The organism is Ruegeria sp. E5, assembly GCF_056534105.1.
This window is the reverse complement of sequence record NZ_JBQFPA010000009.1, coordinates 1-57,671: the sequence shown is the minus strand read 5'-3', so window position 1 is coordinate 57,671 and position 57,671 is coordinate 1. Positions and strand designations below refer to the sequence as shown.

Below are 57,671 nucleotides of genomic sequence, written 5' to 3'. Positions count from 1 at the left end.
GGTATTACGCTGTCGATGTGGCTTCTGGCCTTCTCGATTTTCTTCTTCCTGTCGCTGGCCATCGTGAAACGGCAGGCGGAATTGATGGACAGTGCTGCGCGCGGCAAGCTCAAAGCTGCCGGGAGAGGCTATGTTGTCGATGACCTACCTGTTCTGGTCATGATGGCTGTAGCGTCCGGCTATGTGGCCGTCCTGGTTATGGCGCTCTACATCCAGTCGCCTTCGGTTTCGGAGCTTTACACAAACCCCAAATTTTTGGGCGCCATCTGCGGCATCCTGCTCTACTGGATCTCCCGGGTCATCCTGTTGGCGCATCGTGGCCAAATGCACGAGGACCCGGTCGTCTTTGCTGCACGAGATCGGCAAAGTCGGATCTGTGCTATATTGATCATCCTCGTCGCCGCTGGTGGGACGCTGTTGTGAGCATCATACGTATAGCGGTTCTCTATGCCTTGTTTGCCGTGATCGCGACAGTGATCAACCTCGGCGTCCAGAGGCTGGTTCTGTCGTGGAACAGTGACGCAACTGGCTTTGCGCTGGCGGTCTTTTGCGGCACGCTCGCGGGCCTCGTCGTCAAATATACCCTCGACAAACGCTGGATTTTTGCCGATTTCAGTACAGGTCTCAAAGCGCACGGCCAGAAATTTACGCTCTACACGATCATGGGAATTGTCACGACAGCGATCTTTTGGGGTACGGAAACAGCGTTTTGGCTGATCTGGGACACGGATATGATGCGTGAACTTGGCGCTGTGTTGGGGCTCTCGGTGGGTTATGTCGTCAAATATTTCCTCGATCGACGCTTTGTCTTTCAGAATACCCAAAAGGCGGCGGCGGTATGACAGAGCTTTCGGGCTGGGGCGGTTTTCCCAAACATTACGGGGTGGCAACAGAGCCTGTGAACGAGACTGCATTGGTCGAAGCTGTCACGGCTGGGGCGGTGATCGCGCGCGGCAATGGGCGGGCCTATGGTGACAGCGCGATTGGCTTGCGCAGCACGGTCAATATGCACAGGTTCAACCACATGCTCAGCTTTGACCGGCAAAGCGGAATTCTGGTGGCTGAGGCGGGCGTTCTGCTCAGTGATATCATCCCGGCGTTTTTGCCTCATGGATGGTTCCCCCCGGTCACGCCGGGGACGAAATTTGTCACCCTCGGAGGCATGATCGCAGCGGATGTTCATGGCAAAAACCATCACAAAGATGGCAGTTTCCGCAACTTCGTGGACTGGCTGGACGTGATGGATACCGAAGGCGTCGTGCATCGCTGCAGCCGCAATGAGAAACCCGAGCTGTTCGAGTGGACAATAGGTGGCATGGGGCTCACGGGTATTATCTTGCGCGCCGGAATCCGGTTGAGAGCGGTGCCCTCTGCATGGATCCGGCAGACCGCGCAGGCCCTTCCCAATCTCGACGCTGTCATCACTGCTTTTGAAGCGGCACATGAGGCCACCTATTCGGTTGCCTGGATCGATTGCCTGCAATCTGGTGATGCCCTTGGGCGAGCCATTCTGATGCTGGGGGAGCATGCCATACCGGAAGAGTTGTCCGATGACGCGGCACGCTACCCGTTCGAAATCCCGAAAAAGATGCGGCGCAGCGTCCCCTTCGCGCCGCCCTTCAGCCCGTTAAACGGCCTCACGGTTCGGGCTTTTAACGCGCTTTATTACTGGAATGGATGCCGCAAATCCGGGACCAGCTTTCTCGATTATGACAGCTATTTCTACCCGCTCGATGCCATCCACGGCTGGAACAGGATCTATGGGAGACGCGGCTTCATGCAGTTCCAGTGCGTTCTGCCGCTGGAGACATCGCGCAAGGGACTTCACGCGCTGCTCAAGACTACCTCGCAGGAAAAAGCCGGTTCCTTTCTTGCCGTACTCAAACGGTTTGGGCCGCAGGATAGCGCCTTCTCCTTTCCCATGCTGGGTTATACACTGGCCCTCGACTTCCCCGCCACGCCTAAGATGATCGCGTTGATGTGCAAGCTGGACGAGATCACGTTGGAACATGGCGGGCGTTTTTATCTCGCCAAGGACAGCCGCATGAGCGCACAGACATTGCATGCCTCCGATCCCCGTACTGAGCAATTCCGGCAGATGCGAACGCAACTTGGTGCAGCGGAGGCATTTCAGTCACATCAATCACAAAGGCTGGATCTATGAGCAAAGGAACAGTCCTGCTTCTCGGCGCGCGCTCCGATATCGGTCGTGCAACAGCGCATCGCTTTGCCAAAGAAGGCTATGACATCCAACTTGCTGCACGCGATAGTACCGCGCTGGAAAAGACCCGGACGGATATGGCTTTGCGTCACAACGTGGAGGTAAGCCTACACGACTTTGACGTGCTGGACAGTGCCGCGCATACCGGGTTCGTCGACGCTCTGCCTGTCTTGCCGGACGTGGTGATCTGCGCCATCGGACTGATGGGGGATCAGATCGAGAATGAACGTGACATCGAGGCTGCTACCCGCGTGATGCGGAGCACCTATGAGGGCCCGGCGCACATTCTGGGTCTTCTGGCGGAGCGGTTCGATGCGCGGGGTTCCGGGCAGATCGTGGGCATCAGTTCCGTGGCGGGCAATCGCGGACGGGCCAAGAATTATGTCTATGGCTCCGCCAAGGCAGGCTTTACCTCCTATCTCTCCGGCCTGCGCAACCGGATGGCCAAACGCGGGATCCACGTAATGACGGTGCTGCCAGGGTTCGTGAATACGCAGATGACCGCAGGTATGGACCTGCCCGAAAAACTGACGGCAGAACCCGAAGAGGTGGCTGATGCGATCTTCAAGGGCTTACGCAAAGGCCGGAACATCATCTACGTGCGCCGCATCTGGTTTGTGATCATGGCGATTATTGGTGCGATCCCGGAAGGCGTATTTAAGAAGATGGATATTTGACGCGCTGTGCACGTGCAGTTCGCGCCAGCAAAAGCCCTTGGTGGGTCCGCTCCGCTTCTCTAGATTTAGCAAAAGTGAATACGCGCGGGATCAAGACCGCAGGGGGGGGTAACAAATTGTGCGCGACGACGGTTCGGGCTATTTTAGAGAACGAAAACCACTTTTAAAGTGCACGTTTCCGATGGTTGTCGTTAGCCACCTTCTGAAACGCATTTCGACAATGTAATAACTCAGCAAAGATGTAATGTACGTTATAGTACAAACAGCGATGACCAGCCAAAAATCGTTACCACGTGAAAAATCCATTAGGGCTCCAACCAACAGCAAAACGGGCACGTGAAACAGGTAGGTGCTATACGATAGATCACCCAAGTGAGGCCCAATTTTGCCTACACCTGACGACAGTTTAAGAAACACATCCTCAGTGAGAAAAAAGCCAACAACCATCGCGACTGAAAAAGCCTCTTTGTACCAAGGGAACCTTAACTCTAACGACGCTAAAGCGACGCTGGCGCATATAGCAGCGATGGTATAGCGACGCGTTCTTGGCCATTCCTGCATACGGAAGAGTTTAATTCCAACCAAATATATCAAAACACCAAAAGCAAAATTAAAGAGTACGATGTTAGATGCAATTGGTCCGACTGGAAGTCCGAAACGGCCACCAATTGGCAACGCTAAAACTACAGCTACGGCGATCACCAAAGACCATTTTTTGTTAATCAATAAGGCAACGGCCAGGATTGCGTAAAAAAACATCTCGAAATTAAGTGTCCAGCCCACTGTAAGAACTGGGATGTAACCTATCCCAGATGCGTGTTCATGAGGGATAAAGAGCATTGAAAACAAAACGTCCCTCAAGGTTGACCCATGCAGGAAACTTACGGCGTCCCAATTCGCGAACGGGAGAACCGCCAAAAAGACCACTGTCGCCAGCCAATAGGCCGGTATGATGCGGGTCGCTCTATCCCGACAAAACCGTGCCGCTGAGACATGGCCGCGAGAAATGGACATGGCCATAACTAAACCGCTGAGAACAAAAAAAATGTCGACGCCGAGGCTTCCGTGATAAGTAAAGAACGCCTCTATTTTGTTTTCAGGCTCAAAGTCTCGATATACCTGAATGTAATGATGAAAAACGACCATCCAGGCTGCTAGAGCTCGAAGCCATTGGAGGCTAACCACTTTTTCTGTCATTGGGCGCTATGATTTATTTGTTTTCAGGATGTTACATATATCAGACGTTTGCTTTCAGTGCTATAGACGCTGTCGTTTTCCAGTTTATAGAATGGCTTTCTCAATGGTCCCGATGACTCGTACATTTTGACCGGGAATTTGGAGGCGATGGCTTACGACCTTTAATGCTCTTCTAATTTAAGTTGCCTAATATATCAGTTCGAAAGCTGGTGGCAGACATTCCCGGATTCAAGCCGAGGTGTCCGTCAGGAAACAGCCTCAGCTTTCCGAAAAACTGACGGCGGAAAACTCGGGCAGAAAATCCGAGTTATGAACTTCAGAACAGAGAGCAATCTAGGTTGCGTTCCAAATTTCTAGCAAGAGGTCACAGCAAGTTTAAGTCTCGAGTATGCGCTGTTGACACACCGGATACCATGCTTCCAGTTCACCAGGGGGCATATTCGGAATTTGGCGGGACTGGCGTATTGCGCTCAGGATACCTCTGGCCTGCGGGAGGGTCAGCCGCTTTTGAAGAATATCTTTCAAGAACTCGGCCAGCAGTTTTCGTCGGAGAAGTGGGCGGAAGCGCCGTTTTGCCAATGCGTTTCCGTGTTTTGTGACCAGCAATGCCTGGTTCATATTGCTCAGAACAGTTGTCTTGTAGCGGTCAATTCGCCCCGTCGCGATATTATAATGATTAAGAAGCGCCTTTTCTGCCGTGACCAGACTTTGCGTTCGGGAAATCCGGTAGCTCGCATCAAGATCCTCGCCGGGGCTATAAGAACGCAACAGGTTCTCAAAAGGTTCACGAAGAATGCTTTCACGACGGAAGGTCATGCGACAGCCGTGAAAGAGCCGCTCGGGCCAAACCGACATTCCCTGAACCTCAACAGGTATCGGTAGGTCAGGAAATTTTCCTTCATATGGAATGAATACTTCTTCCTGATGCATCAGGAAGACCTTACGCCAGATGAAGTACTTTATCCGCCCCACCCAGAACCAGCGGCTTTTTATTGCTTCCTGTCGATTGTCTTGCTTTTGCGGACCCCTACTCTCCATTAGATGAGGAGGCGCGTCTGACAGCGCGGCCTGCACGCCGCCTATCTGCTCCTTTGTATCCGCCTCATAGATCTTCATGATTTCTGAAGCACAAGTCGGATACATCAGGGAGTCGTCGTCAATAAGAAACACAATGTCGGCCCGCGCCTCTGATACTGCTGTGTTACGTTGCACCGCTGTCGAGCCAATGTCACATGTCCTATAAACCATCCGGATGCCTGAATCTGGTTCGATCAATGCTTTGATTGCACTTGCGTGGGTTTCCCAGTCAGGGCTGGTGTCAATGACAATGATTTCACATGGCGCCCGTGTTTGCGCTAGCGCCAACTCTATACATGTCCGGAGAATATCAGGGCGTTTGTTAGTTGCAATCAACAGGCCCCAGCTCAGCGGCTTAAATTCAGTCAAATCAGTCATGTAGTGCCGCTAACCTTTTCATCTAACACGTGCTCGGCTCGATCCCGCCTTGCGGGTTTGTCAATAGGTGTCAATCGAGATCACTCCCGGGATGCGCACGGCGATACTAATAATAGTGATATCGACATAAGGGGAATCAGCTGGTGGTTTCATGACCTAACCTAAACATCAAATAGCGGTCATTTTCACATCCACATAGACAGAAATCAAATTGACTGGAGCGGATCAAGCGAGGACCTTTGTGCGAGGATCGAATTCGGGCCGGTGTCGTGACCAATTTTGACGCAATGGCAGAGGCTTTGCAAAGCAAGGTAACATCAGTTGCAAAATTTCTGTCTTGAAAGGGTTCTGGATTCAGAGGCTTCATTCTATGCATGGTCCAACGCCAGGCTTTGCCGGCAATTTTTGAAGACAATAGATCATGAACAGACACATTCTTTTAATTAGGGGAACAGGTTTTGGACTTGCACACCAATGCCCGTACGAAGACCTTTGGCAAAGCGTATCTACAGTCGGTCAGGTAGAGCTACGGTATCCTTTGCTGACTTCTCCCCAACCTGGGAGCTCCTGGAATTCGCAATGAAGCATGGGTTTCGGTCCATAAGCAAAAGCATTCGGGGCCTTTCCGGCCACGGCAAGGTGTAGTCCCAGATGCGCGTAGCCTACCTGATTAACCAATACCCTGCGATCAGCCATACCTTCATCCGTCGCGAGATCCGGGCCCTGGAGGACATGGGAGTCGAGGTCGAACGTTTTGCGCTCAGGGGCTGGGACAGCGATGTTGTTGATACGCTGGACCGCGAAGAGATGGCCCGGACCCGTCACACACTGAAAGATGGAACCGCCCGGCTGATACTGGGGGCGCTTGTCTGGGGCCTGCGTCATCCGCAGGCATTCTTGCGCGGCCTGAAGTTGGCGTTTTTGATGTCGAAGGGGGCCATTCGCCCCTGGCCCTATCACCTGATCTACCTCGCCCATGCTTGCCGAATCATGACCTGGCTCGAGGGGAAGGAAGTGAGCCATTTGCATGCGCATTTCGGCTCTAATTCAGCGGAAATCGCCGCCTTAGTAGAGGCTTTGAGCGGCCCGGGCTTCAGCTTCACAACGCACGGGTCAGAAGTTTTTGATGATCCCAAACGCCATGCCCTACCGCTGAAAGTAGACCGGGCGCGGTTTGCGGTGACTTCTTGCGCATACATTGGCAGCCAGATGATGTACAATGTGCCACCCGCGCTCTGGTCAAAAGTTAATGTTGTGCATTGCGGGTTGGCGGCCACGGCCTTTGCCAACGATGCAACACCTTTGCCGGATGCGCCGATTTTCCTGAGCGTCGGACGTTTCAGCCCTGAAAAGGGACATTTACTGCTGATTGAAGCCTTTGCCGCTGTACATGCCGCTCACCCCGGGGCGCGGCTGGTGTTGGCAGGCGACGGGCCGATGCGCGCGATGCTGGAAGATCACATTGCACAGCTGAACCTTGAGCAAGCGGTGAGGATCACCGGCTGGGTGACATCAGATCAGGTGCGTGCGGAATTGCGCGGTGCCCGTGCGTTGGTGCATCCAAGCTTTACTGAGGGCTTGCCCGTTGTGATCATGGAAGCCATGGCCGAGTACCGACCAGTCATTTCGACTTATATAGCGGGCATTCCGGAACTGGTTCAGGATGGGCAAACAGGTTGGTTGGTACCGGCCGGGCAAGTGAAGGATCTAACCATGGCGATGCTGGCCTGCGCAGACATGCCCGCTGAAAAGCTTGAGGCAATGGGTCAAGCCGGATTCGACCGGGTGCGTGCGCGCCACGATGCGTCTGTCGAAGCTGCCAAGTTGAAAGCCTTGTTCAAGGCCCTCGGGTCATGAAGGCGGTTTTGAAACGGGGAGCGCTTTGGGCGCTGACCACGCCACCAGTCTATGGGTTGCTACGTCGTCGGGCGTTTCATGGAAACCCCGTGACAATTCTGTGCTATCACACACTCCGGCCGGCCAGAGAGCAGTTGGATGCATGGACTGCGCTGTCGGTTGATGCGTTTCGTGCGCAAATCAATCTGCTGCGGCAGGACTATGATATCGTATCTCTGGACGATGCATTGGCTCCTGCCACTAGCGACCGCCGCCGTGTGGTGCTGACTTTCGATGACGGGGAATTGGGGCTCTACGAGCACCTGTTGCCGATTGTCCAAGCTGAAGCCCTGCCGGTGACTGTCTATGTTGCCACCAAACAGATCGAAACCGGCCGGGCCTTCTGGTTCGATCGTGTGATGAATGCATTGCAGAGTGCGGGCACCACAAAGATCAAACTGGATGGCATTGGATCCTGGCAGATCGGACCTGACCGCAGTAAGCTGCGTTGGGCTCAAATCGGCCCGGTATTAGAAGCTTTGAAGGCGGTAAATACCAGAGACAGAGACGCGTTAGCCGACAAAATTATCGCGCAGACAGGTCAGGAGACCAAAGGCTTCACTCCGCTTCAACCCATGAGCCTCCCACAGTTGCAGGAACTTTCGGCGGAACCTCTCGTAACCATCGGATCACACACCCACAGCCATGAATTGCTGGACCAGATATCACTTGATGACGCAGGCGCCAGCGTCGCGCGATCGCGCGATCTGCTGCAGGGCTGGACCGGGCAAGAGATCCGTCATTTCGCCTACCCCAATGGCAATTACACGCCCGACTTAATGAAAATGCTTTATGATCTGGGTTTTGTCAGCGCCACGATCCTGGAGGATAGGCATATGACGCCTGACGATCCGCAGCAGGCTCTGCCCCGGATCGGTATAGGCCGGTATGATGGGACAGCTAGATTTCGATTGCGGATGGTGGGGATGTGAGGTTTCGCGCAAATTGGGTTTGTTATAAGCAATAGCAATATTGATGACACATTTTTCAGGCAATAGCGCTAGGCCATGACTATTCTAACCGAAAAAACCACATTTCGCCTTATTGTGGCGTCTCTGATCCTGGGCACGGCCTATAGATTGTGGCCGGTTGTGGCGGGCACCCCAGCGCTGGCCCAATTCTTCATGACTGAAGACGGCTATCTGATGCTGACCATCGCCCGCAATATGGCGATCGGCCTGGGGATGTCGGTCTCAGACGGCACAACCGCGAGCAATGGTGTGCAGCCTTTGGCCACGTTCCTGTTTTCGGTTCCTTATCTGCTGACCAACGGCGACAAGGTTTTGGGATTGACTGGCGTGCACCTGATCGCGGCAGCCATATCGGTAGGTGGACTTTTTGCAGTTCGCTCATTGGCGCGAGATCTGTTGCGGGGGCAAGACGACAATCCACTTTGGCCCTGGTTCGTGGCGGCCCTTTGGTTTCTCGGGCCATTGTTGCTGTTTCATACGATGAACGGGCTGGAGACCGGACTTTACACCGCTATGATTGCGCTGACGCTCGTTCTGTTCGGCGAAGTGTTGGCAAAGGGTCCGGGAGCAACCTTCGCGGACCGAATGATCTTGGGCGCGGCCTGCGGCGTGACTTTCCTGGCCCGTAATGACGGTGCCTTCCTGGTGACTGCTATCTTCCTTGTCTGGGGCCTGCATAACCTGATCGTGCAGCGAGACAGGTTCGTTAAAGTTGTCGCCGACCTGCTTCCACCCGGTGTGCTGAGCCTGATCATTGCGGCACCGTGGCTGATCAACAACTATGTCAACTTCGGTTCCATCGTGCCTGTCAGCGGCACTGCGCAGGCTCTGAGTGGCGGCTTTGCCAAGAACGTTGATTTGTTGCCCGCTATCCTGTTTGAAAATACTTTTCCGATGTTTCCAATCCCGGCGGTATTGCAATCTATACCGGCGTTTCAAGTCATTGCGTTGCTGTTGGTGTTGCTCATCGTTGCAGTGTTTGTGATCCAAACCTGGAAACGCGGAGGTCCGGCGCGGTATGTGACCGTGGCATTCCTAATATTCGCCACCGTACTCAGCATCTATTACGGACTATATTTCGGTGCAGGCTGGTTTTTAAGTCGCTATCTGGCTCCTTTTGCGCCTTTCACGATTATCGCTGCGGCATCAGTTCTGTTGACAGTGGTGGGACGTATTACTCCTGAGCGGCATGCTTCAATGTTCAGTTTTTTTTGCTTGGCAGCTTTGGCACTTTGCTTAGGCCTTCTGGGCCGTGCCCTTGTACCGGGAGTGCGCGATCAGGGGCACTTTCAGGTTGTCGACTGGGTGACTGCAAACGTGCATGCCGAAACATGGGTTGGCGCGGTGCAAACAGGGACACTGGGATACTGGCACGATCGAACGATCAATCTGGATGGCAAGGTCAATCCTGCGGCACTTCAGGCGATCCTGACAGAAGGCCATGTGCTAAACTACGTACTTGAGAGCCCAATTGAAGTATTGGCAGATTGGCAGGGAATATTGACCTGGCTGGAAATCGAAAATCAGGAAGCCACGACCTTTTCCTATACTTTTGAGGTGCTCGTGCACGATACAGCCCTAAACTTGGGTGTTCTGGGGCGTATCAAATGAAATTCGACGTGCAAGCGATTGAAAATATCCGCGAAGCACTTTTGGGTCACGAGGGCGATGATCTGATCCGCTTTATGCACGATCTCGCGCTCGGAAAGGCCTCAGAGGATCACGGGGCAGAGTCCCGGGCCAAGGCCCGTGAGTTAGAATGGGTCGGATCGGACGGGCACAGGACAGAGCTTGGCATTTGCGCTGAAGATTCTTGTCGCGAATACCAATTTTGGACCGAACGCCAAAGGGCACTGCCTTTCGAAGGGGTCGCTCCTCAGCTTGCCATTGAGCGCTTTCGCGGGCGCCGCGTGCTCGAGATTGGGTCCGGCATGGGGACAAACCTGATGTCCTTTGCATTGCAGGGGGCCAAGGTAATGGGCGTCGAACCTATCGAGGCTTATGTTCAGATGGGTGCCATCTTCTGTGAACGCGAAGGTATGGACCCGCCGGAAGTGCAACAGGGTTCGGCCGAGGCTTTACCATTTGATGATGGTGAGTTCGACCTCGTCCTGTGCGTGTCGGCCCATCAATATTTCGATCTGGCGCCAGCTTTTGCCGAGATCAACCGTGTGCTAGCTTCCAGTGGAGAGGCCATCATCATTGGGGGCACGCTTTGGTCTTATTTCTTTGGAACTGTCGCAGAGCTTCCCTCCAATCCGAGAAAGCTGAAAGGTCTGACGATTACGACGCTTAACACGCTGAGCTATTCCTGGCTGGGGCAGCGGGTTGTGCCAGCGCGCAACAGATTTTCCACCTCTCGCCCGATTTACCCAGGAAGGAGTGCAATGACACGGATGCTACGGCGCGCTGGTCTGAAAAACGCGTCCCCTCCCACGCAGGTCGAGACAGAGACTTGTTTTCATGTGAAATCCGAGTAGGACATGCAAATTTTAAGTCATAGAGGTTATTGGAAGACCGAGGCGGAAAAGAATGCACCGGTAGCCTTCACCCGATCATTCGAACTGGGATTCGGTACCGAAACCGACCTCCGCGATTTGGGCGGCGATCTGGCCATTGCGCACGATCCGCCAAAGGCCGATGCCATGCAGGCCGAAGAGATGTTCGCGATCCACGCTAAGGCAGACCCGAGACTGACACTGGCGCTAAACATTAAGGCGGACGGTCTGCAGGTGATGGTCCGGGATCTACTGGATCAATTTGAAGTGCGCGATGCTTTCGTCTTCGACATGTCGGTACCAGACACGCTGCACTGGCTCAACGCCGGGGTCCCGGTTTTCACCCGCCATTCTGATGCCGAACCGGAACCACCTCTTTATTCAGAGGCCGCAGGCGTCTGGCTGGACGCATTCTGGACCGACTGGTGGGATCGCGATGACATCTCACGACATTTGGATGCGGGAAAACGCGTGTGTGTTGTTTCACCTGACTTACACAAACGCACCTATGAACCAGTATGGGAGCGCCTCGCAGTATGGGATGTCTCCAGACATGAAGATGTTCTGATTTGCACTGATTACCCGGAAGCGGCCAAGGAGTATTTTAATCATGAAAATTGAGGCGGTTATATTTGATATGGATGGCGTGTTGATAGACGCTAAAGAATGGCATTATCATGCTTTAAACCGCGCGCTAGAGCATTTTGGCTACACGATTTCACGGGCCGATCACCTGTCGACCTTTGACGGATTGCCAACGCGCACCAAGCTGGAGATGCTGTCCAAAGAACGTGGTTTGCCGCGAGGACTGCACGGGTTTCTGAACACGCTGAAGCAGAAATTTACCGTCGATCAGGTGCATGTAAACTGCCATCCGGTCTTTGTGCATGAATATGCGCTATCAAACCTCAAAGCCCGTGGCTACAAACTGGGTCTGGCCTCGAATTCGGTGCGGAACAGCGTCGAATTGATGATGCAGAAAAGCGCACTGGACGGTTATCTTGATGTGATGCTTTCGAACGAAGATGTCTCCAAGCCGAAACCCGATCCTGACATGTATTTGACGGCTTCTGCCAAGTTGGGACTGCACCCCGACCAGTGTTTAGTGGTTGAGGACAATCAAAACGGCATCAAAGCAGCCGAGGATGCAGGTTGCCATCTGCTGGTGGTACAAAGCGTCTATGATGTACAACTGGATCGCATCCTGGATGCCATTGCTCGTGTAGAGGAGGGCGAGGTATGAAAATCGTGGTTCCCATGGCCGGCAGCGATGAGCGGTTTCGCAATCACGGTTTTCCTTTTGCCAAGCCGGTGATCGAGATCGACGGACGCCCGATGATCGAACATGCCACTGACTGCCTGAATGTGATCGATGGCGTGGAGTTTGTCTTTATCGTTCGCAAGGAAGATGATCTGCGCTTTCACTTGCGCGAGGTTTTGCAGCTTTTGCACTCCAATTGTCATATCGTCCGCACGGAAGGTGACACCGCTGGAGCGGCTTGCACGGCACTGCTGGCGGTTGAGCACGTGGCCAATGATGATGAGCTTCTGATCGCCAATGCCGACCAGATACTGGCATTCGACGTGGCCGCTGCAATCTCTGATTTCCGCAAGCGCAAGCTGGACGCCGGGACGGTCGTGTTCGACAGTGTTCATCCCCGTTGGTCTTTCGTGAAAACCGATGAAAACGGCATGGTCATTGAAGCGGCGGAAAAACGCCCGATCAGCCGCAATGCCACGGCGGGGGTGTATTATTTCAGGCGCGGACAGGATTTCGTGGATGCAGCGCAGACCATGATCATGAAAGGAGCCGATGTGAACGGAGGCTATTTCGTCTGCCCAACCTTTAACGAGCTGATCCTGTTACAGAAATCGGTCGGCACCTATCAGGTCGATCGCGCGCAATACATTTCGTTGGCAACACCGCAGGCGGTCGAAGACTATGAACAGGAACTGATCGCCCGCCGGCGAGAGGCAGCTTCATGAAGATATTTCGTCTGGAAAACATGACCAAGGGGTGGTTTGTCGGCGATTTTGATCCTGTGGTGCTGCGTACTCGAGATGCCGAAGTGGCAATGAAATCCTACGAAGCAGGCGCGAAAGAAGCTCGTCATATGCACAAGATTGCCCCCGAGGTGACGTTGATTGCCACAGGTCGGGTCCGAATGAACGGCATAGAATACGGCGCTGGCGACATCATCCTGATCGAACCGGGTGAGGCGACCGATTTTGAGGCTCTCACCGATGTGACCACCGTTGTCGTCAAGACCCCAAGCGTGACCGGAGACAAATACGAATGCTGAACATTGTAGTCCCAATGGCCGGTCGGGGAAGCCGGTTTGCTGATGTAGGCTATGATCTGCCCAAGCCCCTGATCCCAATCCACGGGTTTCCAATGATCCAGGTTGTGATCGCCAACTTGACGCCGTCTGTGCCACACCAGTTCCATTTCCTGATCCTGCGCGAGCACGATAGCGAATATGGTTTGGCCGGCAAACTGCGGGGCTGGGCACCGGGCTGCACGATCACCTATGTCGATGCGGTGACTGAAGGGGCGGCCTGCACCGTTCTTCTCAATCGTGCTGCCATCAACAATGACGATGCGCTGATGATCGCCAATTGTGACCAATACATTGATGCCGACATTGATGCCTATTTGGTCGATATGGGCACAGCCGATGGGCTGATTATGACGATGTGGGCTGATGATGACAAATGGTCCTTCATACGCCGAGATGACAGCGGTCGCGTTACCGAGGTGGTCGAAAAGGAAGTCGTTTCGAACGAGGCGACGGTAGGCATATATAACTTTGCGCACGGCCGCGATTTTGTGGCTGCCGCAGATGCGATGATCGCCGCCAATATCCGCGTGAACGGAGAGTTCTATGTGGCTCCTGCTTACACGAAAATGATCGAACAAGGTGCGGCGATTGCCTGTCATTCCATTGGTCGAGTTGGCGCCGGGATGCACGGCATCGGCGTACCGGATGATCTTGATGCCTTCCTGGCGGCACCAGTGTCGCAAAAGGCCATCAATGGCCTAGCGGGATAAACATCATGGATACGACCGATACCGTGATGGTCAAAGTCGCCCGGCGCCTGCTGATGTGGAGCCTGGAGCAAATCACCCGGTCATCAGATCATTTTCTAACATATACGCAGCGCCCCAAGCTGAGCCGGCAGATCGCCAATCAGTCCGAACCTGAATCCACGGATGAACCGATGGCAATCGTCATGCAGGGGCCGATCTCCATACAGGATGATTTCACTGTCGAAACCCTGCGGATTTATCGCCGCAACATGCCTGGTGTGCGGCTAATCCTGTCGACCTGGAACGACACGCCTGAGGCCGATCTTGCCCCCATCCGTGCCGAAGGGGTCGATGTGGTGTTATCCGAAAAGCCCGCGGCCCCGGGGCTCTTCAACATCAACATGCAACTGGTCAGCGCCGGTGCCGGGATCATCCAGGCGCATAAGAATGGTGCAATCTGGATCATGAAAACCCGCACTGATCAGCGGCTGTACCGGCCCAATGTCATGGGATTCCTCGCGGCCATTGCGCGCAGCTTTCCGGCCGGAGGCGGATTTGAACAGCTGCACCGGATCATCGGCGTAGGTCACGGAACGCTCAAATTCGCGCCCTATCACGTCACAGATCAGACCGTCTTTGGTCATGCGGAGGATATGTTGCGCTACTGGACGCCCGGTCTGCGAACCGACCCATTGCCCAAACACTGGCCCGAGGCGTTGTCGGACATCTATGCCCAAATCCCCATCGGTGAGCTTTGCCAGATTGGAGCTGCGGAGAGCTACATCGCTTCAACGTTCCTCACACGTATTGGACGTCCGTTGAACTGGACGCTGGAAGACAGCTGGACGGCTTATCGCGACTGCTTTGCCTTCGTCGATTACGCAACAACGGATTTCTTCTGGCACAAAGTACAGACAGGAACTTTCCGCGAGTTCATCAACATCTATGACACAATCTGGACCCGCAACGAGCTAACCTTTGCAGATTGGGTGCTTCTGCACTCAGGGCAGGTGCTGCCAGAGGCTGCACAAAAGTATGAACAGGCGCTGGACCTGCGGTTCATGGAATCCATCAATCTGACACGGCTAACCGGTTAAGGCATGGTAAATCAACCCGATTTCCGGATGCTGCCATCATGAAAGCAGCGCTCCGGTCCGTTCTCAGCGGTGATGGTTTGAAGGTGCGGGCAATCCGCGGAACAGCCCTGAGTGTCATGGGCTTCGGCAGCAGCCAGTTGATCCGCCTGGGGTCGAACCTGATCCTGACGCGCATTCTTTTTCCTGAAGCGTTCGGCCTGATGGCTCTGGTGCAGGTTGTCATCGCCGGGCTCGAAATGTTTTCTGACGTGGCCATAGGTGCGTCCGTTGTACGGAGTCCGCGAGGCGATGATCCCAAGTACCTGAACACCGCCTGGACGTTACAAGTCATTCGAGGTGCTGTGCTTTGGGTTGTGGCGTGTCTTATCTCAAATCCGATTGCCGCATTTTATGAACAACCTGAACTTGGTCTCATCATTCCGGTTTTGGCGATGTCAACATTCATCCAGGGTTTCCAGTCGACGAAAATGTATCTCGCTAATCGACATCTCACGTTAGGCCGTTTGACGGCGATGGAACTAGCGTCACAAACTTCTGGTACAGTATTCATGATTGTTATGGCGCTTTGGCTAAACTCGGTTTGGGCGCTTGTAATGGGCGCACTTGTTGGGGTCAGCGTTCGTGTTGTTCTTTCACATACAATCTTGCCCGGGCCCGCAAACAGACTTGCTTGGGAGCGCGACGCTTTTAGGGAAATCTTTCATTTCGGAAAGTATATTATCCTTGGGACTGCTGCAGGCTTCTTTGTGCAGCAAGGTGACCGAATGGTACTCGGGAAATATGTAAGCCTTGAAGATCTTGCAGTCTACACCATCGCTTTCATGCTTGCCGCTGTCCCGCTCACACTCAGCACGCAATTGCTAGAGCGGATATTGTTCCCGCTTTATCGTACCCGACCGCCCGCAGACAATGACGCAAACCGAAAGAGTATTGGACGTGCGCGAATGCTACTGACCATGGGAACACTTGGAATGGCTGCAGTCTTGGCTATGGTTGGCGTTTTAGCTGTAACTTTTCTCTATGATCCCCGTTACCACGCTGCAGGGCCAATTCTGGTGCTTCTTAGTCTGGCGATGATCCCAAGGCAGGTCATCATGAGCTACGATAAGATACTATTGGCGAATGGAAACTCGCGCGATTTCACCATATTCACAACAGGCACCGCAATTGCTCGTATCTTGGTGTTGTTGCCTATGGTCAGCAAGTTTGGTCTGATCGGTGCAGCTTTGGCTCCTGTTATCGTTGATATTTTTTCCTATCCATTTCTGGTCTATTTTATCCGGCCTTACAGTGGGTGGTACCCCAAACAAGACCTCGCTTTTCTGATTGCTTCCTGTGGAATTGTAATGGCTACAATCTGGATGAACCCAAGCGTTTTTGACATTCTGCCCTTTGCCGGGCGGTAAGATCCTATTTGTACTCTATCAACTTTGCCCGGCGTCCGCGGAACCGGTCCCACCAATAGCCCAGGACACCTTGTGCCTCAGGGATCTTACCCAGTGTTATAAACAGGGCACGGGTCGGGTCCATACCACGCGATACCAGGCGCAGCACCTGAGCGGGCCAGACCAAAAGTAACGCGAGCGACCAAGATGTCACAAGTGTACCCGTCACAACAAGCAGGGGAAACACAGCCCCCCAGGCGAGAGCTGATCGGGTCTCCCGCACACAGTGGCGTTCGGGCGGAGACCCGTGCATGGCCGCCCCTTCCCCATATGCGTGGCCCGCACGCCGGTTCCGATTCCACCATTGCGCAAACCGGGTCAGAGCCGCGTCGTGCAACGTCATTTCCTCATCAAGCCGCCAGATCGACCAACCCGCTGCGCGCAGGCGGACACATAATTCAGGCTCTTCTCCCGCTATGAGGGCCGGATCAAAACCGCCAACAGCCGACAAGGCTTTGCTGCGCATCAGCGCATCTCCACCACAGGCTCTGGTCTGTCCCACCGGCGTATCCCACTCCTGGTCAATAAGCCGATTGTAAACCGACGCTTCGGGAAAGCGTTCACGGCGGCGACCACAGGCGACGGCCGCAGTCGGCGTTTCCGCCAGAAAGGATCGTGCGGCTTCGATCCAACTTGGTTGCAATTCGCAATCTCCGTCGATGAATTGCACAAATTGCACCGGCACCGGGTCTTTTTGCAAGATATCGAACCCGGCATTACGTGCGCGCGCCGCTGTGAAGGGTTGGCTTTGGTCCAATTCGACACATGTTGCGCCTACGGCTTTCGCGGCCTGTTGACTGCCATCAGTTGAACCGCTGTCCACATAAACAACCCGATCTGCTTGTTCAGTGGCTGAGGCTAGGCACCGCACCAATCGATCCCCTTCATTACGGCCTATGACGACGGCCCCAACCGTCGGTTGCCCTGTCATGCGTCAGTTCCTTTCCTTCCGCGACCGTTCCGGATGATCCGGTTGGTTTGCCGGGTGTAGCGGCTGGTAGGTCGTGATTTCATGGCCGACGGTCCCGGCACAGGTGATGATGGCGGCAAGGGTGCCCGTGGGCGGGCACGGGCAAGGGCATGCTTGGGCTCAGCTACTGGTGCCATTTCAGTGTCGGATGTTGCGACACGGCCGAGTTCTAGTCTTCCCCACAGCGCCCCGGTTATAAGCCAGGTAATTGGCGTTACTGTCGCATTGGGAAGCAAGTCGATCACATTTGCGACCAAAACCAACGAAAGAATAGCCGTCTCTGGTCCCAGACCAAATCTCCTGGCTCTGAAAAAAAGTACTAGGGCCGGGAGACAAAGCAATCCAAACTCGGATAAGTATCGCGCCCATCCACCTACACCAATTACCCCCACCCAATACCCATCAGCAATTAGACTGATGCCTTCACCGGTGGCTGGATCATACACAAAACTGCGACCCCACCCGCCCCATCCAAACAGCGGTCGTTCGCGCGCCTTCTCCAACAGATAATTTTCATTAACTACCCGAAATTCCAAGGAATCTGCTCGATCAACGCTCAAGGTTGTAACCCATTCAATGATAGTATTGACAGGTACAAGATCAGCACCACGAAGCATCGGATAAAGCAGAGCAATGCCAGAAAACACTGCAGCAATCGCAAAGTGCAATCTGATGTTCAGAACAAACATCACAACTATCAGGATCGCTGCGATTAAAAACGCCCCAAGAGAATTTGATAGAAACAACGTCATCAATAACCAAACGCAAAGCAGGAGGTAGACACGCCCTCTTTTCTCTTTGACGTATTTGGCAAGTCCGCCGGCAGCCAAGACACACATAGCGAAGAACATCGCCAACCAAAGGCCGTGCTGCACGAAAACAAGTGGGCGATAACCGCCCGGGCGAATATGTTGTTCCCATGCGTGCGGGAAATACCCATAAATCATGAAATTAAGCTGCGGCGACATCCGAATTTCATATAGAGCCAGGAGCGAATATCCAGTTCCAGCAATGACAAGCGCCTTCAGAAAAAGCCATTGCTTCTCCGGATGTGCTAAGTATTTCCGTCCGAGAATGAAAGGTAGAAGCATCATTACAGCTGAAAGCAATGTCGAAAGAATGTCCCAGACTCGGAGAGCCGGAAAGACGAGAGGCCCATAGAACAATGGGTGTCTGTTGGCTAAAACTGTCAAGCATGTACCCAAAATCAGAATAACGATCAAAAGTATTGGCAAACGTTTTTTGGGGAGCCAGCCCGGCAGGCTCGTTGGTGTAGTCGTTCCTGAAGTTATCATTGCAGCTATAAAAGCCGCAGTTGCTGGTATCGTATCTTTGTTCAGGGCTGGTAAGCCGGGCAAGTCAAGAGACAATCCCGTCGGTAGGAACAGATATCCCCCGATGATTGCCGCCAATAACGCGACGGCCGGAGACCAGACGCGGAAAAAGGCGAATACGACTAGCGGCCAAGTATACAGGACGATATATCCGAACATTTTGGAGCCGCCCCGCGCCCAGCATTCAAAAGCAACGCCCAGTGGGTACACGAAGATTTTGACACTGTCACCAATCCTGTCTGTCACCAATCCAACTTGTGACACAATTTCAGGCACTGGCGCCGTCAAGAAACACGATCACTTAAAATGCTTCATACGAGCCCGCAACTTAAATAGGGTTGTGTTTCTCATCAGATTAACGCTTGCTAACAAGGTAAAATTTCCAGCCGGGAGTCCCCTACATGTCTGAAGGTGCTACAGCTGAAATTACCGTTATGCGCCGCTCAGTTTGGCAGGTGTCCCCCGATGCCGTCTTTTTTGAAGTGACGGTCGATGGCTTTGACGCTGTGGCGCCAACCGCTGGTCAAATCTATGACAGCCGGTTTCATGACTTATACTATTTTTGGGACTTTGATGATCCATACGATTTCCAGGCGCCAGAGAACCTGCCTGGTAAACACCTAAACGCCGGTGTCGCATATGGCCCTTGGGTCTCACATACGTTTCGCACTCCGGGCAGCTATCGCGTTTCGGTTTTCGTCATCGAACCAGCTTCGGGAAAGACAGCCACAGCATCAACCGATATCGTGATCGAAGACCCTGGCGCCGTATTTCCAGCCCGAAACACGCTTTTTCTCAGCCCCTCCGGCAATTTCGAACATTCTCCGCCTCGGGCTCGGCGCCTTAAAACTGGCGATATCAGCAGCGTTTTTAACGACAATATTGCAGGGCAAGAAGCGGCACCCAAAAGGATCGTGTTAAATCGGGGCGAAGAATATACCTTCTCCGGCATTTCGCCTGGGTTTGGCGGACATACCCCATCCTTCCATATTGTCGCAGGAGACGGCAATGCTGACAGGCCGCTGGTTTTTTGTACAGGAGGGGTTTTCTGGAACGACATCGCCCCAAGAATCCCAAACCCTTCCAAAGATATGGTTTGGCAAAATGTGGTTCTTGAGTCCGGGTTTGATTCAACCTCGGTTCTGGGCGGAGAGCACCCCATCCTGTTCACTTGGTTTAATAACCCACCGCATTTGGCATTGTTGGATGGGTGCTCCGTTTCAGGTCTTCTGGCTGCAATTATTGTAGGCCAAACCGAAGGTGGTCATTCTGTCGTTTTGAACGATACGGTTGTCACCAACTTTGGTACGGCGGTTCTAGACGCCAGCTTTGAAGGGTTTGCCATCACCGGCTCTTCAATCATATCTGATGTCAATGCTCTGATCGATTCAACCGGCAATGGAGGATGGGGGGCTCGATTGGCGGGAAATGCTGTTGTTTCGATCATTCAAAATTCTGATTTCTTTATTCGACAAGGATGGTCTGGAAATGGCAAAATTATTGCGACGCAGCCGTGCTTACGATTGAATGCAAGCTCTTTCGAAGGCGCCAAAATCAACTGCCAGGCGAATGCCTTTGAGGGAGGTTACAATGTTGTGACAATGGGGCCGGGTGAAGGTCAGAAAAAGCGTCCCATAAATGCTTTGTTTGAAAAAAATTACGTGGTTGGAGGGTATCAAACTGCCAATCTCGTAAATTTCGGTTTTGGGGGCACCACCATCCGAAACAACGTTTTTGTTCTGCCGGATTCTGAACAATCTCTTGGAACCACGAACCCTCATGCATTTATTTTATTGGACGGACATAATGGCGGTTCTTCCACATCCCCAGACAACAACTCCGCTCCGATTTCTATTTTAAATAATACGTTCGTGAACCGGCTCCGACGAGACGCATATCAATGGGATGTTGCTGACAATATGGCAATATTTGTGAACTGGCAGGACCATTTCAATAACATCACGGTCGCCAACAATGTTGTCTATCAAACGGGAACTGATGACCCAATGATCGGTGACGCCCCACTTTCCAGTTCTGTCAATGTTTTCTTCACTCCCCGCGAGAGAGGCTATCAGTCATCTACAGTCGATCTTCGCGCACAAACAGCCACACTAAATACCCCCGGTATGTTTGATACTTATGCCCCCCTGCCCGGCTCCTCGGCGCTTGGTGACGCCGATGAAACCCAACCTATCGCTTATGATGATTTTTTTGGCAACCAGCGACCACAATACCCGTCTCGCGGCGCGCAAGAAGCATCATAAAAACAGATTGTCCGCGCAAGAGACTGTACGCTTGCCTCATGTTCTCCGCCCCGGCATTAAGACTAGGGAAATTTGTTAAGGTATTAAGACCACGTTATGTGCGGTATCACCGGTTTTCTCTGGCCTCCGGGTCGCCCTCAGGTACAGGACGCTCCGACCTGCGTTCAGGCGATGATGAGTGCCATTGCTCATCGCGGTCCTGACAGCCAGGGCCATTGGGTCGATGAGGAGGTAGGCGTTGCCCTGGGCCATCTGCGACTGGCCATCGTCGATCTGTCACCTGCGGGACACCAACCGATGGTGTCGTCAACCGGGCGTTACCAACTGGTCTACAATGGCGAGATCTACAACCACCGAGCCCTGCGAACCGAATTGGAAGACACAGGTAAGGCGCCGGAATGGCGCGGTACATCCGATACCGAAGTCATGCTGCGTGGCTTCGAGGTCTGGGGGTTCGAAGAAACGATCCGGCGTACCCAAGGCATGTTTGCCATCGCGCTGTGGGACCGCGAGGAGAGGAAGCTTCTGCTGGCGCGCGACCGTTTGGGGGAAAAACCGCTTTACTATGGCTGGCAGGGCACTGGAAAAGACGCACTATTCCTGTTCGGGTCAGAACTCAAAGCACTGCGCACGCATCCCGCGTTCCGCGCCGAAGTGCGCCGCGACGCGCTGGTGGCGATGCTGCGCCACGGTCATGTCCCCGAAGACCTGACGATCTATGAAGGGCTGATGAAGCTGCGTCCGGGCGAGATGGCCGAAGTCTCGCTGACAGCCCCCGGCTTCGCCCGCAAGTTTTACTGGAACGGGGGTGCCATTGCTGCCGCTCCCCGCGGCCCGGTGCCAACTGATGCTGAGGCCATCAACCAGCTTGAAGCACTCCTGCTGGATGCTGTCGGCAACGAGATGATGTCAGACGTGCCGCTTGGAGCCTTCTTGTCGGGCGGCATCGACAGTTCGACCATCGTGGCGCTGATGCAGCACCTATCAAACAAGCCGGTACATACCTTTTCCATCGGTTTCCACGAAGCCCGCTATAATGAGGCCGTATTCGCCGCCGATGTGGCGAAACATCTAGGCACGCACCACACAGAACTTTATGTAGGCGACACAGACCTGCGCGACGTGATCCCTCGATTGCCTACTATCTATGACGAACCTTTCGCCGACAGTTCTCAAATTCCGACGTTCCTAATTGCCGAACTGGCGCGCCAACACGTTACGGTGGCGCTTTCTGGCGACGGTGGAGATGAGCTTTTCGGCGGTTACGACCGCTATCAGCAAGGCGCGGCGCTGCTCAGAAAGCTGGCATTGATGCCCTCCCAATTACGTCGTCTTGGGGCGGGGGCCGTTCGCGCTCTCCCCGCAACGCTTCTGAACCAGTTGATCGAGCCCATCCGCGCAACTCCGCAAGGCAAGGAACCCAACGGTCAGCGTCTGCATCGCTTGGCCAATTATGCCGCGAGCCACAACGTAGATGAACTGCACCGCAAGATGGTATCGGTTTGGCGCTTCCCAGAGGCCGCAGTCATTGGCGGTTCCAACCCGCCTTCGATCCTGGCTGATCATCTCCCTCCGCGTGGCGATCTGGGTGTGATCGAACGGATGATGCAGTTGGATATGTTGGCCTATATGCCTGACGACATCCTGACCAAGGTCGATCGGGCGACCATGGCTGTGGCACTGGAAAGCCGCGCGCCCCTGCTCGATCATCGAGTGGCCGAGTTTGCCTGGGGGCTGCCCCTTCACATGAAGGTCCGCGGCGGCCAATCGAAATGGCTGCTCAGACAGGTGCTCCACCGATACGTCCCCCGAGAATTGATCGAGCGCCCGAAGATGGGTTTCGAAGTTCCCATCGGCCTATGGTTGCGCGGAGGGCTCAAGGACTGGGCCGCTGCCCTGCTGGCCCCCGAGCGCTTGGCCCGAGAAGGATACCTGGACCCCGTCCTGATCGGGCAGCTTTGGTCCCAACACCAAGCTGGGACCCACAATTGGGGTCATCAGCTGTGGAATGTGCTGATGTTCCAGAGCTGGCTGGAGATGTATGCAGACTAAGTTGAGCCGAGCGACCACGCCCGGGCTTTTGCGGCCTCCTGCTCTGCAATCGCCCGAGCTTTGCCTTTGAACAACGCCCGACGCTGATAGGCCCGAATGAAAGCGCGCAGCTCGGGGTCATCGAGCTGCTTTTCCCTCCGAAACCAGGCCCCCAGATAACCCCGCACTGTGGCTAACCCGCCCAGCACATATGGCCTGTCGGTCATCCGAAAGATTGCCGTCGCCAAAAAGAAAAGCGGGTCGGACCCCATGAAATACTGCCCGAACCCGTGGCGGCGGCGACCGGTATAGATTGAGGTTTGGCTCGACCCCATGGGCCTCAGATGTTCAAACCTCAGGTCGGGGTCATCCCACGAACGCGCAATCCAACCCAACTGGCGCGCCTTATGACAGTCGATGGCGTCCCACATGACCTCGCGTACGAAGCCGCCGATATCGGAGAAGCATTCACGGCGGTAGAACTTGGTCATACCGACACTCATCTCGTCACCACGGCGCTCCGAGATCAGCTTGCCATCCTGACGAATATAGGGCTTGCCCGAACAGGTGCCGAGCCGCGGGTCAGTCTCCATCCGTTCGATCAGCAATTCGAAATAGCGCGGCGGCAGGTCCAGATCGACGTCGAGCTTGCAAAGATAGGCATAATTTTCCAGCGAAACAGTGTCTAACCCTGCATAAAACGCGTCAATCACACCAGGACCAACGGCCCGATGCCCGCGGTCGGACGCGGAGACGATGCGTATCCAGTCATGCTTTGCGGCATATTCGGTAAGAATATCCATCGACCCATCGGTTGAGCCGTCATCGACGATCACCCAGAGCGACGGCGTCTCGGTTTGCGCCACCACACTGTCGAGCGTGCGCCGCATATAGGCCGCTTCGTTCCGGCATGGAGAGATCAGGACAAAGGTGCGGTCAGTCATAAACAATCAGGCAGTTTGCAAAATCTTTCAGCGTTTTGTCCGGCCTATCCATAATGTGTGAGGTATATAGGTTTATTAAATCTTTTATATCTCGCCCCCGTGTTCTGATCCTTGCAGGAGACTGTAACTTTATATGGCCTTCATTACCGGCGGTCGGATACAAATACTCGCGCGCAATGGTGACCTCTCCGGCAATGAGGAACAAATTTCGCCATGTGCTGAGTAAATCGTAGCCTCGAACCAAGCTCAAGGCCATTGAAACATTTCTCCACCGCCGCGAAGGCTATGCTGTCAATCTATGTACTTCTAACACAAAAGCCGCCTAGACGATGAAGATCTATGACATGATTTTGTCTGGTGGGCGTTTGAAAAGCTTTAATGACTACGCTTAGGATGACATAGCTTCCGCAAGATACGGCAACCCGGCCCGACCAGATAAACAGATCCTCATGACTGAATCCGCAGCCCAAACCGTTCTGAACCACCGTGTAGGTAAAAGCCTGCACTTGGGCCTTTTATGGCTTTTGGTGGCGACGGTGGGGGCGTTCATATTTCTATCACCAGGACTTGATGCGCTGCGCATTGCCTGGGGCCTGCCAGAGTACTCACACGCTCCGTTGATCCCGGTTCTGTCCGGGCTTCTTTTCCTCCGCCAACTCAAAGACTACCCCGAACGGCCCGGACCCATTGGTGATCGTTGGGTCGGAGTGGCAGTCGTGGCATTGGCACTCGTTTTTGGTGCGTTGGCACGGCTGGCTAATATCGACGACATGGCCGCCTATGCGCTGATCCTTTGGGTCGGCGGCATTCTTTTGATCAGCTTTGGCTGGTCCACCGGAAAACACTTCTGGCCGCCGGTACTGCATCTTGTCTACATGCTACCGCTGCCCGACACGCTCTATTACAAGATGTCTACCTGGCTGCAACTGATCTCATCCGAATTGGGCGTATGGATGCTAGGGCTTCTGTCCGTACCGGTCTTTCTTGACGGCAACATCATTGATTTGGGCGTCACCAAACTGCATGTGGCCGAGGCCTGCTCTGGGCTCAGATACCTCTTTCCGATCCTCAGCTTCAGCTACATCTTTGCCATCCTTTACAAGGGCCCGATGTGGCACAAAGCTATACTGTTGATCGCGGCCGCGCCGATCACCGTCATCATGAACTCGGTCCGCATCGCCATCGCGGGAACCGTCGTCAACTACTACGGGCTCGACTGGTTGGACGGGTTTACCCATTTCTTCGAAGGATGGGTGATCTTTGTTGCCTGTGTGTTGCTTCTGTTTGTTCTTGCCCGGATCATGCTGTTCTTTAACCCCGTGAAGATGAGCCTTACCGAAGCTCTGGATCTGGAAACGGACGGGCTTTGGACTCAAGCCAAACGCATACGTTTGGTTCAGCCTTCAGCCGCACTAATCACGGCCGCCATTCTGGCCGTCGGGGCCGTCGCAACATGGCAGATGATCCCCGAACGCGGCCAGATCGAAGTGGCCCGTGAACGCTTTGCACTTTTTCCCCGAACCCTCGGCGACTGGCGCACAACCCCCCATCAGCGGCTTGACCCAGTTGTGGAGGAGACGCTTGGCGCCGACGACTACCGCCAGGTCAATATGACCCGAGCGGATGGCGCTGAGGTCGGACTTTTCATGGCCTGGTATGCGGATCAGGGTCGGGGTGGCGTTCATTCGCCTGAGATATGCCTGCCCGGTAGCGGCTGGGAGATCGCCTGGCTAGAACGAACCGACATCGCTGCAGAAGTCGGCAGCGCGACGCCCTTCATGATCAACCGCGCAATCGTTCAGCACGGCGAGGCGCGGATGATGGTTTTCTACTGGTTCGACCAAAAAGGCCGAAAGGTAGCATGGGATCTAGCAGCAAAGTTCTGGCTGATGGTGGACGGCATCCGAGAAGGGCGGACAGATGGGGCACTCATCCGGTTGAGCACGCCGATTAGACCAGGTGAAAGTGATGCAGCAGCGGAAGAAAGGCTGCTGGATGCGCTGATGGCGATTGAACCGCCATTGCCTCGGTTTGCACCGGCGGGATAAACCGGGTCTAAACTCTTGACGCACCCCGGAGTGAAATGAACAACGAGGGATGTTCCGGGTTTTGGACGCATCGTCTCAAATCCTATTTTGTCATTCTAAATTTCTGGATTTAGTTCGATTCTGAACGATATGGATGATAAGTTCGCCCGTGCGCCAATATAGCCCAAACGGTTCGAGCAATTTTGATTGCCAAGGCGACTACGACTAAGCGAACGGGCTTTTTCTCCAGCACAACTCTAACCCAAAGCGCGTTTTTCACCATTTGAGTTCCGTCTCGGTACGAGCTCAAGCTAGGCTGCAATGAATGGACTGGCTTTCGGCGCCTACATCTGCTCTGAAACCCGGCCCTTGCTGTTAGACGGAGGTTTGTAGGCCACGTAACTCTTGGGGAACCCAAACTTCCATTCCGTCCACAGTATGCAATTAGGGAACAAAGACAAAATTTCAGCTCTCAGTAAGACAGTTGTCCCGGCCACCATGTCCGTCCAAGCAGGCAATTTCTTATACCAACGAGAAATTAATCGGCGTTTTAACCACTCAGGATAGGCCCACCAAAACGGCATGTTGCAATGAGCTTCAATTGGAAACCAAATAGAAGGAGTTTGAACCCAGTAGCTTGGCGCCAGTCTCAAGACCTCTTCAGCCATCGCTCTACGCTTGTCGATCGCACCAACATGCTCAATCACACTATTGGAAAAAACTATGTCATAAGACAAGTCATTGGCAAAGTTTACGTCACATGCGTCTCCGTCCAAAATTTCAATCTCATGCAACTCGTGACTTGCATCAACCGTCTTCTCAGGATCTGGCAGATTTACGATTGTCAGTTTCAGAGGGACAGGGAAACCTCTCCAAAATTCTACCGTTCCCCCTAAGTCGATGATGCGTTCGCCGCCTTTAATTTTCATACGCTTCAAAAACTGAGCTTGGCGACGTTCGCGAGCCGCATCGGAAAATGGCTTCTTCATACTCATCAACGTATTGAATAAAAGATACTTCATATCGAACCCTTATGATATGTTTGCATGAAACATGTTCGTGGCTTTGTCGCACAAACCCGGTGAAGCTACCCATTGATCCGGGCTGCGGGGGAAGGTCACCACAAGACGACCTTCCCGGGCAATCCGTTGTTTAAAGATACTTCTTAATGATCTCGCAGCGGTGCTGGAAGACCGCATCGTCGGTATAACCCTCTCCATCCCGCAAGGCTCGGGCCATCATGTCTCCGAGGAGTAACCGATCTCCAGCAATCGACTGCACTGTTTCACTCAGGGCAGCGACATTGTTCAGTGAAACGAGTTGTCCTCCACCATGAGTCGAAATCAGATCCTCGGGATAGGCGCTGCTATAGCCGACGATCGGCGTGCCAGAGACCAGCGCTTCGATTAGGCATCGCGGGGATTCCGGCGTCTTGTGGCAGAAAAGGAAAATATGGGCCTGTCGCAAGTGGTCGAAAACCGCAGCGCGGTCATTCACGAAACCTGTGAAGGTGACGTGGCTCTCAAGGCCTGCGTTGGCGACGCGCGCCCTCATGTCTGCTAGATCCGGTCCATCACCCAGCCATGTGGCTTGGAAATCCACTTGTCGCTTGGCAAGTGTCTCAAGAACCTCCACCCAGTCTTGCGGACCCTTCATCGCGCTCGCCCTTCCTGTATAGACGATCTTCAGGGGCCCATTGTTCGCAGCGACAACCTTAGCCTTCAGAGCTTCGGGAGGGAGATGTTCCGAGGCCTTGATGTGGATGTCGTGCACGAGTTGTGGTTGGCGGCAATAGGGGGCATAGGTCTCATAGGTTTCCTTGCCGTGAAACAGGCCCAGAGCCGCGCGTCGGATGATAAATTTTTCCCATTCCCACATGGGCCGATGTTCTAACCGCGCTCTGATCCGGCGATGCCAGAGCGGGTTACTAGACGCTGTGCGGCGGGTTACCTCAGATTCCACCCGGTCGGTCCAGATCGCAAAGGGTCGACCCGCCATATGGGCCTGCCAAGCCCCAACCGATCCCCAATCTCCAGTAAGGCCACCGATGGAGAAGGCTACGTAGTCAGCTTTGTCGATCTCCGCGCGTATTAGATTCCGGGTGGCTCGATAGTGGCGAAAAAACTGATCAGGACGATAGGCCGTTGGCAGAGGCAAGATACGAATGCGATCCAAGTTTGGCCCAACGTTATTGATTGGCACCCAAGCGTCTGGCAACTTTGTATGAGAGACGGGGTGCATCGTAATCAATTCATCAAAATGTTCCGCCCAGAGCCTCAGCCCATTGCAAGCTTGATCCTCAAGATACAGTCCGGAATCGGTTTGCACTAATGGTACTGGCGCATAAATTAGTAGCTTGCCCGAGTTGGTCATGAAGATCTGTGTATCCCGTTATGAAATCGATTCCAGAATGTATACCTTGCAATGAACTAGTTACCGCTGCACATATCCAATAGGGTTCATTTTACCATTAAACACGCACACGAATACGAACATGTTTTTACATCGCATCAAACGAAAACTCACGCCACTATTGCTACTTTTTCTATCCGCTTGCGGCCTGGTCAACCGCTGTAGCACGCCTGATCCGGTGGACGAAGCGCAATTCAGCATGATCTACGATAGGCCTGCATCGGCACCCGAGGGCCCACTCAATGTCTATCATCTGGGGCACAGTCTCGTGGGACCATACATGCCGGGGATGTTGCAGCAATTGGCGGAACAGGGCGGCAGCGAGGGACACAGTTTCAACAGTCAGCTTGGTTGGGGGACGCCGCTACGTGCGCATTGGGAGCCAGATGTGGTGATCAATGGGTTTGAAGAGTCTAACGGTCCTCCCGCCTTTCGGGATGCAAAGGAAGCCATGGCGTCAGGCGACTATGACGCGGTGGTGTTGACCGAAGCGGTCGAGATCAAGGATATGATCAAGTATTTCGCGCCGCATGAATATCTGCGCAACTGGGCCGTCGCCGCTTGGGAGGGCAATCCAGAGACACGTGTTTACCTTTATGAAACCTGGCATCCATTGGATGATCCGGAGGGTTGGCTCACACGGCTCGACCGGGATTTGAGTCTTTATTGGGAAGGCGAGATTCTCAAACGCACGCTGGCCTATGAAGAAGTCGACAAGCCGATCTATGTCATCCCAGCCGGGCAGGTCATGGCAGCTTTTGTGCGCAAGGTTGAGGCTGCTGGCGGGGTTGGGCCCATCCGTGATCGCAACGATCTGTTCCATGACAACATCCACTTTAGTGAATACGGTGGCTATCTCGTGGCGCTCACTCACTACGCTGTACTTTATGGGCGCTCGCCCGTTGGCTTGCCTCACCAATTGCAACTGGCTGATGGTAGTCCGGCTGCTGACCTAGGTCCCGAAGCGGCGAGGTTGATGCAGGAGACCGTTTGGGAAGTGGTCACATCTTATCCACCAAGCGGGGTGCCCCAAAACTGAAAGCGGCGCGGGCCAGACTATTCCTCCGCAGGTGGGAGTGCTTCCAGCCGCGTGATCTCGTCGCGGGCGATGGCTATCTGCGGGCGGGGGTCGTCTTCCCCCGCAAACTCCAGTACCCGGCGGTACTGTGCGATGGCGTCCTCATCGCGCTCCAAAGCGGCGTAAGTCTGGCCGAGGTGGAATTGAACGATTGGATCCTGCGATAATTCTGCGGCGGCGCTTTCGAGATAGGGCAGGGCCTCTTCCGCCTCACCGCGGCGAAAGACAAGCCAGCCATAAGTGTCCTGAAAGGCGGGCACATCTGTGCCGTTCAGGCGCCGGGCTACAGCCCAGGCGCGTTCAAGGCCGGCGTCATCTGTCTTGTGGTTTGTCAGCAGGCTGGCGAGATTGTTGGCGGCAACAAGGTCGTTGGAATTGCGCTCATAAAGCAGCTCATAATTGGCAATGGCGCCGTCAATATCGCCAGCCGCTTCCAATTCCCCGGCTTGCGCCCAAAGAAGTTCGCGGTTGTAGGGCAGAGCGGCGCGCCCGTCACGCAGGGTCTGTGAGGCGCTGTCGTCTTTTCCCTGAAGGCGCTGGAGGCGATAGAGTTGGACCCAAGCCCGACCCCGTCTGGGATCTTCTTCCACCAGGATCTGAATCTGATTTTCCGCCACATCCAGTGCGCCATTGGCGGCATGTGAGGTGGCCAGAATGAAACGCAGGGCTGCATTGTCAGGATATTCCGCGACAAGCGCCTCAGCCTGTCTCAGGGCTGCCTCTGTTTGCCCGCTGCTGAGGCGTGCGCGCAGAAGCGCAATCTGAGTGTTGAGGCTGGCGTCTTCCCGCTCCGCGAGTTCGCGCAGATATCCAAGCGCCTGTTCGACGCCTTCGCGGCTGCCCAGAAGCCGGGCCTGAAGCGCATCCGCCACTGCAAGGGTCCGCTCTGTGCTGATGCGGCGCAGGCGCGCGATCACGCTGTCAGCGCGCGCGTAATCTTCCGCAGCCAGATAGACTTCGCCCAGAAGCACCAGAATATCCGCATTGTTCGGTGCCCGACGCAGGGCCGGGATCAAAACCTCTTCCGCCGCGATATAGCGTTCGTCACTTGCCAGAACCCGGGCATAGCGCAAAGACGGTTCAGGCGCATTGTCGGAGGCATCCACCGCCAGCGCAAGGAAATCGCGGGACAGTTCGTGATTGCCAGCGCGCGCATAGGCCTGGGATATCAGGTCCATGGCGGCGACATCATCGGGCGCCGTATCAAGGGCTAGACGCAGCGTGGCGATGGCCTCGTCCGCTTTGTCGTCCTGGATCATCCAGGCCGCCTGCATCTTGAGCGCTTCGACACTGTCGCTGTCTGCTTCGAGCGTGTCTGCCACCAGTTGGCGCGCGCGGGTCTCGTTGCCGGTCTGAAGCAACATCCGGGCCAGTGTGATGCGGATGCGGTTGGCTGTGTCGGAGTCTTCTTCGGTGCCTTCCAGCATTGTTTGCAGCGTTTCGATCGCCGTGTCTTCTGCGCCGTTTTCGAAATCGATGGCCGCAAGAATGATCTGTATCCGTTCTGGGTCCGCTGCGACCTCCAATGCAGCGCGCAGCTCGGCGCGTGCGGCGTCTGGCCCCTGTCTCTGGTTTATGAAACGCACTAGATCGATGAAAAGCGTAGGGTCTTCTGCCGCCGGATCCGACACCTCGCGGAGAAAGGCTTCCACCTTGTCAGGCTCGCCCCGGGCCAGCAGGAACTGAATGAGTTGGGTCTTAGGTTCATCATCCTCGGCAAACCGGATGACTATGTCGCGTAGCTGTGTTTCAAGTGCTGTGAAGTCGCCTTGCCGTTCGAGCAGGACAAGTTTTTGCGTATAGAGATCGCGATTGTCCGGCTGCTTGGCGATCATTCTCTCCAGCTGTACCAAGGCCTGATCGATGGCCCCGTCGCGGACATAGGCGTCAAAGAGGATCAACTGCAGGATGTCATTATCCGGGGCCTCTTGTGCCAGACCCGCAGCCTGATCGCGCACGGCATCTCGTGCTGGACCATCGCGCGCCTCCAACGCTTGCTCATATTGCAAGGCCAGCGCGATCATCTCAGTGCGCGGCGCGTCAGGCGCGAGAGCAATCACCTCGGTTGCATGGCGGGAGAACTCTTCCCAGTTGCGTGCCGCAAATGCAATCTCTGCCAGTACCGTGCGCCCTTCGACATGATCAGGCACCTGTTCGACCAGCCGCAGATACTGGCCATAGGCGGCCTCCTTGTCGTCTTTCTGCAGCATCAAAGCTGCCATGGTTTCGCGCGCTGCGACATGGTTGGGCATCAGTTCAAAGACATTGCGTAACTCGACCGCCGCCCGGTCGAGATCCCCTTCTTCGATTAGTTCTTGGGCTGAGGCGAAATAGGCTTCGGCGCGCTCTTCAACGGACTTACAGGCCGTCAGGCCCAAGCAAAGCATGAATGTCAGAAGCAGTCGCCTCAAGATTCGGGGAGGCATAGATTTGGTCCTAATCATGGTCGCCTATTCGGTTCTGCAGTCTTTTGTATGTTAAACTGCTCTATGTAGGAGCGTTTGCCTTCAGGGCTTCACTGTTCCTGTCAAACCCTGCCTCTGCCAAACATCAGCTCAGATCGCTGTCAGAGAGTGTGCCACGGCGGCAGCCATTTAATGCCACTCCCAAGACATTGGTATTGGCGGCAACCTCGATTTCAGTCCGATCAAGCTTTTTGAACTTGGTATATTCCGCCCGTGCCACGATCAAAGCGCAATCGACATTTTTGAGGAACGCCAAAGCTTTGTCAGAAGAAAGGGCTGAGGGTAGATCGAAGATCATGATGTCGGGAGCATAGTCGCGTTGGATGTCATCGAGAAACTCAGCTGTGCGGTCCATCATCAGAAAACGCGTGGGGTCTTTTTCGGGATGAGGTGAAATCGACACAGCCACATTGTCTGTCACCCGCACCGCCTGTTTTTCAAAGGCGATCATATCCGTGAGCACTTCCGGCAGACCATAGCGCATCTTGAGATCGAAAAACTCATGCACCGAGGGTGAGCCAAGATCGAGATCAAACAACATTGTGCGCGAACTTGTATGCCGTCCCAGACCCAGTGCAAGATTGCAGGCCAACGTGGTCTTGCCACAAGATGGTTCCGGCGAAGTGATCGCCAGACGCGACCAGCCGTTTTGCTCCATCTGAAGAATAATCTTGGTGCGTAGAAGGTCAAAAGGGGTGGCATCACTGTTTGCCTCGCCCGCGATGATCCGGTGCTGTCGCAGCACCGCAGGCGACAGGTCAAAGCGGGGCAATGCCTCCCAGATGGTTTCTGTCGTATTAGATTTGGAAGGCTTGCGCACGTGTTGATCTCGCAGAACGGGACCTGGGCGTACGGTCTCGGTAGCCTCATGGCGTGCGGCGCGCGCCTTCGCGAGAGCGGCCTGCAATTTTTCCATCCAGCTTTACCCTTCTAACCGTGGCGTCTTTCAAGCCAGGCCCATCTGGACCAGAACCCGGTTCACCAATATCTCGAGCGGCACATATTCAGTATGTACGTAATAAAGCGCCGCTGGCACAGCTACTATCACAATAGCCAAAGCACTCAGCCTAAGCAGGCGCCGCCGCCATTTCTCTCCCCGGCTTTCCAGATAGGGGATGACGCCAATGGGCACGATTTCAAACCGGGACTGCAACTCTGCAGGATGGCGCACCCGCTGATTGAGCAGTTCAAGAAGCATGAAATATGCCAGCGCCAATGCGCCACCAACAGCGCCTCCCATCACCGCGATTTTTTTGCGTGCCGGCCCAGACGGTTCCTGCGGTACGCTGGCGCCTTCGATGAGGCTAATACGCTCGCCTTGCGCATTGATTTCTATTCGCTCTGCCATGCGAGCTTGGTTAAGATTGCCCAACACTGAGTTGTAGCGGGTTCGGGCGCTTTCGAGATCTTGTTCGAGACGCTCCAGCGTAATCGAATTGGTGGCCGTGGCGGCAATTGCGCGACTTAGTCGCTCCAATTCTTCGTTCACGCGCACAATCTCCAGATCGATCTCTTCGATGCGTGAATCCATTTCTGCCAGTGTGATGTCGAGAAACGTCGGCTCTGCCTCCGTCCCCTCCTGCCAATCCCCGGGATCCCCGCCGGAGATTGCGAGTTCTAACTGCTCAATCTGTCTGCGCAGTTGAACAACCCGCGGATTGGAATCGGAATAAACGGTCAAATCCTCCGCCAGTTGAAGCTCGAGTTGCTGCAGGCGCTGCTCTTCTGGCGAAAGTTCTCGTCGCGTATCGGAACCAAGCCGCCCCGTTGCTTCAAAAACGGCGATCATCTCACTTCGTTGACTAACAATGGAAGCCCGATCCTGCTCAAGCCGACCAAGCCTCTCCTGCAATGTGGATTGGCGATCTTGCCGATAGCTGAGATCTTCTGGAAGAGCGTCGACATTTTCATTCTTGAAGGCGATGATCCGACTGGATTCTTCTTCTATTTCTCCAGCAAGCCGCGCGGCCTCCTGTTCAAAGAAAGACAAAGTGTTTTCTGTCCGCTCGCGTCGGAAAGAACTATTCGCCTCCAGCACAAGGGTCACATAATCATTAACGACATCTGCCGCGATTTGGGCGTCTCTGGCATCAAATTGGATGGCCATCAGGGAGGCTTGACCGCGCCCACCACTGCGAAGGATTCTGGTACTGTCCCGCATCGCCTGCACAATCCGGTCGGGCGTCATTGCAGCCATGCCTTCGAAGACCTGATGTCTCTGGGCGATATCAATGAGATTGGCCCGTGTCATCAGCTGTTCTTCTATCAACTGCAACTGCTCGGCCACTTCGGTTCGGATCGTAGATACCACCATTTCATCGGGGATTTGCGGCGGATCCACCTGCAATCGTGCTGAGGACATGTATGTCGGCGGCAATTGCAAGGCTGTGACAACCCCAAGCCCGGAGCAGATCAGAAACAGCGCCATCATGACCGGCAGGCGCCGCTTGAAGAGAGACCAGTAAAATCGAAATGGCAGGTTCATTTGGCAGATTTTCCAGTCAAGACGTAATGATCCGCCAATGACACAGGCGCAGCTACTGTCTTCAGGATCACGCCATCGGCGATCAATTCCTCGATCGTTGCCTCATCAACACGCGCCTGATCAGCGCTGGCAGCATAAACCAGCGCCAAATCGCAAATCTTGTTGATCATCCGCGGCACCCCACCGCTATAGTCATAAATCTTGTTCAGAGCGGCTTCAGTGAACTCCTGGCCGCTGCCCCCGACATGCCGAAGGCGGGAAATGATGTAGTCACAGCTGGATACTGCATCCATGGCCCCCAGATGATAGCTGACAGAGACGCGCTGTGCGAATTGGCTGAACTCTGGCTGCGAAATCATGTCACGCAGTTCCGGCTGGCCAATCAGGATCAGTTGCAACAATTCGTCTTTGCTGGAATTGACATTGGTGAGCATGCGCAACTCCTCCAATGTCTCTTCGGAAAGGTTTTGCGCTTCATCAAGGATCAACAGGACCGATCGACCATCTGCATATTGCCCCAGCAGGAAATCGACAAATTGTTGGTAAAGCTCCACATAGTCGGCATTAGTGTCGTACGGCAAGTCAAAGGCGTTGAGCACCCAGCGTAAAAGCTCGCCGCGCCCGCCCTGCCCATTGGAGATGAGCCCCACCACCACATCATTGTCGATGCGCTCCAGCAGCGCATAAAGCGACGTGGTCTTTCCCGCGCCAACCTCACCTGTCAGCAAAGTAATCGGTGCGCGCGTCACCAATCCGTATTCCAGCACCGAGAACGCACGCTTGTGGCCTTTGGACCAGAACATGAAATCCGGATCTGGTGGCAGCGCAAACGGACGCTCCCGAAACTGGAAATGTTGGAGATAAAGATCCGCTTTCAAGATACTGATCCAAATATTCTGGTCCGTTGGCCGGGCACGATATTCCGGTTCGAGCCCAATGCATACAATATTCTCGCCCAACGGACTATAACGGCCCTTTTGACACGTTTAAGATAAAGCACTTGGAGCTCGGATTAAATGGGTAGGGTTATTCGAAACAGAGTGTTTCCGATGGGCCATGTCTGACGTCAGCACCAATGGGACAGTTGAAGGTGATTTGATTAGAGAGGGTTTCTGGCTCATCGTAACCGCCAAGGAGTGGAGATGAGAAAGCAACCCGGAACCAAGCTGAGCCACGGTGAGGAGGTCTTAAAGGACATTCGCCGTGCGACCCGCAAACAGTATTCCGCAGAAGAAAAGATCAGGCCGTTCCGGATGGCCGGAAGGGTGAGGATAGCATGCCGAGTTCTGCCGCTGTGAAAGCATTGCACAGAGCCTCTAATACAGCTGGTCCAAAGAGCTCCTGGAGGCGAACACTGCAATACAGACAACCCGTAAACGGCAATCACTAACATGCTGTGTTCATAGAGTGAATCCCCAAGTTTGTGCAACAAAGCCATAGATTTTGTAAACGTGTTAAACGAGAACAACAATTTAAACCAATCGAGATACTTCACATATATCAACTCAGAAGTAGTTTAAGATACTTACCATAAGTAGACTTAGTGAATAGCCGGGACCGTTCTTCAAGCGCTTCATCATCAATCCAGCCGTTAGCCCAGGCGATCTCATCCAGGCTGCCGGTCTGCATCCCTTGCCGGTCTGTAAGTGTGCGCACGAAGTTTCCCGCATCCAGCAGCGACCCATGTGTACCGGTATCCAACCAGGCAAAGCCACGGCCCATGGTCTGAACATTCAGCAAGCCTTCGTTCAGATACATCTCCAGCAGGGACGTGATTTCCAGCTCGCCCCGCTCGGACGGTTGGACCTGACGGGCACGGGCAGGGGCATCGCCGTCAAGGAAATAGAGCCCGGTCACCGCGTAGTTTGAGGGTGGTACTTTCGGCTTCTCGATGATGCCGCGTACTTTCTGACCCTCGAAATCAACCACACCATAACGTTCGGGGTCGGCAACGCGATAGGCGAACACAGATCCACCACGCTCTTGTAGATCTGCTTCGCGCAGCAAATCCGGCAGGCCGTGGCCGAAGAAGATATTGTCACCCAGGATCATCGCGGACGGGGCACCTGCAAGGAAATCCTCTGCCAAAGTATAAGCCTGCGCCAGACCGTCAGGCGAAGGCTGAGTGATCCAGGTAAGCGACAGGCCGTACTGACTGCCGTCACCCAACAGACGCTGAAACTGATCCTGATCCTGTGGTGTTGTGATGATCGCGATCTCGCGGATCTGCGACAGCATGAGCACGCTCAGCGGGTAGAAGATCATCGGCTTGTCATAGATCGGCAGCAACTGTTTTGAGACCGCCATTGTGATCGGATACAGCCGAGTACCCGAACCGCCAGCCAGAATGATACCTTTGCGTTGCATGATCTATCCTTTCAAGGCAGGGCTATCTGCAACCTTCAGATCGGCCAGCACCTGCGCCAATCCGGCTTTCCAGTCAGGCCGCCCAAGCCCGTAAATGTCATTGAGCCGCGAACACTCCAGCCGTGAATTCAACGGTCTGGGGGCCGGGGTCGAGTAATCTGTTGTCGGAATATCGGTGATCTGGGTTGCCAGCCCCGCCTGCGAGACAATTTCGCGCGCGAAACCGGCCCAGCTGACATCGGGTGTCCCGGAATAGTGAAACAGCCCGCCTTCGGCCTGCCGTCCGGTTTTGGCTATGGCCAGCAGCGTCTTGGCAATATCAGCTGCCGGTGTCGGCCCCCCGATCTGATCCGCCACGATGGTCAGCGTGTCACGGGTCTCGGCCAGCCTCAGGATGGTTTTGACAAAGTTGTGTCCGTGGGCCGAAAACACCCAACTTGTCCTTAGGATCGCATACCACCCACCCGCTTGGGAAATCTGGTGTTCTCCCACCAGCTTGGTCTGGCCATAAGAACCCAAAGGGTCTGTCGGGTCCTGCGTGGTGCGGGGCATATCTCCCGCCCCGTCAAACACATAGTCGGTTGAGATGTGTAGGAAGGGCAAATCACGCTCTGCTGCGGCGCGCGCCATAGCCCCCGGTGTATCCCCGTTGATCACCCGGGCTAGCTGGGGCTCATCCTCGGCCTTGTCGACCGCCGTGTAAGCTGCGGCGTTTATGATCACATCCGCATCCGTGCTTCGGATAGCGTCAACACAGCTCTGCGGATCAGACAGGTCCGCTTGGGAGCGGTCCAGCGCCTCGACCGAGATGCCGTGCGTCGGCGCGCGTCGGCGCAGTTCCGTAGCAACCTGCCCGCTATGGCCGAAGACCAGTGCCTTCATTCGGCCACCCCGAGCCGCTCTCCCACGCCGCTGCGGTTCTGCAGAGCAGCCAGCCATGCGCCGTTGTCCAGATACCACTGAACCGTCTGTTCCAACCCGGTTTCAGGTGTGTAAGAGGGGCCCCAGTTCAACTCGTTCCGAATACGGGCTGGGTCGATGGCATAGCGACGATCATGACCGGGGCGGTCAGTGACAAAGGTGATCAGATCGGCGTAGGGCGTTTTGCCCGGCTTCAACCGATCGAGTATCGCGCAGAGCATTTTGACCAAATCGAGATTGGTCATCTCGTTCTCACCGCCAATATTGTAGCTGCGGCCCAGCTCACCTTTTTCCAGCACCAACAGCAGTGCCTCAGCATGGTCTTCGACATGCAGCCAGTCGCGGATGTTGTCCCCTGCCCCATAGATCGGGATGGGTTTGCCAGCCAGCGCGTTCAGGATCACCACCGGGATGAGTTTTTCCGGAAACTGATAGGGGCCGTAATTGTTCGAGCAATTGGTCAGAACCACCGGCAGGCCATAGGTTTCGCGCCAGGCCCGGACAAGGTGGTCGGACCCGGCCTTCGAGGCCGAATAAGGCGAATTGGGCTGATAGGGGCTGTCTTCGGTGAAAAACCCGGTCTTGCCCAAAGATCCGAACACTTCATCGGTCGAGATATGATGAAAGCGGAAGCTCTGGGGCTTGCCGGCACCGATCCAATAGGCGCGCGCGGCTTCCAACAGGACATAGGTGCCGGTGATGTTGGTGTCGATAAAGGCCGCAGGACCATCGATCGAGCGGTCGACATGGCTTTCGGCGGCCAGATGCATGATTACATCCGGCTGGTGCCTGTTCAAGATCGCCGCCATCGCCCCCGCATCCCGGATGTCAGCCTGCTCGAATGCGTATTCAGGCACATCCGCAACGGAGGCGATATTCTCCAGACAGGCCGCATAGGTCAAAGCATCGATATTGACGACCGCATGGCCTTCAGCAATTGCGCGGCGGATGACAGCAGAGCCAATAAAACCGGCACCGCCCGTGACCATAATTTTCATTCACCATCCTCAATCACAAACGGAGTATCTATATTTCGCAAAAATGGAGCTGCTTTATCTTTATCTGACAATTGCGGTTCGGCTAGGTCCAGCGGCCAATTAATTCCAATATCGGGATCATCCCACCGAATGGCGCCTTCTGTTTCCGGAGCGTAGGTGTCGGAGCATTTATAGATGATCTCGGTCTCCGGCTCTAATGTCATGAAGCCATGAGCAAACCCGGCGGGCACCAGCAACATTCGACCGTTTTCAAAACTGAGTTCTGCGCCGACCCAATCGCCGAAGGTGGGAGAACCTTTGCGGATGTCTACGGCGACGTCAAAAAAGCGTCCGCGCCCACAGCGAACCAGCTTGGCCTGCGCTCTTGGAGGCGCTTGGAAATGCAGGCCACGTATTGTGCCAACAGCACCGGAAAGCGAGTGGTTATCCTGAACGAAGACCGTATCGATGCCCGCATCGGTAAAACTGTTCACGTTGTAGGTTTCTTCGAAGAACCCGCGATGATCACCAAACCGTCTGGGCGTGATCAGGATCACCTCTGGGATTGCAAGAGGTACCAATTTCATCGTCACAAATGTCTTATTCCACTATGTGGCATTGTCACACTCATAGGTCATGTCATAGCTGTTCGTGCATGTCCACTGAGGTTATCCCCGAGAGACACAGGAGATAGTGTTCGATGCGCACGACAAGGCGTTCGCTTTCTTCGGTGGGCCCTGTGCGTGGAGCATTTACGATAGTCCGGGGCGGTCGCCGAAATGCCAGATGGATCGCTTGTCAATTCTGTCTCCCAATCCGTCGCGCCTCGCGCACCAACCCCGGTAAAATCAGAATACATTGCCAATAGCGCCCAGCTAGGCGCTTTGGGTTCCTCAGCATACGCCATACCCATTCTAGCGCCAGTGTCCTTACCCATTTGGGTGCACGAGTCTGGCTACCCGCGATGAAATCAAGCCCAGCACCGATTGAGACAAATCCGCAGCCAGGAGCATGCCTGCGCCCTTCAATCGCCAATTGTTCCTGCTTGGGCGCCCCCAAAGCCAGAAAGCACAGTTGCGCTCCGGACTGTCGTATTGCTTCAAGATAGGAAACAGCCTTCACCCCCTGGGGATCAAACCCAAAAGGGGGCGCAATCTGTTCAACCACACGCAATCCTGGGTATTGGATAGTCAATCTCTGTGCCGCCCGATCAAGTGTTTCAGGTGTGGCTCCCAAAAACGCCACAGGTACATTATCGCGAGCGGCCATTTCGGCCAGAGGCTCTATCAACTCGGATCCCGGCATCAGATCAACCTCCCGCCCCGCCATCCGCGAGAGCCACACGATCGGGTTTCCATCTGCTACAATATGACTATGCGCTTTATAAGATTGGAAGAAGTCAGGGTTGCCACGCATCTTCACAATGTGGTCGAGGTTCAATGTCGCCAGTGCAAACCCCTGACTTCTTTGCCAGTGCTCCTGGATGCTTTTGAACAATCCAGCCCGATCAGGGAAGTTTACAAGATCCAGAACTTTGGCTGTATGCTGGATATCTGTCTCACTCATTGCCGCATCACTCATACAGGCTGCCAGTGACTGAAATAGGAACTTGGTCTCTTCCTTGATGCGTGAGTGTCCTTTCATTGTCCATAGTACTTTGCAAAAGCATCTGGCTCTTTTCGAACCGTTTGGGCAAATTCTTTCGGCTTCAGTTCAGATCTTGCTTTGTCTAGAATCTTGAACACAGATCCGGGTGTTTGATCCCAGGGTTTGATGATGCGATCCGTTCGTTGGAAGAGAAGGAAGCCCGCGAGAAGATCACAGCCTGGAAGGAGGACTATAACCAATACGGACCCCACTCATCCCTCGGCAATCTCACGCCGCAGGAATTTGCAACGAAATCGAGACTGGAAACCAAGGCCGCATAAGGTCAGGAATCAAACGACGGATTCTCCTAAACGCTGGAGGGAAGTTGGGTCTTAGGTCATGATCTTTACCGACAAATGTTTATTAGAGCGTTCACTTTCTCCATGGCGGACCTTTTATGAATCGGGAAGCTCAAAAATGCACAATTCAATAGGTTCATTGGAAAGCTAATGGCACCCATTCTTGGAAGTGAGGGAATTCCCGGTGATCTGGCGGAATTGTCTGGTTCATTCCTCGCAGGCATTAGTAGTTACCCAATCATGCGCGCGCGTATGACATTGCTTCAATGCTGCTATGATGTCGACCGTTTTGAAGATGCTCACTATAAAACCTTGGGTGTGCGCTTTCCCGAACAGTTCAAATACGCGGTTAAAAGTCGCCGCGCAGAGTATCTTGCAGGGCGAGTTCTTGCACATGTCGGATTGTCGAGTCTTGGTATCAAGAACGTCCACATTCCGTCAGGCCGCAACCGGGAGCCGATCTGGCCTAAAAGTGCAATTGGTTCAATTACTCATTCTTATGGTCGTTGCGCAACCATACTCTCAAACAACTCGAGGGATCGCGTAGGGGTAGATATTGAACGTATAGTTGACGGTGAAACGCTCGCTGCAGTCCAAGAAGTATGCCTTTCATGCAAGGAACGAAAGCTACTGAACACACAAACTGGTTATTCGCGCCTCGAGCTGGCTACATTGATGTTTTCGGCAAAAGAAACACTTTTCAAGATGCTCTACCCGTCAGTTCGTTGCCACTTTGGTTATGAGACTGCGATGGTAAGAGAAATTCCTACAAGCGACACCATAAGTCTTTACCTAACGGAGAATCTTCGAGGCGGTTTTCGTTCAGGCTCAACCTTCGAAATACGCTTTAGTTTCCATTGTAATTTTGTGCTCACTTGGGCGACGCTAGGTGAGCCAAACCCCCAGCCGCGCTCTATTGGCTGAGAAACGACGAAACCCATCCCGACCAGCGGGGGGCATCAACTGCTCCTACCCATAGCAGACCGACCGACAACCACGATTGATCAGGCTGAAGCAATCCTCTGAGGTACAAAAGAGATTAAAAACCAGTCAATCGAGAAACCCGCATGCTGCGTCAAGGGAATGCGGCGCGGATTGAAACAGCGTCGCCCCTGATCCCACGATGCCGGCCATCCGCTCGTGCTCCAAATCATTTGATGGCTAACACGATTGCGTTGGTATAGGGTCTCCTTTGGCTGAAAGACCGTGCAACGATAACAAGGCGACAAGGAATTAGGCGGTATGCGTGTACTGTTGACCGGCGGTGCCGGATACATTGGAAGCCATACGCTATTAAAACTGCTGCAAGATGGCATTGACGTGCTGGCGCTGGATAACTTCTCCAACAGCTCGCCTGAAGTGTTGCGCCGGGTCCAGAAACTAACCAACTCGAGCTTTGTAACTCACGTTGGCGATTATCGCGCCCCAGATGTGCTTGATGAGGTCTTTGAGAAATTTCGCCCCGACGCGGTCATTCACTTTGCGGGATTAAAAGCGGTTGGTGAGTCCAACGAAAAACCACTGACCTATTACGCGCAGAATGTTTCGGGCAGCATAAACCTGCTGGACTGCATGCAGCGGCACGGTTGCCAGAATATCGTCTTCTCATCTTCTGCCACGGTTTATGGCGAGGCGCAGTATCTTCCGTATGACGAAGATCACCCACTAAACCCCACCAACCCGTACGGTCGCACAAAATACTTTATCGAAGAGATTATCCGCGATTGGATTGCTTCACGACCGCACGCGAGTGCCGTCCTCTTGCGGTATTTTAACCCGGTTGGGGCGGATGAGTCTGGCGATATTGGAGAGGATCCGCGCGCGATCCCAAATAATCTGTTGCCCTACATCTCTCAGGTGGCAGTCGGCAGACTCAAAGAGCTCAGCATTTTTGGCAACAATTATGAAACTCGGGATGGCACGGGCGAGCGTGATTATATCCATATTGATGATCTAGCGGCAGCCCATCTTGCCGCCGTCAAATACGCTCACGAGAACCATGGATGCGAAGCCATTAATGTCGGTACCGGAACAGGAATCACTGTATTGGAAATGGTGAAAGCGTTCGAGAAGGCATCAGGCAGAGAAATCCCATTCAAAATCGCGGAAAGGCGCCAAGGCGATGTAGCACGTAGTTTTGCCGAAGTGTCCAAAGCACAAAGGTTACTTGATTGGACCGCTAAGCGTGACTTAACTGATATATGTAGAACAGCATGGAACTGGCAATCTAAAAACCCGTCGGGCTTTGAGCATTAATCACTACCTTGGGTTTTGATGTTACCTGAGAAGCAATGAGCAAATTGCCGTACCTTTCCCACACCTAGCGAACACCCCGATGGGTCCGGGGAATTTTCAGGTGGGTGTCCCGCGTTTTCAGGCACTTCCCATGCAACCTCCAGAAACTGGCGGTGCTGTGAAGCCATGATGGTGACTTCTTTGGAGGAAAGACCGAAGAACTCGACATCAAACTCTTCAAACCGACCCAAGGAGCATCAGCAACGTGTTAGGGCCGCCAGGCGAACTCTCTACCAATTGAAAAAAATGCTAAAGGGCTTGTCGCGCGGCCGAGGCCGTCTTCGTCTCGTATACGGTAGTTAAGGCCGGCATTTAAGACCCACTCGGACTCAAGCTCATAACTATAAACAGCATTCAAATCTGTCCGCTCAACGCGTGGGTCAACGATAGTATCATCGGTAAGGACTTGGGTTGCGGAAAACCCGAGACGGGAAGAGGGGCCAAGACCCAGAATATAGACGATGTCTAAGATGTACTCATCGCGAAACACGTCATCATCTGTAATAACAACATCCCGGTCAAAAAAGACACGGATTTCGTTTTCTCCGAAAACTTGAGCGTAGCTTAACGACCCGATGGGCTCAGTCTTTCCATCATTTGTATGCGCAACGCCAAGGCTTGCCAAAAAGTCCCCGCCGAGGACTTCTCTGCTACGACCAACCCTCAACCTATTGAGGCGCCCGGCTGTAGCGAGCTCAGTTTCCAAATCGAATGTTGCCGTACCGTTTGGCATATCATGTTCGATACCGAAACTGCCAATCGGGCCAGTGGTAAGCGCATCACCCTCTATGTCGCGCCGATCATCAATGTCGGTATACCCAAAGGCAAAATTGACGCGAGTTCTTGACGTGAGTTCGTGGAGTAGTCCAAGCGTTATGTCTTTGGTAGTCCGATGCCGTTGATCCGGATCATCTTCTTCAAATCGCTCCGCGCTGACATCTACGGTAGCCGTGGTTATTGGAGATAAGGCAAAGCTGACTCCCGCTCCTGCACTGATGGTACTGTTATCAGAAAGCGTTGGGCTTGTTTGATCAGTATATCTGAGTTCCTGGGCATCTACGCGGAAATAGTATCCAATCAAGTCCCGGCGACCAAAGTCCATTTGGAAGGCCAGGTTGTATTCATTGCGCGTTCCGTCGCCGGTCAGGTCAGGGAAATCGGACGGTATGCGTAGTACACCATCGTCATCGAGGAAAGTTCGCAGCGATCGCGAAAATCCGATATCGTAGCTTGAGAAATCGGCACCAAAATCTAAGCCAGCGTTGGCCCCATCACGAATGTAATCAAAATTGAAAATTGAATCGCCAATATCGAATTCATTACCTCTATTTGGCAAATCAGACCAACGCAGGGCGGTGACGGCATCCAAACTCAGGCTTTGGATTGGGGTTTCGCTGGACAGCCCGAATGACAAGATTGTCGAAGAAATCGTTCCATGGCCCTCTTCGGGGACATCAAGTGTCAAGTTTTCTCCGGATTCTATACGTTGAGCGAGGCCTAGCGTCATTTGGGGGCCACCGGGATCTAGGTCTACACCTTGAGCTCTGGCACGATTATCTGAGTTTACGACAAAACACACAGCGCCACACAACGCCGTCTGTACAAATAGCCTTTGTTTCACTGCCCCGCCCCTTTTCGGGGTTATTCGAACAAGCGCCGTTCTGGAATTACGATCACATCTCCATCGGCTAGCTTTGTCGACGCCCCTGTTCCTGTGCCATCCAGCATCGCATCATAGTTAAACTGGTACACGGTTTCTTTACCTGATTTGTCTGTACGGCGCAGCATTATCCGTTTTGTGGCGGCAAATCTAGAAAATCCACCCATCTCGCCGAAGAATTGCAGAAGTGTTGTACCACTTTCCGGTGTATGTCGCCCTGGTGATCCGGCTTCGCCTATCACAAAAACATCAATTGTTCTGCGAAATGGCTCTCGCGGCTCATTGAGTGAACCGAGCGACACAAAAACATTCGGCTGAGAGGCGAAGTTAGGAGCCAGTAGCTGCGCCAGTTCATTGCTAACCTGTTCAACGCTTCGACCTGAAGCACGCAGCGTACCCGCTAGCGGTATGTTGATCCGACCATCCGGAGGTACTAGGACTTCACGGTTCAGACTTTCATCTTCCAGCACTTCAATAAGCAGCGTATCACCTGATTGAATGCGATAACCCTGCGCCATGGCTGGTAATGCCATAGCCCCGATCACGATTGAAGCGAGCAGCACGACAATAGATTTCATATTCAGACTCTTCCATTTTGCCTTGAGCTCTTCTCGGCGATCTGCCGAATACTCAGTGACCTTTTACCGTTTCATTTTGGCCTTCTTTTGCTGGGAATTCCACGGTTTCTTCCAAATCGCATGAAATTTGTCTTTCTTTGACGTGGTTTGGTAACGATAAAAGACTTTTGAAATTTTTGCTGCTCATCAACCAATACTACCCCCGTGCTAATCTGATAAAAATAGGATAAATGTCAGCTTAGCGCGCATTATTCTAACCTTATGCTTATTATTAGGTATGTACTATAATTCATCAATCATATCCGATAAGTATCCCTTATCAGGAGTAATTGATCTTGCCGCGAAAACCGCGCAGAATGGACCACATGAAGCCCCCTGCCCCATATCTCCCGGCCGCCTCCCCTGCCCTGTCTCAAGCCGATCAAGAGGCGCTGACGGACCTCTATGTCCGCGGCACGCCTGCCAATACGCTGCGGGCTTATGAGCGCGACCTGCTCTATGTCACCGCCTGGAAGTCAGCGCGCTTCAGCACGGCGCTGGATTGGCCTGAGAGTGAGGCCACAGCCCTGGCTTTCATTCTCGATCATGCCCGCGATCTTGGCGATGCGCCCAAAGGCGACATCGCCCGGCAGGCGGCGGAAGGACTGATTGCGCAAGGACTGCGCAGATCGCTGGCCTGCCCTGCCCCGTCGACACTGGACCGGCGCATCGCCTCCTGGCTGGCCTTTCACCGGATGAAGAACCTTGCCTCACCGTTCGATGCGCCGCAGGTCAAGCAGGCCCGCGCCAAAGCGCGTCGTGCCGCTGCGCGCGCCCCAGCCCCGAAATCCGCCCATCCGATCACCCGCGATGTGCTAGAGCAGATGCTGACCACCTGCCGCGGCTCCCGCCGCGACTGTCGCGACCGGGCGATCCTGATGCTGGGCTGGGCCTCGGGCGGCCGGCGCCGGTCTGAGATCACCGGGTTGCGCCGCGAAGATGTGTCGCTGAAAGAGTTTGAGAAATCAGGCGTGGTCTGGGTTTCCCTGATGGAAACCAAGACCACGAGCAAGGGCGAGACGCCCCGGTTGGTGCTGAAGGGCCGCGCCGCACAGGCGCTGGTGTATTGGGTCGAGGTTGGACAGATCGAGGATGGCCCCCTGTTCCGCCCGATCTCGAAAGCGGACCGGGTGCTGAAGCGCCGCCTGACCCCGGATGCGATTGCGCAGATCGTCAAGCACCGGCTGAAACTGGCCGGGCTACCGGACGACTTCGCCTCACCCCACGGGCTACGCTCGGGCTTTCTGACCCAGGCCGCGCTCGACGGCGCCCCGATCCAGGCTGCCATGCGCCTGTCGCTGCACCGCTCTCTCGCGCAGGCACAGAAATACTACGATGACGTTGACATCGTTGAAAACCCAGCGGCGGATTTGTTGGGATATTAAAGTTTCAGCGGAGAATCCGGCGATGTCATCAAGGTTTCTGCGGCTAGTGAAAGATAAGTTCACAGGATTGGTTAAGTATCGAAGCCTTAAATTTGAAGTAATAAAGTTCTACCGTATTTTTGATTGCGGCGCTTTGTTACTCATTATGGCTGCTTTTTCGCCCTGCCCCATTTCTCTTGAAAATGTCCAGTAATCTTGCCTTATCGGACTCGATCAGAATTCCACCGAGGATGCAGAAGACCTGCGATCAGGATCAATACAAGACCGGACAGTTCCAGAACCCAGTTTGCCCGGATGGAATAAATCTCCATACCGATCAGCGTATCGACATGGTGAAAACCAGCCGCGCGGATTAAGATAAAGGCCAATACAACACATAGCCCCAAAAGCGCGAGCCATGTTCGTCTCAGACTTCTTCCCAACAACAGCGCCGCCGCCCAACCAATGATCAGGCAGCAGATCCCAACAGCTCCAATGAAGGCCAACTGCACCGGACGACGGTTCTCATACCAACCCTGCTCGATCGCAAGACAGCGTGCGGAAGCGGTTAGAAAAGATTGCAGGTCTAATTGCTTATTGAGCGCGAGCAGAGACAAAAGCACGGCCAATAACACCCAGAACGCTCTTTCCCGGCCCGCCAGAGCCGCAGGAAAATCCCCAACTAACGCAGTACGCAAGCTTACAACCGCCGCGACAACATAGGCAACCACTGTGAGCCAGCCCATGAGACTCGGGTCTCCAATCGTCGGCGACCAGCTTTCAAACGCACATTCCAGCATAACGCCCTTCCAAGCTCAGTCCTGTTGCCCTTTATTCCACATCTCTAAAACACAACCCTTTTCGCATGCGAAACACTAGCGCAAGCGGTTCCGAAAAATAGGGGAATTCCGAGACACCTGACCGGAAAATCACATCTCGGCAGCGCGTTTCTTTACCCACCCAAGAAAGGCAGCGTCCGCGCTTTTGAGGCGAGGTTGGCCGGAGGCGTGCCACATGGCGCGCCAGTCGGCCTCCAGCGCATAGACATCCCAGCCAGGTATCAAGCGACGGGCGGTCTCGAAAGTCTCCGGGGCAAGCGCAGCCCCTGCTCCTGCGGCCTCCTCAATCACGGCCATCGGGCGCACGCAGATCATATCCCCCGGCTCCTCGGTGAGCGTGTAATCCGGCAACCGGCCATCACGAATGATCTCGCGCACCATGGCACGGAACACTCTGCGCGGAGAGGCCGAGCCCGACTTCTTGCAGAGCACCTCTATCGAAACCCGCCATTCCGGCTGACGTCCGCAATGCTTGCGTGCCAGCTCGTAAAGACGGCGCTCCAACGGGCGGCGCAGTCGGAAATACTCTCTATTCAAGGTCAAAACCGACTTCGCCAGTACGGCACGATAGAGCCAGTCAGACAGTGTGACCGCCACGCTGACCATACGGCCGCCGCGGGTACGCCGCACAATTTCCCAGCGTTCGATCAGACCGAACCCAGTGGTGACTTCGAGCGGATCATCCTTGGGACCCGTGGCGATATTGGTGGTGATGCGTGTGCCTGCCAAGCGCTCAAAGGCATCGCGCAGCCGTCGGTAGCCATCCCCGGAGGTTTCCCGCCCCGTCGCCAGCAGCAGGTCATGAGCGGTCAGCGTGAGTGTACGCGCCGTCGGTTTGCCTGCATTGAGCGCGGCCACCAACTGCGAGATACAAAAGATCAGGATATCTGCATCAAAGATCGTAGCGCGCCCTTTGACGGATGGCGTGACCACAACCTCCACATCATTGTGCCGGTATTCGAGTATGCGCCGATCTGGACGCGTCGAGAGGGAAAAGAGCGGATGCTCCATCGAAGCGAGATCATGTTTGGGCACCGCTGCAAAAAAATCGCAAACGAAAAAGTCCTCAGGTCCCGCCCCGCCGCCGGTCGCAATACCTGCATTCATCAGAAGGCTCCGATCCGCAATGCGGTCGGTAGAAAATATGTCATGGCTCTGCTCGATCCCACCGCGCTTGTCCCGATCAGGCTGCCCGGCTTTCGGTGTTTCATTAACACCCGACCCTAGGGGAGGGGTTCGATTCTGTCCACAGGGCCACTGTTCAGATCGTGGCTTCAGAGTCGCTCAAACGTGGGATCAGAATCACTCTATCGTGGCTTCAGAGTCACTCGAAGACAAAGAGGTATCTAAAATATATTCAATATCAATATGTTACCGAAGACATAGATATTTCGTAACTATATAATAACTAAAAATTAACAAGCTTAAGGGACCAAACCAGCAAATCACCAAACCTTTTCACATTAAGGCAAATCTCTGAAATTACTTAGAAAGAGTCGGAAGGGGCATATGTTTTCTTGCATGTACCATGATTTTTGATATTCTGGAAAAAACGTGATACATGGAGAGGCTTATGAGCAGAGCAGACCTCCCGCCCTATTTCAACATCTCTCCCGATGCAGCTTTGTCATCATTGCAAAATTCTGTGTCTACTCAAGACTTCAGAGAGATTGCGGAAGCCTGTCTAAAGGGGCGCACAGATCTTGCAAGCCGAGGGCTGGATGCAACAGGGGCCAAGAACTTGCGCCTGTTCTCCACGTGGGAAATCACCAAATATCTGATCCCCGTAGCTCCCGCTCATTTCCGTCGTGTGTTGCGCACTCATCCTGACTTGCCACAGGGGCGCTCTGAGACAGAGGGTGGCGCGAAGTGGTTTACCTTTGATGAGGTCTTGCGGTTGCGGGCGCATTTTGGTGCGGAAGGATCTAAGGCCAAAGAATATCTGCCTTATCGTCCGGAGAGCCTGCCCGCCAAGATTGCGGCCGTGGCCAATTTCAAAGGCGGGGTTGGCAAGACTTCAACGGCAGCGCATCTCGCAATGTCTGCCGCGCTCGACGGCTACAAGGTGCTGGTGATTGATCTCGACAGCCAGGGGTCGATGACGTCAATTCTTAACGGACAAGTTGAAGACGAATGGCAGACGGTCTTCCCACTGATCGCGCGGCATTATGCGATGCATTTGCGCAGCGAAAACCAGCGGCGGCTGGACCGAGGCGAAGCTCCCCTGCCACTTGATGAAACACTGACAGAAGCACTGGACATCAGCTCGGTGGATCTCATCCGCCCCACCCATTGGCCCAACATTGATCTGATCGGTGCGCAGTTGAACCTCTACTGGTCCGAATTCCAAATCCCCGTCTGGCGTCTTGCCGCTCGCAGCTGGAAGCTTTGGGATGCTCTCACCGAGGCGCTGGAAGCCGATGGCGTGCTGGATCAGTATGATCTCATCGTGCTCGATACGCCCCCCGCCCTTGGCTATCTGACAATTAACGGCCTGGCGGCAGCGGATATCCTGATCGTGCCCACCGGCGCCTCCTTCGTGGAGTTTGACAGCACGGGGCGGTTTTTTGACATGATGCACTCTGCTTTTGAGTCCATTGAAGAAGGTGAAAACATGGCCGCACGGGCGCTTGGGCGTGCCGAGCTAAGATTTGAGTGGGATGCGGTGCAGACTGTGATCACCCGTTACGATGCCTCGCAACAGGCCGAGATGGCAGGGCTCATGCAGGCCTATCTCGGGCGGCGCCTGTCTCCCTTCCGGCAAGATTACACTGCTCTGATTGGTCAGACGGGCGAGCAGGTGCATGGTATCTATGAGGCTGATTACCGCGACTTTAACCGCGACACCTATGCCCGCGGACGGGCAACCTTCGATGAGACCTATGCCGCATTCAAGCAACTTCTCATCGGAGCATGGCGCCGTGATGAACTGGCGCAGGCGACATCGGCGGCTGAGTAACCAGACAGGGAGACAGAGCATGGCCAAACGCAGACGATTGGAACCGGCCAACCCTGAGAATGTGTCTCCGGCACAGGAGATCAGGACCCATGGAGCGGCCCTTGGCGCACCCGGACGTGCGCCGATCGCCCATGTGACGCGCGAGGCCGCAGGGCAGGGTGCTTTTGAAGAGGTTGCTGAGGCAATGCGCGCTGCCCGCGAAGAGGGGCGCTTGATCCAGTCTCTGCCAGTGGATGACATCAAGGTGGATCATCTGCTGCGCGACCGGATCGTGTTGGACCCTGATGAAATGGAGGCCCTTCAGGCCAGCCTGGCGGCGCGTGGGCAGCAAACACCCATTGAAGTCGTGGCGCTGCCGGATGGCGGATATGGCCTGATCTCGGGTCTGCGCCGGCTGGAAGCGCTAAAAGCTCTAAAGCAGGGCTCTGTGCTGGCGCTGATCCGGGCTCCAGAGAGCGCCGATGCCGCTTATGTCGCGATGGTCGAAGAAAACGAGATCCGCGCCAACCTGTCGTTCTACGAACGCGCCCGTGTGGCCTCGGAGGCCGCACGCATCGGCGTCTATGCTTCAGGGGAAGCTGCCGTCCAAGGACTCTTTGCCCATGCCAGCGCGTCTAAGCGGTCCAAAATCCTTGCGTTCATGCGTCTGCACAACGCTCTGGGCACACATCTGCGCTTCCCGGCGGCCATCCCCGAGAAACTCGGACTCGCCCTGGTCAAAACCATCGAAACAACGCCAGAGTTCGGAAAACGCCTCACTGACAGTTTGCGCAAGACACCGGCCGTGGACTCGATATCCGAACGCCGCGCGCTGGAACGCGCGCTGGCGAAAGTGTCAAACGGGCAGGGCGTGCGCTCTGCGCAAACTAAAACGCGCGGTGAAGAAGTTGCCAAAGGGGTTTACCTGGAAGCCAAACGAGGGCGGATCGTGTTGCAAGGGCAGGGGCTGGACGCTGGACTGGTGGAAGATCTGCGTAAGTGGCTCGCTAAACGGCGTGCCTAACACATTTTCGGAAAATGCGTGGTGCGCACCAACACTAGAGGAGCATTTGAGACGTTTCAGCCCAAAGGGTCTCGAAGTGCTTATGTTTCCACAGCTCAGCATACAATTTCCCTTATTTACAGTCTGATAGAACGTTCGCTTTCGCATGCGAAAAAAGAATCTAGCTCCAATCGAGATCCTTGTATCTGAAGTGTGTTCGTCGACAACATGAAGGCAGCCCTAAGCAATGCCGAGAATGGCTTCGTCGAAATTTCCACATCAATACAATGTTGTCGGAATTTAGTGCCTAGCCATGAGCTACGAAAAACAAGGTTTGGATGGACGAGCTATCAACGGTAAACAGAGGCCAATGCAAAAGACATTCACTTTGCGTAGTATTATAATAAAGTTACTATCTGAAAACAATTTTTAGAAGATAAAGATGAACGAAATAGATGTCCCATTCAACAAACCGAGTCTTGTTGGAAATGAAATAAAATATGTCCGGGATGCCGTGCGACGGGGGCAATTGGCTGGTGACGGAACATACACTGAGCGCTGTTGTAATTTGCTCAAGGCGCAGTTGGGTGCGCCAAGTGTACTACTAACACATTCTTGTACGGCTGCACTTGAAATGGCGGCGATGCTTTGTGATTTGGCGCCAGGAGATGAGGTCATAATGCCCTCTTTCACCTTTGTCTCAACAGCCAATGCGGTTGTCCTGCGCGGTGCCACGCCTGTTTTTGTAGATATTGATGTGTCGACCCTCTGCATGGCCCCCGATGCAGTTGAAGCGGCAATCACAGAGAAGACGCGGGCTATCTTTGCAGTGCATTATGCTGGGTTTCCGGCGGACATAGAGCGTCTCGTTATGTTAGCAAAGGCTCATGATCTGTTTTTGGTTGAAGATGCTGCCCAAGCGCTTGGGTCAACCTATAATGGTCAGCAAGCAGGGACTTTCGGTGACGCTGCCACCTTCAGTTTTCATGAGACCAAGAACGTCATCAGTGGCGAAGGAGGTGCGTTGGTTATCAATCGTCCAGACTGGGTGGAGCGTGCCGAGATTATCCGAGAAAAGGGGACCAACCGGTCGCAGTTCTTTCGCGGTGCTGTCGACAAATATACTTGGGTGGATGTTGGGTCTTCCTATCTGCCGGGAGAATTAATAGCGGCCTTTTTGCTCGCGCAAATAGAAACGCAGGACGCCATCCGAACGCGGCGATTATCGGTCTTTGACACTTATTTCGAGGCATTTGAGGCGCAGGTGGCGCAAAGACAGATCAGATTGCCCGATACGCCTCTAAATTGCGAAGGCAACGGGCATATGTTTTATCTTTTGATGGACTCGCTGAACACGCGGACTGAGTTCATCAATTTTATGAGGCAGAATGGCGTGATCACGCCTTTTCACTACGTGCCACTGCACAGCTCGCCAGGGGGACAGAAATTTGGCCGTACATCAGGTGACTTACGTGTTACCAATATGATCTCGGACACTTTGGTTCGTTTGCCGATGTTCTTTGACCTTGGAAGCGACGTAGAGACGGTGATTGAGGTCGCGAATAGGGCGCTCGAAAATACATGACGAACAGCATTCAAACAGCCCATGATGCGTCGGCGACGTTGATCAGTGTCATCTCTCCAATATATGGATGCCGTAGCACGCTGACAGAGCTTGCCAAGCGCGTAGAGATGGCTTTCCAAGATGAATGTCTTGATTGGGAACTTGTGCTCGTTGATGATCGCGGCCCAGATCAACCTTGGCCGGTGATAGAAGAGCTGTCTGCAAAAGATCCTCGTATCCGAGGTATCAGGTTGGCGCGCAATCATGGACAACACCTCGCGATCTGGGCGGGGCTGGAAGCTGCGCGCGGTGATTTCATCGTTGTGATTGACTGCGATTTGCAGGATGATCCCAGTGTTATCCCAGAGCTTTATCGTCTTGTGCAGCAAGATGATGTGGAAGCCGTTATTGTGGATCGGGGCACATGGTCGGACTCAAAGCTCCGGCGGATGGCATCAAACTCTTTCTATGCGCTCGTAAAGTGGCTCGCCGGGGTCAAGATCGACAATATCGGCAACTTCGGTATCTACAGCCGCCGTATGGTCAACACATTATTGCTGTTTACCGAGCAAGAGATTTTCTTGCCCATTATGGTGAGCCTCACAGGGTACCCAACGACAAAACATCAAGTCGACCGGGGTACCCGCCATGAGGGTTCCAGTTCTTATAATTTTCTCCGGCTTTTGCGCCTAGCTGTTGCGATTGTGATCCGGTTCTCTGACCGCCCTCTGAAACTGAGTGTGCTGTTGGGCGGTGCCCTAAGCGGAATGTCTGCGTTGATTTCCTTTGTCTTGCTTATGATGTGGCTGGCGGGAAGCTTCACAGTCCAGGGTTGGACCAGTACCATCTTGTCAATCTGGTTCTTATCAGGGCTGATCTTGGCCACTCTGGGAATACATGGGTTTTATCTGGGTCGTGTTTTCCGAGAGGTGCAAGGGCGCCCTCGCATCTTGATCCAGGAGACCACGGATCTTGAAGAGACTGCACTGTCTCGTGCGCGGGATGTGTGACACTGTGATCCCAAGGAGCCTTTACCGATACGGTCTTGTGGGAATAGGCTCAAATCTGGTGGTATATTGTGTTTTCGTTGTCTTGATCTGGGGCGCAGTTCCGCCCGTTTGGGCCGCTGCAATATGCTACGTATTTGGTTTGGGCATAAGCTATTTGGCCAATCGACGCTGGTCCTTTGAAAGTACCGCAGGCCACCGATCTGATTTGGTCCGTTTTCTTCTGGCCTATGGTGTTGGGTTTGTCGCTACGCTTGGATTTATCTTTGTATTGACACAGTTTCTAAGGCCCGAGGTTGCTCAGTTTCTCAACATTGGCCTAACGGCTGCAGTGATTTATAGTTGTTTAAGGCTCTTTGGGTTTGGCAAAGCAAAGTTCTAAAACTATTTCCAAGGCTGCCACGCCAGTTAACTTACAGGTGCGGGAAACAAAAAAGATCATGCTCTATACACAGAAAAACGCAGAGACACAGATCGATATTGGTAAGCAGACACGAATTGGGGAGAATGTCACTTTCGGCCCGAGCTGCAAAACCATCTCAATTGGATTTGGCTGTTTCCTGGGCCGTGATTTATACATCGATGTCGAGCACCTAACTATTGGGGATTACACAACTATCCACCATGGAGGTATCATCCATGGTATCGAAACCAGTATAGGCCACAATTGCTGGTTCGGTCATTATTGTATCATCGACTCTTTGGGTGGTCTCACGCGAATTGGGAACAACGTGGGGGCTGGGGCGCACTCGCAACTTTGGAGCCATATGAAATTTGGCGATATGCTAGCAGGTTGTCGATGGAATTCATCTGGTTCGCTTATATTGGAAGATGATGTTTGGCTCGTCGGACATTCAATTACGGGGCCCATTAAAGCTGCTAAACGCTCAATGCTGATGACCGGTAGTGTTGCTGTCAAAGATCTGGAAGAAAACCATATCTATTCCGGTTCCCCTGCCAAAGATATAACTGCCCATTTAGGACTGCAATTTGATGATCCTGATTTGGAGCAGAGGCAAAAGAATTTCGCTTCTCTTAAAGCGCAATACGCTAAAGAGACGGGCCTCAGTGTCGAGGCTTTCCTGGATGTTTCAAGTTTTGATCCGGTTACCGCAAACGTGACGCAGTTTAACTTGATGGAGAGAACTTACCGTCCTCGCTATACACAGGATGAGTACGGCTTCATGCGCTTCCTGCTCTATGATCGTGCAAAATTTGTACCAGTTAATTAGAGCCTTTTGCGCAATTGGTAAGCGCAAGCCTTTGGTGTGCATATACCTCCCAATAATTAGAAATGGTGCACACAGTGAATTTATCTGTCATTTTTGATCTGAGGATTGAGGTGGCTCCGAATGCTTCGCCACGTGCAAGAAGAATAATGTCGATATCGTCGCTCAACGCGCGATCTGGGCCGAGCTCCGGCGCGCTAGCACGTTGCCACAGCGGGTAACCGGCAACGGGCTTGGCCAGAAGTGCGTGTTCAAAAGTAATGCCAGAATCTGCAACGACACCCCATTGAGATGGCTCACCTAATGCGCGCAAAGCGGTGATGCCGTCCGCAAGCATTTCATATTGGGTAGGACCGCTCGATTCCCCTTGCTGCTCCGGTACACTCAAATACCGCGCATAGGGTCCATGTTCGATCAGGCGTTCCGATTTTCGCGAATATCCCTCCGCCGCAGCGCCAAGCATATTCGCCACATGTGGCGTGGCAAAAGCCAGGATGAGGATGACCGAGATATATCGAATAACGGGTTCGTGTTCGGCAGAGTGTTTCCGGGCGAGTTCCGCGCATCCAATGCACAAAGCGATCAAAGTAGGCAGGGCCAACTGGCCGAGAGATCCATTGCCGCCCATGGTTGCGGTCATGCCGACGACTGTCCCTGCAAGAATAATAGCTGATGCGACTGGCACTCGTATTGTTGCGTCTTTGACACAAAGGGCAACGGCAAACAAAGTCGCGCAAAGGGCAACCGGTTGGTAAAGTGGGATTTGTACACTTTTCCTTATGAGCCCCATAATGCCGTTGCTCTCGCCCACATGAGCGAGGGCATAATCCAATGAGCCAAAGAAGCGCTGAAGGTTGGGGTCAAACACAAGTACAAACAGCCCCAATCCAATTAGCGCACCGCCTGCTGCAAACCAACGCCGCATGATCAACAGCGCAATGAAAAGACCGGGCAGAACGAGCACAAACGTGGATTTCGTCAAGCAGACAGCGCCCACCAACATGCCAGAAACACCGCCCCCAAACACCTCACGGCGTTTACGATCGTTTTTGAAGATTACAAACAACGTCACAACAAACATCGCAGCTTGCGCAAAACGATTATAAAAAAACGAATGCGTTGAGATTACCCGGATAACCTGGTCATTAAACTCCAGTGGATATCGTGTCAGCAATAGCGTGAGAATGACTAATGCCACGCCAGAGAATCCAAGTGGCGACATATGAGTTCTCGAAAACAGAAATGCACATGCGATGAGTGCGCAACCTAAGAAAATACTATGTAGGTAAAACACTGAAGCATGAGTCCCGAACACATACATTGTCCAGCTAAGTGTTTCGGATATGAAGCCGCCGTAAAAGTGGCCAAAGTCAATAACGGGCCGAAGCCCTTCTAAAATACGCCAGGCCGCTCCAAGTATGAAAAACGTGTCAGCAAAGTGGTCTGTGTCATAAAATATCCCGACGAAAAATGAGAATACAGCGATCAGAGAGATCAAAAGAATGAGTGAGCAATTTATGACAAGAAGAAAACGGTCGAAAGAGCACCTAAATTTTGAAGTCACTTTTTAAGCCTTTGATTTTCGTTTGTATTTGTAACGTAGAGAGTGCAGCTTGTTAATCTTGTCCTGTGACCTAAAGTAGGCTGAGGAGCAAAGTCCACAGAAGGGCTTTTGGGTCTGGCCGCTACCTTTTGATTAGTTCCGCAGGAGTGATCCATTTAGATTTCTGATACGTGACCGGGATCAAGTTCACTCCGTTTCGGGGTAAGACTTCATGGGATCTTTCAGGTTTGATTCAATTGGACCGTAAATTCACCGGGCGTCAAGTTTCCGGCGCAATGGCCTTTCCAGTCACTGCTCCGTGCCCGGCATCACGCCTTGGTGGACCCGAGCCTAAACCCACTTGGCGAACGAGCCCCGACTCCCGTCCTAGGCGGCTGTTAAATGCCTGCAGATATCCGCTGATCAGCAGAATGCTGCCGACCGAAGCCCAGAACGCTTGGTCAGTAAAGAATGTCTGAATCCGACGTGCTAGGGAGAATCTCAATACCACTCACAAAGTTGGGCGCCGCCTCCGGGGCCTTTCGCAAAAAAAACACAAACAAGGCCCGAAAATGACCAACTGGTTGTAAACAAAAACCATGTTGCCAATAGGATTGTAATGAGTTCAGAACCCACAGTTCTCACTTCTTTAATTGTGACGCCTTTACGCAACTAGGAATCGTGCCACTCACTCTGACCTAGTCATTGGATCACCTATATGCCTGCATCTCAAAATCCTTCGTCTTCGCGTCTGGCAGCCTTGGAAGGCTTCCGCATGGCCTTCTTCGCGCTTGATTTCATGCCCAAGAGTTTGTCGCAGATTGATTTTTCTGCTGCAGCGGATGAAACGACGCTCACCAATGCACTGAACTACGATGGGAGCACTCAGATCTGGGAGGGCGG

At 53.8% G+C, this 57,671-nt stretch carries 52 protein-coding genes and 1 pseudogene (1 of these 53 running past the window's edge); 31 read left to right on the top strand and 22 right to left on the bottom strand.

Annotation, left to right across the window (positions count from 1 at the left end):
* The 4 genes in view from ACR0BI_RS21805 to ACR0BI_RS21790 are tightly spaced (each overlapping or abutting the next) and all read left to right on the top strand, a layout consistent with a single transcriptional unit that may run on beyond the window.
* Positions 1-423, top strand: the end of a protein-coding gene (locus tag ACR0BI_RS21805) for a UbiA family prenyltransferase (RefSeq protein ID WP_170399612.1). 1,017 nt of this gene lie to the left of the window's left edge; only the last 423 of its 1,440 coding nucleotides appear in the window; its start codon lies beyond the left edge, outside the window; its stop codon occupies positions 421-423.
* A complete protein-coding gene (locus ACR0BI_RS21800) occupies positions 420-842 on the top strand; it encodes a GtrA family protein (protein WP_170567805.1) in 423 nt (140 codons plus the stop codon). Before ACR0BI_RS21805 ends, ACR0BI_RS21800 begins: the two co-directional genes overlap by 4 nt.
* Entirely contained in the window at positions 839-2,164 is a 1,326-nt protein-coding gene (locus ACR0BI_RS21795; protein WP_170399606.1) for an FAD-binding oxidoreductase, read from the top strand. Before ACR0BI_RS21800 ends, ACR0BI_RS21795 begins: the two co-directional genes overlap by 4 nt.
* The gene (locus ACR0BI_RS21790) at positions 2,161-2,898 is read left to right on the top strand and encodes an SDR family oxidoreductase (protein WP_170399603.1); all 738 of its coding nucleotides are present in this window, start codon (positions 2,161-2,163) and stop codon (positions 2,896-2,898) included. Before ACR0BI_RS21795 ends, ACR0BI_RS21790 begins: the two co-directional genes overlap by 4 nt.
* 138 nt (positions 2,899-3,036) lie before the next feature.
* Here the strand turns inward: ACR0BI_RS21790 and ACR0BI_RS21785 are convergent, their stop codons facing one another.
* On the bottom strand, positions 3,037-4,095 hold the full coding sequence (locus tag ACR0BI_RS21785) for an acyltransferase family protein (RefSeq protein ID WP_170399600.1): 1,059 nt from the start codon (positions 4,093-4,095) through the stop codon (positions 3,037-3,039).
* Between the two features lie 375 nt (positions 4,096-4,470).
* A complete protein-coding gene (locus ACR0BI_RS21780; RefSeq protein WP_170399597.1) occupies positions 4,471-5,550 on the bottom strand; it encodes a glycosyltransferase in 1,080 nt (359 codons plus the stop codon).
* Between the two features lie 651 nt (positions 5,551-6,201).
* On the opposite strand from ACR0BI_RS21780, the gene ACR0BI_RS21775 reads away from it, so the two are divergent.
* From ACR0BI_RS21775 to ACR0BI_RS21725, 11 genes are all read left to right on the top strand, one after another.
* A complete protein-coding gene (locus ACR0BI_RS21775) occupies positions 6,202-7,407 on the top strand; it encodes a glycosyltransferase family 4 protein (RefSeq protein ID WP_170399594.1) in 1,206 nt (401 codons plus the stop codon).
* Positions 7,404-8,378: a polysaccharide deacetylase family protein gene (locus tag ACR0BI_RS21770; RefSeq protein ID WP_170399591.1), complete on the top strand. Its 975-nt coding sequence runs from the start codon at positions 7,404-7,406 to the stop codon at positions 8,376-8,378. Before ACR0BI_RS21775 ends, ACR0BI_RS21770 begins: the two co-directional genes overlap by 4 nt.
* Before the next feature lie 75 nt (positions 8,379-8,453).
* Positions 8,454-10,028 (top strand): hypothetical protein, encoded by a 1,575-nt coding sequence (locus ACR0BI_RS21765; protein WP_170399586.1) that lies wholly within the window; start codon positions 8,454-8,456, stop codon positions 10,026-10,028.
* A complete protein-coding gene (locus ACR0BI_RS21760) occupies positions 10,025-10,897 on the top strand; it encodes a class I SAM-dependent methyltransferase (RefSeq protein ID WP_170399583.1) in 873 nt (290 codons plus the stop codon). The genes ACR0BI_RS21765 and ACR0BI_RS21760 overlap by 4 nt, the downstream gene beginning before the upstream one ends.
* 3 nt (positions 10,898-10,900) lie before the next feature.
* Complete coding sequence (locus tag ACR0BI_RS21755; RefSeq protein ID WP_170399580.1) at positions 10,901-11,536, top strand: PI-PLC domain-containing protein; 636 nt, start codon at positions 10,901-10,903, stop codon at positions 11,534-11,536.
* A complete protein-coding gene (locus tag ACR0BI_RS21750) occupies positions 11,526-12,158 on the top strand; it encodes an HAD family hydrolase (RefSeq protein WP_170399577.1) in 633 nt (210 codons plus the stop codon). The genes ACR0BI_RS21755 and ACR0BI_RS21750 overlap by 11 nt, the downstream gene beginning before the upstream one ends.
* Positions 12,155-12,901 (top strand): glycosyltransferase family 2 protein, encoded by a 747-nt coding sequence (locus ACR0BI_RS21745; RefSeq protein WP_170399574.1) that lies wholly within the window; start codon positions 12,155-12,157, stop codon positions 12,899-12,901. The genes ACR0BI_RS21750 and ACR0BI_RS21745 overlap by 4 nt, the downstream gene beginning before the upstream one ends.
* Entirely contained in the window at positions 12,898-13,218 is a 321-nt protein-coding gene (locus tag ACR0BI_RS21740) for a cupin domain-containing protein (protein ID WP_170399572.1), read from the top strand. Before ACR0BI_RS21745 ends, ACR0BI_RS21740 begins: the two co-directional genes overlap by 4 nt.
* The gene (locus ACR0BI_RS21735; protein WP_170399568.1) at positions 13,212-13,967 is read left to right on the top strand and encodes a glycosyltransferase family 2 protein; all 756 of its coding nucleotides are present in this window, start codon (positions 13,212-13,214) and stop codon (positions 13,965-13,967) included. The genes ACR0BI_RS21740 and ACR0BI_RS21735 overlap by 7 nt, the downstream gene beginning before the upstream one ends.
* A gap of 5 nt (positions 13,968-13,972) precedes the next feature.
* Positions 13,973-15,043, top strand: a complete 1,071-nt coding sequence (locus tag ACR0BI_RS21730) for a WavE lipopolysaccharide synthesis family protein (protein WP_170399566.1) — start codon at positions 13,973-13,975, stop codon at positions 15,041-15,043.
* A gap of 38 nt (positions 15,044-15,081) precedes the next feature.
* On the top strand, positions 15,082-16,449 hold the full coding sequence (locus ACR0BI_RS21725) for an oligosaccharide flippase family protein (RefSeq protein WP_170399563.1): 1,368 nt from the start codon (positions 15,082-15,084) through the stop codon (positions 16,447-16,449).
* Between the two features lie 4 nt (positions 16,450-16,453).
* Here ACR0BI_RS21725 and ACR0BI_RS21720 read toward each other — a convergent pair whose 3' ends face one another.
* On the bottom strand, positions 16,454-17,419 hold the full coding sequence (locus ACR0BI_RS21720) for a glycosyltransferase family 2 protein (protein ID WP_170399560.1): 966 nt from the start codon (positions 17,417-17,419) through the stop codon (positions 16,454-16,456).
* Positions 17,416-19,068, bottom strand: a complete 1,653-nt coding sequence (locus ACR0BI_RS21715; RefSeq protein WP_170399557.1) for an O-antigen ligase family protein — start codon at positions 19,066-19,068, stop codon at positions 17,416-17,418. The genes ACR0BI_RS21720 and ACR0BI_RS21715 overlap by 4 nt, the downstream gene beginning before the upstream one ends.
* Before the next feature lie 125 nt (positions 19,069-19,193).
* Between ACR0BI_RS21715 and ACR0BI_RS21710 the strand changes: the two genes are divergently transcribed.
* Both ACR0BI_RS21710 and asnB read left to right on the top strand, forming a co-directional pair.
* On the top strand, positions 19,194-21,056 hold the full coding sequence (locus ACR0BI_RS21710) for a PKD domain-containing protein (protein WP_170399554.1): 1,863 nt from the start codon (positions 19,194-19,196) through the stop codon (positions 21,054-21,056).
* Positions 21,057-21,152: 96 nt separating this feature from the next.
* Complete coding sequence (asnB, locus tag ACR0BI_RS21705) at positions 21,153-23,108, top strand: asparagine synthase (glutamine-hydrolyzing) (RefSeq protein ID WP_170399551.1); 1,956 nt, start codon at positions 21,153-21,155, stop codon at positions 23,106-23,108.
* Here asnB and ACR0BI_RS21700 read toward each other — a convergent pair.
* The gene (locus ACR0BI_RS21700) at positions 23,105-24,031 is read right to left on the bottom strand and encodes a glycosyltransferase family 2 protein (RefSeq protein ID WP_480563007.1); all 927 of its coding nucleotides are present in this window, start codon (positions 24,029-24,031) and stop codon (positions 23,105-23,107) included. The genes asnB and ACR0BI_RS21700 overlap by 4 nt on opposite strands.
* Positions 24,032-24,480: 449 nt before the next feature.
* On the opposite strand from ACR0BI_RS21700, the gene xrtD reads away from it, so the two are divergent.
* Positions 24,481-26,079: a VPLPA-CTERM-specific exosortase XrtD gene (xrtD, locus tag ACR0BI_RS21695; protein ID WP_170567787.1), complete on the top strand. Its 1,599-nt coding sequence runs from the start codon at positions 24,481-24,483 to the stop codon at positions 26,077-26,079.
* 323 nt (positions 26,080-26,402) lie between these two features.
* On the opposite strand, the gene ACR0BI_RS21690 is transcribed toward xrtD, so the two are convergent.
* Complete coding sequence (locus ACR0BI_RS21690; protein WP_170399542.1) at positions 26,403-27,080, bottom strand: class I SAM-dependent methyltransferase; 678 nt, start codon at positions 27,078-27,080, stop codon at positions 26,403-26,405.
* 130 nt (positions 27,081-27,210) lie between these two features.
* Positions 27,211-28,260, bottom strand: coding sequence for a glycosyltransferase (locus tag ACR0BI_RS21685; protein WP_480437946.1), 1,050 nt, complete (start codon positions 28,258-28,260; stop codon positions 27,211-27,213).
* Between the two features lie 388 nt (positions 28,261-28,648).
* Here ACR0BI_RS21685 and ACR0BI_RS21680 point away from each other — a divergent pair, with 388 nt between their 5' ends.
* On the top strand, positions 28,649-29,509 hold the full coding sequence (locus ACR0BI_RS21680; RefSeq protein WP_480879191.1) for a hypothetical protein: 861 nt from the start codon (positions 28,649-28,651) through the stop codon (positions 29,507-29,509).
* Positions 29,510-29,526: 17 nt separating this feature from the next.
* On the opposite strand, the gene ACR0BI_RS21675 is transcribed toward ACR0BI_RS21680, so the two are convergent.
* The 4 genes from ACR0BI_RS21675 to ACR0BI_RS21660 form a co-directional block, all read right to left on the bottom strand.
* Positions 29,527-31,974, bottom strand: coding sequence for a tetratricopeptide repeat protein (locus ACR0BI_RS21675; protein ID WP_480563009.1), 2,448 nt, complete (start codon positions 31,972-31,974; stop codon positions 29,527-29,529).
* A 124-nt stretch (positions 31,975-32,098) separates the two neighbouring features.
* Positions 32,099-32,929 carry a CpsD/CapB family tyrosine-protein kinase gene (locus ACR0BI_RS21670; RefSeq protein WP_170399530.1) on the bottom strand — a complete coding sequence of 277 codons (831 nt, stop codon included), beginning with the start codon at positions 32,927-32,929 and terminating at the stop codon, positions 32,099-32,101.
* A gap of 30 nt (positions 32,930-32,959) precedes the next feature.
* Positions 32,960-34,498: a GumC family protein gene (locus tag ACR0BI_RS21665; protein WP_170399527.1), complete on the bottom strand. Its 1,539-nt coding sequence runs from the start codon at positions 34,496-34,498 to the stop codon at positions 32,960-32,962.
* Positions 34,495-35,376, bottom strand: coding sequence for an ExeA family protein (locus ACR0BI_RS21660; protein ID WP_170567779.1), 882 nt, complete (start codon positions 35,374-35,376; stop codon positions 34,495-34,497). The genes ACR0BI_RS21665 and ACR0BI_RS21660 overlap by 4 nt, the downstream gene beginning before the upstream one ends.
* Before the next feature lie 264 nt (positions 35,377-35,640).
* Here ACR0BI_RS21660 and ACR0BI_RS21655 point away from each other — a divergent pair.
* A pseudogene (locus ACR0BI_RS21655) lies at positions 35,641-35,815 on the top strand (IS3 family transposase); the annotation flags it as partial.
* Between the two features lie 183 nt (positions 35,816-35,998).
* Here the strand turns inward: ACR0BI_RS21655 and rfbA are convergent.
* The 5 genes from rfbA to ACR0BI_RS21630 form a co-directional block, all read right to left on the bottom strand.
* Positions 35,999-36,868: a glucose-1-phosphate thymidylyltransferase RfbA gene (gene rfbA / locus ACR0BI_RS21650; protein WP_170399805.1), complete on the bottom strand. Its 870-nt coding sequence runs from the start codon at positions 36,866-36,868 to the stop codon at positions 35,999-36,001.
* On the bottom strand, positions 36,869-37,747 hold the full coding sequence (rfbD, locus tag ACR0BI_RS21645) for a dTDP-4-dehydrorhamnose reductase (RefSeq protein WP_170399792.1): 879 nt from the start codon (positions 37,745-37,747) through the stop codon (positions 36,869-36,871).
* Entirely contained in the window at positions 37,744-38,784 is a 1,041-nt protein-coding gene (gene rfbB / locus ACR0BI_RS21640) for a dTDP-glucose 4,6-dehydratase (RefSeq protein WP_480563010.1), read from the bottom strand. The genes rfbD and rfbB overlap by 4 nt, the downstream gene beginning before the upstream one ends.
* Complete coding sequence (gene rfbC / locus ACR0BI_RS21635) at positions 38,781-39,350, bottom strand: dTDP-4-dehydrorhamnose 3,5-epimerase (protein ID WP_170399786.1); 570 nt, start codon at positions 39,348-39,350, stop codon at positions 38,781-38,783. The genes rfbB and rfbC overlap by 4 nt, the downstream gene beginning before the upstream one ends.
* Positions 39,351-39,561: 211 nt before the next feature.
* Positions 39,562-40,407: a WecB/TagA/CpsF family glycosyltransferase gene (locus ACR0BI_RS21630; protein ID WP_480747685.1), complete on the bottom strand. Its 846-nt coding sequence runs from the start codon at positions 40,405-40,407 to the stop codon at positions 39,562-39,564.
* A 113-nt stretch (positions 40,408-40,520) separates the two neighbouring features.
* On the opposite strand from ACR0BI_RS21630, the gene ACR0BI_RS21625 reads away from it, so the two are divergent.
* From ACR0BI_RS21625 to galE, 3 genes are all read left to right on the top strand, one after another.
* On the top strand, positions 40,521-40,691 hold the full coding sequence (locus tag ACR0BI_RS21625; RefSeq protein WP_170399783.1) for an integrase core domain-containing protein: 171 nt from the start codon (positions 40,521-40,523) through the stop codon (positions 40,689-40,691).
* Between the two features lie 168 nt (positions 40,692-40,859).
* Positions 40,860-41,633, top strand: coding sequence for a 4'-phosphopantetheinyl transferase superfamily protein (locus ACR0BI_RS21620; protein ID WP_170399780.1), 774 nt, complete (start codon positions 40,860-40,862; stop codon positions 41,631-41,633).
* A 318-nt stretch (positions 41,634-41,951) separates the two neighbouring features.
* Positions 41,952-42,965 (top strand): UDP-glucose 4-epimerase GalE, encoded by a 1,014-nt coding sequence (galE, locus tag ACR0BI_RS21615; protein ID WP_170399778.1) that lies wholly within the window; start codon positions 41,952-41,954, stop codon positions 42,963-42,965.
* Here the strand turns inward: galE and ACR0BI_RS21610 are convergent.
* The 3 genes from ACR0BI_RS21610 to ACR0BI_RS21600 all read right to left on the bottom strand — a co-directional run bounded on the left by ACR0BI_RS21610 (position 42,962) and on the right by ACR0BI_RS21600 (position 45,242).
* Positions 42,962-43,132, bottom strand: a complete 171-nt coding sequence (locus ACR0BI_RS21610; RefSeq protein ID WP_370644484.1) for a hypothetical protein — start codon at positions 43,130-43,132, stop codon at positions 42,962-42,964. The two genes, galE and ACR0BI_RS21610, sit on opposite strands and share 4 nt — an antisense overlap.
* 80 nt (positions 43,133-43,212) lie before the next feature.
* Positions 43,213-44,469, bottom strand: coding sequence for a hypothetical protein (locus ACR0BI_RS21605; protein ID WP_170399773.1), 1,257 nt, complete (start codon positions 44,467-44,469; stop codon positions 43,213-43,215).
* 176 nt (positions 44,470-44,645) lie between these two features.
* On the bottom strand, positions 44,646-45,242 hold the full coding sequence (locus ACR0BI_RS21600; RefSeq protein WP_170399770.1) for a polysaccharide biosynthesis/export family protein: 597 nt from the start codon (positions 45,240-45,242) through the stop codon (positions 44,646-44,648).
* Positions 45,243-45,607: 365 nt separating this feature from the next.
* On the opposite strand from ACR0BI_RS21600, the gene ACR0BI_RS21595 reads away from it, so the two are divergent.
* Positions 45,608-46,666: a tyrosine-type recombinase/integrase gene (locus tag ACR0BI_RS21595; protein ID WP_170598669.1), complete on the top strand. Its 1,059-nt coding sequence runs from the start codon at positions 45,608-45,610 to the stop codon at positions 46,664-46,666.
* A gap of 200 nt (positions 46,667-46,866) precedes the next feature.
* Here the strand turns inward: ACR0BI_RS21595 and ACR0BI_RS21590 are convergent, their stop codons facing one another.
* Both ACR0BI_RS21590 and ACR0BI_RS21585 read right to left on the bottom strand, forming a co-directional pair.
* Positions 46,867-47,391, bottom strand: coding sequence for an isopropylmalate isomerase (locus ACR0BI_RS21590; protein WP_255612277.1), 525 nt, complete (start codon positions 47,389-47,391; stop codon positions 46,867-46,869).
* 183 nt (positions 47,392-47,574) lie between these two features.
* Positions 47,575-48,591 carry a replication initiator protein A gene (locus ACR0BI_RS21585; protein ID WP_223118730.1) on the bottom strand — a complete coding sequence of 339 codons (1,017 nt, stop codon included), beginning with the start codon at positions 48,589-48,591 and terminating at the stop codon, positions 47,575-47,577.
* Between the two features lie 466 nt (positions 48,592-49,057).
* Here ACR0BI_RS21585 and ACR0BI_RS21580 point away from each other — a divergent pair, with 466 nt between their 5' ends.
* The 6 genes from ACR0BI_RS21580 (at position 49,058) to ACR0BI_RS21555 (ending at position 55,228) form a co-directional block, all read left to right on the top strand.
* On the top strand, positions 49,058-50,443 hold the full coding sequence (locus ACR0BI_RS21580; protein WP_170399758.1) for an AAA family ATPase: 1,386 nt from the start codon (positions 49,058-49,060) through the stop codon (positions 50,441-50,443).
* 19 nt (positions 50,444-50,462) lie between these two features.
* A complete protein-coding gene (locus ACR0BI_RS21575; RefSeq protein ID WP_480563011.1) occupies positions 50,463-51,446 on the top strand; it encodes a ParB/RepB/Spo0J family partition protein in 984 nt (327 codons plus the stop codon).
* Between the two features lie 421 nt (positions 51,447-51,867).
* Positions 51,868-53,010 carry a dTDP-4-amino-4,6-dideoxygalactose transaminase gene (gene rffA / locus ACR0BI_RS21570; protein WP_170567826.1) on the top strand — a complete coding sequence of 381 codons (1,143 nt, stop codon included), beginning with the start codon at positions 51,868-51,870 and terminating at the stop codon, positions 53,008-53,010.
* The gene (locus ACR0BI_RS21565; protein WP_170399752.1) at positions 53,007-53,999 is read left to right on the top strand and encodes a glycosyltransferase family 2 protein; all 993 of its coding nucleotides are present in this window, start codon (positions 53,007-53,009) and stop codon (positions 53,997-53,999) included. The genes rffA and ACR0BI_RS21565 overlap by 4 nt, the downstream gene beginning before the upstream one ends.
* Entirely contained in the window at positions 53,992-54,378 is a 387-nt protein-coding gene (locus ACR0BI_RS21560; protein WP_170598660.1) for a GtrA family protein, read from the top strand. The genes ACR0BI_RS21565 and ACR0BI_RS21560 overlap by 8 nt, the downstream gene beginning before the upstream one ends.
* A complete protein-coding gene (locus tag ACR0BI_RS21555) occupies positions 54,359-55,228 on the top strand; it encodes an acyltransferase (protein ID WP_170399746.1) in 870 nt (289 codons plus the stop codon). The genes ACR0BI_RS21560 and ACR0BI_RS21555 overlap by 20 nt, the downstream gene beginning before the upstream one ends.
* Here ACR0BI_RS21555 and ACR0BI_RS21550 read toward each other — a convergent pair.
* The gene (locus ACR0BI_RS21550; protein ID WP_170598656.1) at positions 55,221-56,723 is read right to left on the bottom strand and encodes a glycosyltransferase family protein; all 1,503 of its coding nucleotides are present in this window, start codon (positions 56,721-56,723) and stop codon (positions 55,221-55,223) included. The genes ACR0BI_RS21555 and ACR0BI_RS21550 overlap by 8 nt on opposite strands.
* Before the next feature lie 763 nt (positions 56,724-57,486).
* On the opposite strand from ACR0BI_RS21550, the gene ACR0BI_RS21545 reads away from it, so the two are divergent.
* A partial coding sequence (locus tag ACR0BI_RS21545; RefSeq protein ID WP_480459937.1) for a hypothetical protein occupies positions 57,487-57,671 on the top strand: 185 nt, incomplete at its 3' end.

Excerpts from the sequence above, each read along its gene's own strand:
- ACR0BI_RS21795 (WP_170399606.1), top strand. The coding sequence starts at position 839 with ATGACAGAGCTTTCGGGCTGGGGCGGTTTTCCCAAACATTACGGGGTG.
- ACR0BI_RS21790 (WP_170399603.1), top strand. The coding sequence starts at position 2,161 with ATGAGCAAAGGAACAGTCCTGCTTCTCGGCGCGCGCTCCGATATCGGT.
- ACR0BI_RS21785 (WP_170399600.1), bottom strand. The coding sequence starts at position 4,095 with ATGACAGAAAAAGTGGTTAGCCTCCAATGGCTTCGAGCTCTAGCAGCC.
- ACR0BI_RS21780 (WP_170399597.1), bottom strand. The coding sequence starts at position 5,550 with ATGACTGATTTGACTGAATTTAAGCCGCTGAGCTGGGGCCTGTTGATT.
- ACR0BI_RS21775 (WP_170399594.1), top strand. The coding sequence starts at position 6,202 with ATGCGCGTAGCCTACCTGATTAACCAATACCCTGCGATCAGCCATACC.
- ACR0BI_RS21770 (WP_170399591.1), top strand. The coding sequence starts at position 7,404 with ATGAAGGCGGTTTTGAAACGGGGAGCGCTTTGGGCGCTGACCACGCCA.
- ACR0BI_RS21765 (WP_170399586.1), top strand. The coding sequence starts at position 8,454 with ATGACTATTCTAACCGAAAAAACCACATTTCGCCTTATTGTGGCGTCT.
- ACR0BI_RS21760 (WP_170399583.1), top strand. The coding sequence starts at position 10,025 with ATGAAATTCGACGTGCAAGCGATTGAAAATATCCGCGAAGCACTTTTG.
- ACR0BI_RS21755 (WP_170399580.1), top strand. The coding sequence starts at position 10,901 with ATGCAAATTTTAAGTCATAGAGGTTATTGGAAGACCGAGGCGGAAAAG.
- ACR0BI_RS21750 (WP_170399577.1), top strand. The coding sequence starts at position 11,526 with ATGAAAATTGAGGCGGTTATATTTGATATGGATGGCGTGTTGATAGAC.
- ACR0BI_RS21745 (WP_170399574.1), top strand. The coding sequence starts at position 12,155 with ATGAAAATCGTGGTTCCCATGGCCGGCAGCGATGAGCGGTTTCGCAAT.
- ACR0BI_RS21740 (WP_170399572.1), top strand. The coding sequence starts at position 12,898 with ATGAAGATATTTCGTCTGGAAAACATGACCAAGGGGTGGTTTGTCGGC.
- ACR0BI_RS21735 (WP_170399568.1), top strand. The coding sequence starts at position 13,212 with ATGCTGAACATTGTAGTCCCAATGGCCGGTCGGGGAAGCCGGTTTGCT.
- ACR0BI_RS21730 (WP_170399566.1), top strand. The coding sequence starts at position 13,973 with ATGGATACGACCGATACCGTGATGGTCAAAGTCGCCCGGCGCCTGCTG.
- ACR0BI_RS21725 (WP_170399563.1), top strand. The coding sequence starts at position 15,082 with ATGAAAGCAGCGCTCCGGTCCGTTCTCAGCGGTGATGGTTTGAAGGTG.
- ACR0BI_RS21720 (WP_170399560.1), bottom strand. The coding sequence starts at position 17,419 with ATGACAGGGCAACCGACGGTTGGGGCCGTCGTCATAGGCCGTAATGAA.
- ACR0BI_RS21710 (WP_170399554.1), top strand. The coding sequence starts at position 19,194 with ATGTCTGAAGGTGCTACAGCTGAAATTACCGTTATGCGCCGCTCAGTT.
- asnB (WP_170399551.1), top strand. The coding sequence starts at position 21,153 with ATGTGCGGTATCACCGGTTTTCTCTGGCCTCCGGGTCGCCCTCAGGTA.
- ACR0BI_RS21700 (WP_480563007.1), bottom strand. The coding sequence starts at position 24,031 with ATGACTGACCGCACCTTTGTCCTGATCTCTCCATGCCGGAACGAAGCG.
- xrtD (WP_170567787.1), top strand. The coding sequence starts at position 24,481 with ATGACTGAATCCGCAGCCCAAACCGTTCTGAACCACCGTGTAGGTAAA.
- ACR0BI_RS21690 (WP_170399542.1), bottom strand. The coding sequence starts at position 27,080 with ATGAAGTATCTTTTATTCAATACGTTGATGAGTATGAAGAAGCCATTT.
- ACR0BI_RS21675 (WP_480563009.1), bottom strand. The coding sequence starts at position 31,974 with ATGCCTCCCCGAATCTTGAGGCGACTGCTTCTGACATTCATGCTTTGC.
- ACR0BI_RS21670 (WP_170399530.1), bottom strand. The coding sequence starts at position 32,929 with ATGGAAAAATTGCAGGCCGCTCTCGCGAAGGCGCGCGCCGCACGCCAT.
- ACR0BI_RS21665 (WP_170399527.1), bottom strand. The coding sequence starts at position 34,498 with ATGAACCTGCCATTTCGATTTTACTGGTCTCTCTTCAAGCGGCGCCTG.
- rfbD (WP_170399792.1), bottom strand. The coding sequence starts at position 37,747 with ATGAAGGCACTGGTCTTCGGCCATAGCGGGCAGGTTGCTACGGAACTG.
- rfbB (WP_480563010.1), bottom strand. The coding sequence starts at position 38,784 with ATGAAAATTATGGTCACGGGCGGTGCCGGTTTTATTGGCTCTGCTGTC.
- rfbC (WP_170399786.1), bottom strand. The coding sequence starts at position 39,350 with ATGAAATTGGTACCTCTTGCAATCCCAGAGGTGATCCTGATCACGCCC.
- ACR0BI_RS21630 (WP_480747685.1), bottom strand. The coding sequence starts at position 40,407 with ATGAAAGGACACTCACGCATCAAGGAAGAGACCAAGTTCCTATTTCAG.
- ACR0BI_RS21620 (WP_170399780.1), top strand. The coding sequence starts at position 40,860 with ATGGCACCCATTCTTGGAAGTGAGGGAATTCCCGGTGATCTGGCGGAA.
- galE (WP_170399778.1), top strand. The coding sequence starts at position 41,952 with ATGCGTGTACTGTTGACCGGCGGTGCCGGATACATTGGAAGCCATACG.
- ACR0BI_RS21610 (WP_370644484.1), bottom strand. The coding sequence starts at position 43,132 with ATGGCTTCACAGCACCGCCAGTTTCTGGAGGTTGCATGGGAAGTGCCT.
- ACR0BI_RS21600 (WP_170399770.1), bottom strand. The coding sequence starts at position 45,242 with ATGAAATCTATTGTCGTGCTGCTCGCTTCAATCGTGATCGGGGCTATG.
- ACR0BI_RS21595 (WP_170598669.1), top strand. The coding sequence starts at position 45,608 with ATGAAGCCCCCTGCCCCATATCTCCCGGCCGCCTCCCCTGCCCTGTCT.
- ACR0BI_RS21590 (WP_255612277.1), bottom strand. The coding sequence starts at position 47,391 with ATGGGCTGGCTCACAGTGGTTGCCTATGTTGTCGCGGCGGTTGTAAGC.
- ACR0BI_RS21585 (WP_223118730.1), bottom strand. The coding sequence starts at position 48,591 with ATGAATGCAGGTATTGCGACCGGCGGCGGGGCGGGACCTGAGGACTTT.
- ACR0BI_RS21580 (WP_170399758.1), top strand. The coding sequence starts at position 49,058 with ATGAGCAGAGCAGACCTCCCGCCCTATTTCAACATCTCTCCCGATGCA.
- ACR0BI_RS21575 (WP_480563011.1), top strand. The coding sequence starts at position 50,463 with ATGGCCAAACGCAGACGATTGGAACCGGCCAACCCTGAGAATGTGTCT.
- rffA (WP_170567826.1), top strand. The coding sequence starts at position 51,868 with ATGAACGAAATAGATGTCCCATTCAACAAACCGAGTCTTGTTGGAAAT.
- ACR0BI_RS21565 (WP_170399752.1), top strand. The coding sequence starts at position 53,007 with ATGACGAACAGCATTCAAACAGCCCATGATGCGTCGGCGACGTTGATC.
- ACR0BI_RS21560 (WP_170598660.1), top strand. The coding sequence starts at position 53,992 with ATGTGTGACACTGTGATCCCAAGGAGCCTTTACCGATACGGTCTTGTG.